Origin of the sequence: Marinobacter qingdaonensis (genome assembly GCF_034555935.1) — a bacterium.
In the GTDB taxonomy this organism is placed as follows: Bacteria; Pseudomonadota; Gammaproteobacteria; order Pseudomonadales; family Oleiphilaceae; genus Marinobacter; species Marinobacter qingdaonensis.
In genome coordinates this window covers 2,691,889-2,748,557 of sequence record NZ_JAYDCJ010000003.1, presented here as the reverse complement: position 1 = coordinate 2,748,557, position 56,669 = coordinate 2,691,889, and the positions used below count along the sequence as shown (strand labels likewise).

The 56,669-nt window shown below is 59.9% G+C and carries 51 protein-coding genes (2 of these 51 only partly in view); 27 read left to right on the top strand and 24 right to left on the bottom strand.

What is annotated here, in order from left to right; translation table 11 throughout:
- Together U5822_RS15790 and U5822_RS15785 are read right to left on the bottom strand one after the other, a co-directional pair.
- Positions 1-1,464 carry the 5' portion of a methyl-accepting chemotaxis protein gene (locus tag U5822_RS15790; RefSeq protein ID WP_322856570.1) on the bottom strand. It extends 234 nt beyond the left edge of the window, so the window shows 1,464 of its 1,698 coding nt (coding positions 1-1,464); it begins with the start codon at positions 1,462-1,464; its stop codon lies off the left edge, out of view.
- A gap of 432 nt (positions 1,465-1,896) precedes the next feature.
- Positions 1,897-2,874 (bottom strand): peptidoglycan-binding domain-containing protein, encoded by a 978-nt coding sequence (locus U5822_RS15785; protein WP_322856569.1) that lies wholly within the window; start codon positions 2,872-2,874, stop codon positions 1,897-1,899.
- A gap of 216 nt (positions 2,875-3,090) precedes the next feature.
- Here U5822_RS15785 and U5822_RS15780 point away from each other — a divergent pair, with 216 nt between their 5' ends.
- On the top strand, positions 3,091-4,026 hold the full coding sequence (locus U5822_RS15780; RefSeq protein ID WP_322856568.1) for a bifunctional transcriptional activator/DNA repair enzyme AdaA: 936 nt from the start codon (positions 3,091-3,093) through the stop codon (positions 4,024-4,026).
- 20 nt (positions 4,027-4,046) lie between these two features.
- Here the strand turns inward: U5822_RS15780 and U5822_RS15775 are convergent, their stop codons facing one another.
- Positions 4,047-4,418: a winged helix-turn-helix transcriptional regulator gene (locus tag U5822_RS15775; RefSeq protein ID WP_322856567.1), complete on the bottom strand. Its 372-nt coding sequence runs from the start codon at positions 4,416-4,418 to the stop codon at positions 4,047-4,049.
- A gap of 109 nt (positions 4,419-4,527) precedes the next feature.
- Here U5822_RS15775 and U5822_RS15770 point away from each other — a divergent pair, with 109 nt between their 5' ends.
- The 3 genes from U5822_RS15770 (at position 4,528) to U5822_RS15760 (ending at position 6,766) form a co-directional block, all read left to right on the top strand.
- Positions 4,528-5,112 (top strand): NAD(P)H-dependent oxidoreductase, encoded by a 585-nt coding sequence (locus tag U5822_RS15770; protein WP_322856566.1) that lies wholly within the window; start codon positions 4,528-4,530, stop codon positions 5,110-5,112.
- Positions 5,113-5,137: 25 nt separating this feature from the next.
- Positions 5,138-5,539: a GFA family protein gene (locus U5822_RS15765; protein WP_322856565.1), complete on the top strand. Its 402-nt coding sequence runs from the start codon at positions 5,138-5,140 to the stop codon at positions 5,537-5,539.
- Positions 5,540-5,752: 213 nt separating this feature from the next.
- Positions 5,753-6,766, top strand: a complete 1,014-nt coding sequence (locus U5822_RS15760; RefSeq protein ID WP_322856564.1) for a zinc-dependent alcohol dehydrogenase family protein — start codon at positions 5,753-5,755, stop codon at positions 6,764-6,766.
- A gap of 9 nt (positions 6,767-6,775) precedes the next feature.
- On the opposite strand, the gene U5822_RS15755 is transcribed toward U5822_RS15760, so the two are convergent.
- Positions 6,776-7,702 carry a LysR family transcriptional regulator gene (locus U5822_RS15755; protein WP_322856563.1) on the bottom strand — a complete coding sequence of 309 codons (927 nt, stop codon included), beginning with the start codon at positions 7,700-7,702 and terminating at the stop codon, positions 6,776-6,778.
- 117 nt (positions 7,703-7,819) lie between these two features.
- Here U5822_RS15755 and U5822_RS15750 point away from each other — a divergent pair, with 117 nt between their 5' ends.
- From U5822_RS15750 to U5822_RS15730, 5 genes are all read left to right on the top strand, one after another.
- Positions 7,820-8,236: a MarR family winged helix-turn-helix transcriptional regulator gene (locus U5822_RS15750; RefSeq protein ID WP_322856562.1), complete on the top strand. Its 417-nt coding sequence runs from the start codon at positions 7,820-7,822 to the stop codon at positions 8,234-8,236.
- Positions 8,237-8,403: 167 nt separating this feature from the next.
- Positions 8,404-9,105: a thioesterase family protein gene (locus U5822_RS15745; RefSeq protein ID WP_322856561.1), complete on the top strand. Its 702-nt coding sequence runs from the start codon at positions 8,404-8,406 to the stop codon at positions 9,103-9,105.
- 126 nt (positions 9,106-9,231) lie between these two features.
- A complete protein-coding gene (locus U5822_RS15740; protein WP_322856560.1) occupies positions 9,232-9,807 on the top strand; it encodes a TetR/AcrR family transcriptional regulator in 576 nt (191 codons plus the stop codon).
- A 40-nt stretch (positions 9,808-9,847) separates the two neighbouring features.
- Complete coding sequence (locus tag U5822_RS15735) at positions 9,848-10,993, top strand: efflux RND transporter periplasmic adaptor subunit (protein ID WP_322856559.1); 1,146 nt, start codon at positions 9,848-9,850, stop codon at positions 10,991-10,993.
- A gap of 1 nt (position 10,994) precedes the next feature.
- Positions 10,995-14,048, top strand: a complete 3,054-nt coding sequence (locus U5822_RS15730) for an efflux RND transporter permease subunit (protein WP_322856558.1) — start codon at positions 10,995-10,997, stop codon at positions 14,046-14,048.
- A gap of 60 nt (positions 14,049-14,108) precedes the next feature.
- On the opposite strand, the gene U5822_RS15725 is transcribed toward U5822_RS15730, so the two are convergent.
- Positions 14,109-15,758, bottom strand: coding sequence for a long-chain fatty acid--CoA ligase (locus U5822_RS15725; protein WP_322856557.1), 1,650 nt, complete (start codon positions 15,756-15,758; stop codon positions 14,109-14,111).
- 77 nt (positions 15,759-15,835) lie between these two features.
- Positions 15,836-16,645: an enoyl-CoA hydratase/isomerase family protein gene (locus tag U5822_RS15720; protein WP_322856556.1), complete on the bottom strand. Its 810-nt coding sequence runs from the start codon at positions 16,643-16,645 to the stop codon at positions 15,836-15,838.
- A 106-nt stretch (positions 16,646-16,751) separates the two neighbouring features.
- Between U5822_RS15720 and U5822_RS15715 the strand changes: the two genes are divergently transcribed.
- Positions 16,752-17,858 carry a GlxA family transcriptional regulator gene (locus tag U5822_RS15715; protein ID WP_322856555.1) on the top strand — a complete coding sequence of 369 codons (1,107 nt, stop codon included), beginning with the start codon at positions 16,752-16,754 and terminating at the stop codon, positions 17,856-17,858.
- A gap of 47 nt (positions 17,859-17,905) precedes the next feature.
- Here U5822_RS15715 and U5822_RS15710 read toward each other — a convergent pair whose 3' ends face one another.
- The 8 genes from U5822_RS15710 to U5822_RS15675 all read right to left on the bottom strand — a co-directional run bounded on the left by U5822_RS15710 (position 17,906) and on the right by U5822_RS15675 (position 27,102).
- Positions 17,906-18,373, bottom strand: coding sequence for a DMT family transporter (locus tag U5822_RS15710; RefSeq protein WP_322856554.1), 468 nt, complete (start codon positions 18,371-18,373; stop codon positions 17,906-17,908).
- Positions 18,366-18,992 carry a TetR/AcrR family transcriptional regulator gene (locus tag U5822_RS15705; RefSeq protein WP_322856553.1) on the bottom strand — a complete coding sequence of 209 codons (627 nt, stop codon included), beginning with the start codon at positions 18,990-18,992 and terminating at the stop codon, positions 18,366-18,368. The genes U5822_RS15710 and U5822_RS15705 overlap by 8 nt, the downstream gene beginning before the upstream one ends.
- 78 nt (positions 18,993-19,070) lie before the next feature.
- Positions 19,071-20,909, bottom strand: a complete 1,839-nt coding sequence (locus tag U5822_RS15700) for a protein kinase domain-containing protein (RefSeq protein WP_322856552.1) — start codon at positions 20,907-20,909, stop codon at positions 19,071-19,073.
- A 9-nt stretch (positions 20,910-20,918) separates the two neighbouring features.
- A complete protein-coding gene (locus tag U5822_RS15695; protein ID WP_322856551.1) occupies positions 20,919-22,511 on the bottom strand; it encodes a dihydrolipoyllysine-residue acetyltransferase in 1,593 nt (530 codons plus the stop codon).
- Between the two features lie 26 nt (positions 22,512-22,537).
- A complete protein-coding gene (locus U5822_RS15690; protein WP_322856550.1) occupies positions 22,538-23,515 on the bottom strand; it encodes an alpha-ketoacid dehydrogenase subunit beta in 978 nt (325 codons plus the stop codon).
- Between the two features lies 1 nt (position 23,516).
- Positions 23,517-24,701: a thiamine pyrophosphate-dependent dehydrogenase E1 component subunit alpha gene (locus U5822_RS15685; protein ID WP_322856549.1), complete on the bottom strand. Its 1,185-nt coding sequence runs from the start codon at positions 24,699-24,701 to the stop codon at positions 23,517-23,519.
- Positions 24,702-24,862: 161 nt separating this feature from the next.
- Positions 24,863-25,786, bottom strand: coding sequence for a histone deacetylase family protein (locus U5822_RS15680; RefSeq protein WP_322856548.1), 924 nt, complete (start codon positions 25,784-25,786; stop codon positions 24,863-24,865).
- Positions 25,787-25,929: 143 nt separating this feature from the next.
- A complete protein-coding gene (locus tag U5822_RS15675; protein WP_322856546.1) occupies positions 25,930-27,102 on the bottom strand; it encodes an MFS transporter in 1,173 nt (390 codons plus the stop codon).
- Positions 27,103-27,210: 108 nt separating this feature from the next.
- Here U5822_RS15675 and U5822_RS15670 point away from each other — a divergent pair, with 108 nt between their 5' ends.
- The gene (locus U5822_RS15670; RefSeq protein ID WP_322856545.1) at positions 27,211-28,095 is read left to right on the top strand and encodes a LysR family transcriptional regulator; all 885 of its coding nucleotides are present in this window, start codon (positions 27,211-27,213) and stop codon (positions 28,093-28,095) included.
- Between the two features lie 6 nt (positions 28,096-28,101).
- Here U5822_RS15670 and U5822_RS15665 read toward each other — a convergent pair whose 3' ends face one another.
- Positions 28,102-28,971 (bottom strand): LysR family transcriptional regulator, encoded by an 870-nt coding sequence (locus U5822_RS15665; RefSeq protein ID WP_322856544.1) that lies wholly within the window; start codon positions 28,969-28,971, stop codon positions 28,102-28,104.
- A gap of 147 nt (positions 28,972-29,118) precedes the next feature.
- Here U5822_RS15665 and U5822_RS15660 point away from each other — a divergent pair, with 147 nt between their 5' ends.
- Entirely contained in the window at positions 29,119-30,219 is a 1,101-nt protein-coding gene (locus tag U5822_RS15660; protein ID WP_322856543.1) for an alcohol dehydrogenase family protein, read from the top strand.
- Between the two features lie 10 nt (positions 30,220-30,229).
- Here U5822_RS15660 and U5822_RS15655 read toward each other — a convergent pair whose 3' ends face one another.
- Positions 30,230-31,534, bottom strand: a complete 1,305-nt coding sequence (locus U5822_RS15655; protein ID WP_322856542.1) for a ferredoxin reductase family protein — start codon at positions 31,532-31,534, stop codon at positions 30,230-30,232.
- Between the two features lie 259 nt (positions 31,535-31,793).
- A complete protein-coding gene (locus tag U5822_RS15650; RefSeq protein WP_322856541.1) occupies positions 31,794-32,045 on the bottom strand; it encodes a hypothetical protein in 252 nt (83 codons plus the stop codon).
- A 416-nt stretch (positions 32,046-32,461) separates the two neighbouring features.
- On the opposite strand from U5822_RS15650, the gene U5822_RS15645 reads away from it, so the two are divergent.
- The 3 genes from U5822_RS15645 (at position 32,462) to U5822_RS15635 (ending at position 35,000) form a co-directional block, all read left to right on the top strand.
- Positions 32,462-33,496: a lipid A deacylase LpxR family protein gene (locus U5822_RS15645; protein WP_322856540.1), complete on the top strand. Its 1,035-nt coding sequence runs from the start codon at positions 32,462-32,464 to the stop codon at positions 33,494-33,496.
- Positions 33,497-33,608: 112 nt separating this feature from the next.
- Entirely contained in the window at positions 33,609-33,932 is a 324-nt protein-coding gene (gene trxA, locus U5822_RS15640) for a thioredoxin (protein WP_322856539.1), read from the top strand.
- Positions 33,933-34,052: 120 nt separating this feature from the next.
- On the top strand, positions 34,053-35,000 hold the full coding sequence (locus U5822_RS15635; protein ID WP_322856538.1) for a LysR family transcriptional regulator: 948 nt from the start codon (positions 34,053-34,055) through the stop codon (positions 34,998-35,000).
- On the opposite strand, the gene U5822_RS15630 is transcribed toward U5822_RS15635, so the two are convergent.
- Entirely contained in the window at positions 34,997-35,881 is an 885-nt protein-coding gene (locus U5822_RS15630; protein ID WP_322856537.1) for an AraC family transcriptional regulator, read from the bottom strand. The genes U5822_RS15635 and U5822_RS15630 overlap by 4 nt on opposite strands.
- 166 nt (positions 35,882-36,047) lie before the next feature.
- On the opposite strand from U5822_RS15630, the gene U5822_RS15625 reads away from it, so the two are divergent.
- The 7 genes from U5822_RS15625 to U5822_RS15595 all read left to right on the top strand — a co-directional run bounded on the left by U5822_RS15625 (position 36,048) and on the right by U5822_RS15595 (position 45,302).
- A complete protein-coding gene (locus U5822_RS15625; protein ID WP_322856536.1) occupies positions 36,048-37,211 on the top strand; it encodes an iron-containing alcohol dehydrogenase in 1,164 nt (387 codons plus the stop codon).
- Between the two features lie 87 nt (positions 37,212-37,298).
- Positions 37,299-37,709 (top strand): PaaI family thioesterase, encoded by a 411-nt coding sequence (locus U5822_RS15620; protein WP_322856535.1) that lies wholly within the window; start codon positions 37,299-37,301, stop codon positions 37,707-37,709.
- A gap of 3 nt (positions 37,710-37,712) precedes the next feature.
- The gene (locus U5822_RS15615) at positions 37,713-38,444 is read left to right on the top strand and encodes an AraC family transcriptional regulator (protein WP_322856534.1); all 732 of its coding nucleotides are present in this window, start codon (positions 37,713-37,715) and stop codon (positions 38,442-38,444) included.
- 89 nt (positions 38,445-38,533) lie between these two features.
- Positions 38,534-39,442: an aromatic amino acid exporter YddG gene (gene yddG, locus U5822_RS15610; RefSeq protein WP_322856533.1), complete on the top strand. Its 909-nt coding sequence runs from the start codon at positions 38,534-38,536 to the stop codon at positions 39,440-39,442.
- A gap of 74 nt (positions 39,443-39,516) precedes the next feature.
- Positions 39,517-40,692, top strand: coding sequence for an efflux RND transporter periplasmic adaptor subunit (locus tag U5822_RS15605; protein WP_322856532.1), 1,176 nt, complete (start codon positions 39,517-39,519; stop codon positions 40,690-40,692).
- A gap of 10 nt (positions 40,693-40,702) precedes the next feature.
- Positions 40,703-43,906 carry an efflux RND transporter permease subunit gene (locus U5822_RS15600; protein ID WP_322856531.1) on the top strand — a complete coding sequence of 1,068 codons (3,204 nt, stop codon included), beginning with the start codon at positions 40,703-40,705 and terminating at the stop codon, positions 43,904-43,906.
- Positions 43,899-45,302 carry a TolC family protein gene (locus U5822_RS15595; protein WP_322856530.1) on the top strand — a complete coding sequence of 468 codons (1,404 nt, stop codon included), beginning with the start codon at positions 43,899-43,901 and terminating at the stop codon, positions 45,300-45,302. The genes U5822_RS15600 and U5822_RS15595 overlap by 8 nt, the downstream gene beginning before the upstream one ends.
- A 63-nt stretch (positions 45,303-45,365) precedes the next feature.
- Here the strand turns inward: U5822_RS15595 and U5822_RS15590 are convergent, their stop codons facing one another.
- Positions 45,366-46,448, bottom strand: a complete 1,083-nt coding sequence (locus U5822_RS15590; protein ID WP_322856529.1) for an alkene reductase — start codon at positions 46,446-46,448, stop codon at positions 45,366-45,368.
- A gap of 322 nt (positions 46,449-46,770) precedes the next feature.
- On the opposite strand from U5822_RS15590, the gene U5822_RS15585 reads away from it, so the two are divergent.
- The gene (locus U5822_RS15585; protein ID WP_322856528.1) at positions 46,771-47,523 is read left to right on the top strand and encodes a serine/threonine-protein kinase; all 753 of its coding nucleotides are present in this window, start codon (positions 46,771-46,773) and stop codon (positions 47,521-47,523) included.
- 172 nt (positions 47,524-47,695) lie between these two features.
- Here the strand turns inward: U5822_RS15585 and U5822_RS15580 are convergent, their stop codons facing one another.
- Positions 47,696-47,839, bottom strand: coding sequence for a hypothetical protein (locus U5822_RS15580; RefSeq protein ID WP_322856527.1), 144 nt, complete (start codon positions 47,837-47,839; stop codon positions 47,696-47,698).
- Positions 47,840-47,993: 154 nt separating this feature from the next.
- Complete coding sequence (locus U5822_RS15575) at positions 47,994-49,565, bottom strand: hypothetical protein (RefSeq protein WP_322856526.1); 1,572 nt, start codon at positions 49,563-49,565, stop codon at positions 47,994-47,996.
- A gap of 184 nt (positions 49,566-49,749) precedes the next feature.
- Between U5822_RS15575 and U5822_RS15570 the strand changes: the two genes are divergently transcribed.
- The gene (locus U5822_RS15570; protein WP_322856525.1) at positions 49,750-50,535 is read left to right on the top strand and encodes an amino acid ABC transporter substrate-binding protein; all 786 of its coding nucleotides are present in this window, start codon (positions 49,750-49,752) and stop codon (positions 50,533-50,535) included.
- 18 nt (positions 50,536-50,553) lie between these two features.
- Here the strand turns inward: U5822_RS15570 and U5822_RS15565 are convergent, their stop codons facing one another.
- The 3 genes from U5822_RS15565 to U5822_RS15555 form a co-directional block, all read right to left on the bottom strand.
- The gene (locus tag U5822_RS15565) at positions 50,554-51,519 is read right to left on the bottom strand and encodes an ABC transporter substrate-binding protein (RefSeq protein ID WP_322856524.1); all 966 of its coding nucleotides are present in this window, start codon (positions 51,517-51,519) and stop codon (positions 50,554-50,556) included.
- 282 nt (positions 51,520-51,801) lie between these two features.
- Positions 51,802-53,130: an ATP-binding protein gene (locus tag U5822_RS15560; RefSeq protein ID WP_322856523.1), complete on the bottom strand. Its 1,329-nt coding sequence runs from the start codon at positions 53,128-53,130 to the stop codon at positions 51,802-51,804.
- Positions 53,117-53,782: a response regulator transcription factor gene (locus tag U5822_RS15555; RefSeq protein WP_322856522.1), complete on the bottom strand. Its 666-nt coding sequence runs from the start codon at positions 53,780-53,782 to the stop codon at positions 53,117-53,119. Before U5822_RS15555 ends, U5822_RS15560 begins: the two co-directional genes overlap by 14 nt.
- 158 nt (positions 53,783-53,940) lie before the next feature.
- Between U5822_RS15555 and U5822_RS15550 the strand changes: the two genes are divergently transcribed.
- The 3 genes in view from U5822_RS15550 to U5822_RS15540 are tightly spaced (at most 36 nt apart) and all read left to right on the top strand, a layout consistent with a single transcriptional unit that may run on beyond the window.
- On the top strand, positions 53,941-54,474 hold the full coding sequence (locus U5822_RS15550; RefSeq protein WP_322856521.1) for a cupredoxin domain-containing protein: 534 nt from the start codon (positions 53,941-53,943) through the stop codon (positions 54,472-54,474).
- A gap of 36 nt (positions 54,475-54,510) precedes the next feature.
- Complete coding sequence (locus tag U5822_RS15545) at positions 54,511-56,268, top strand: copper resistance system multicopper oxidase (RefSeq protein WP_322856520.1); 1,758 nt, start codon at positions 54,511-54,513, stop codon at positions 56,266-56,268.
- On the top strand, positions 56,265-56,669 hold the 5' portion of the coding sequence (locus tag U5822_RS15540) for a copper resistance protein B (RefSeq protein ID WP_322856519.1). 345 nt of this gene lie beyond the right edge of the window; 405 of the gene's 750 nt are visible here — the first part of the coding sequence; it begins with the start codon at positions 56,265-56,267; the stop codon falls past the right edge of the window. The genes U5822_RS15545 and U5822_RS15540 overlap by 4 nt, the downstream gene beginning before the upstream one ends.

The window sequence follows — 56,669 nt, the reverse complement described above, 5'->3', positions numbered from 1 at the left end:
GGCGGCCCCAGATTTGCCGGCTTCGTCCGTCGCCTCGCCCGCCATTTGCTTGGCGCGGCTCATATCAACCACCGCACCGGCGGCACCCTGCTGCAGGTTGGACACGATGCGCTCGATGTCGACCGTGGAGTCCTGGACCCGTTTGGCCAGCCCGCGCACCTCGTCGGCCACCACCGCGAAGCCACGCCCGGCCTCCCCAGCCCGGGCGGCCTCAATGGCCGCGTTCAACGCCAACAGGTTGGTCTGTTCGGCGATGTTCTGGATGACTTCCAGGACACTGCCGATTTCGCCGGATTCGTTTTCCAGTTGCTGAATGCGCTTGGAAGCCGCTTCCACCTGTCCGGCCAGGCTGTTGACCGAGTTGATCGCGGTGGTCACCGTTTCCTGTCCGCTTTCGGCCAGGGTCGCGGCGTGACGGGCAGACTCGTCGGTGTCGCTGGTGTTGGAGGCGATCTCCTCGGAGGTGGACACCATTTCCTGCATGGCGGCGGACACCTGGGTAATCTGATCCCGCTGCTGCTCGGAGTTGGCGGTGGTGCGCTCGGTGATGCCGGACAGGGACTCGGATTCGGTGGTAAGCCGGCGCGAGGAGGTAACGATCTTGGAGATGGTGTCCTCCAGGGTGGCCAGGAAGGCGTTCACCGCCTCGATGAAATCGCCGATCTCGTCCGGCCGGCCCTGACTGAGGCGGGTGGTGACGTTGCCCCGGTTGTTGCTGATGTCGTCCAGGTAGCGAAGTATCTCCGTTCTTGCGCGCTTTACGCTGGAGCCCATCAAGCGGCTCATCAATACCGCGACCACTAGCCCGAGAACGACGGAAATGGCGAAGGCGGCGGTAGTGAATTGCAGTGCCTTGTCCGTCTCGGCGTCGGCGTCGTCTGCCACTTCTTCCAGCGCACCGAATACGTTGTACTCAAGTTCCCGGGCTTTTTCCGCGATGGACGGGCCCAAGACGTCGAGTTTTTCGGTTTTCACGCGCACGGCCTTGTCCTGCTGGACCAAGAGTTTTTCCACCGACGCCCGGTATTGCTCCAATTCGCCGATGGCGGTTTTTAGGTAATTCTCCACGTAGTCAGGGACGTCCCGCATGTCGATCAGCCCGAGGGCGTCACCTAGGTCTTCGATGGCGTAGGTCAGGTTCTTTCTTGAGCGGTCATTACCATCCGCAAAATAGCGTTGCGCCGCCATTCGCATCAGCAGGGCGTCGCTGAGCAGCTGTTCCAGTACCACCCGGAACCGACTCTCAGGATCCCGGTTGGTCACGCCGTCCAGTGCCCGACGAAGGGCATCCGTGGCTTCCGGGCCGTGAACATCCAGTTCATTCTTGATGATCGCCAGCACCTGCTGCTTGGCTGGTACCAGTTCATTTCTGAAGGCGTCGACGTAGTCACGGGTCGCACTTTCGATCTGGTCAACCAGCGCGGCACGTTCCGGATCCTGAATATTCTCCTGGGCGTCAGTCATGCCCTGTTCAAAATCGGCTTCTAACTGTGAGAATGAGTCTAAAAGATCTTCATTACCCGTTGAATAATAGTCAAAAACTCTCAGCCTCATGCGGTAAAGATTGATGAGCGCGTCCGTTGCGGTGGCAGTGTCAGGAGCGAGGTCACGGGCCACGGTGTTCATGCGCTCATCCAGGAGCTGGAACTCGCGAACACTGGAGAACGTGACAAAAGCAAAGAGGGTCAGGATGAAAACGGGGGCGACCAGGAGTTTTCCCGGCACGCCCATTTTCCGTTCAATTGATTGAAACACAGAGGACGCCATTGTTTTCCCTTCTGTTTATTCTGCGGACTTGAAGCTTATCGACCTTCCCAAGCGAAACTGAAGGTGCAGAAGCGAATTTTTGCAGAACCGAAGGGGCGAGACCTCAGCTTTTAACAAAAAGCCAAAAATTTACACCAACCAGCCAAACAGAAAGTCGAACAGGCTGCTGAAAAAGCTCCCTGTGCTGGACGGTGCCGGCCGCTCGGTTTTTGGCGCATCCGCAACCTGGGTTGGGGTTGGTGGCGTTGGCTCAGGAACCGTGCTGGCGGCTTCCTGGGGCACATCGATTTCCATCGTTGAAGCCTTAGCCGGGCTCTCGCTGGAGGGCGCGTCAGAGGCGCTCGCCAGGGTGGCGTCATTGGGTTCGGCTGGAGCGTCCGCCGTCTGGGCTGGTGGTACTTGTGCCGGCTCGGCGGACGGTGCTGGGGCGCTGACAGGCTCAGGGGCAGCAGTTGGCACCGGTTGGGTCGACAGGGGCATTTCCGGTTTGGAGGTGGGCTCGGCAGCGATGGTCGCTGTCGCGACGGGTGCGGTGACGGATTCCACCACGGGTTTCGGAGCGGGCTCAGGCTGGCGTGCAGCAGCAGTGGGGCGAGAGGGTTCAACCGGGGTTGTCGGTTTCGGGCTGGCCTGGGTGACGGTGGCCACAGGTTTAGGCTGCTCTGGAGCGTCAGCCGTGAATGGCGCCACGGGCTGCAAACCGGTTTCGGGCGCCCGGCGGACCTTTTTTACCGGCGCAGCCGGCGTGCTTGCGGATAGGCCCTTTGCCGTAGTCAGGCCAAGCGCTGACATGGCCTCGGCGCGACTGGGCACGACATTCCCCATAACCAGGCGGGTGGAGGGTGCGCTGATGCCCAGGGCTGTTAAAGTGTCGGAATCCAGGGTGCCGCTGCGACTGAGATTCGGGTTCTGGGTCTGGTACTGCTGAATGGCCCGCGTGAGGGATTCATCCATCCAACCATCGGCCTGACCTATGTCGAATCCGGCGGCGTAAAGGGCGTTCTCGGCGGCGAAGATCAGTTGCACATTGTTGGCGTGGCAGACTCCACTGGCCGACATGGCGAGGAGCAGGGACACGCCGGCGGCGCGGGATCTTGCGTTACCCATGAGAGAAACCCTCCGTGGTGGTTGTCAGTTGGTGGCCATTGACCGATTATCGACGATGTCGTCCCGGCATTCCGTGCACCACACCACAGACTCCGGTGCACCTGAGCAAAAAATGAAAGATGCCCGGAACAGAAGCGTGACTTCGGCAATAAACGGATGGAATCAGGCCCGGCAACAGGTTCAGATAAGGGTAAAGACGACCGACGAGACCAGCCCATGAGCATACCCAACGACAAGCCAACCCAATCTTCGGTGGAGGCGCTTGGCAGCGCACAGACAAGCCCCCGTGAAACTCCCGATCGCCGGCGTGAGCAGATGGTCCAGCTGGCCCGCACCATTGAACAGCGGTCGGCACAGACCCTCACATTGAAGGAATTGGCCGCCGAAGTGGGTCTGTCGCCCTCGAGGCTTCAAAAAACCTTCAAGGCCGTACTCGGAGTGTCGCCCAAAGCCTACCAGGACGCGGTAAGAGCCCGGCGCCTGAAGCAGGCACTGAAAAGCGGCAACAGCGTGACCGACGCCATTTACGAGTCCGGTTACGGCTCGATCAGCCGGGTATACGAGGACAAGGTTGGCAAAATTGGCATGACCCCAACCTCGTACCGGCGGGGCGCCGAATGTGAATGCATCTGGTACGCCTGCCGGAGGACCGCATTGGGTCTGGTCGCCATGGCAGCAACGGCGCGGGGGGTGTGTTTCGTCCAGTTTGGCGAGACCAGCGCGCAGCTGGTTGAGGTCATCAGGGCCGAATTCCCGAAAGCCGAATTGCTGCCTTCACCGGCCCAGGCCGCGCCGGATCTGGACCACTGGATGTCCGCACTGGACGAGTTCCTGGAGCAGGGCGGGCCCATGCCCGACCTGCCGCTGGACCTGCGCGGCACCGCTTTCCAGACTACGGTGTGGAAGTTCCTCCAATCCACCCGAACCGGGCAGGTGCTGACCTACACCGAGCTGGCAGAGCAGATTGGCAAACCCAAGGCGGTACGGGCGGTAGCCTCCGCCTGCGCCCGCAACCGGGTGGGGGTGCTCATTCCCTGTCACCGGGTCCTGCGAGGCGATGGCCAACTCGGCGGCTACCGCTGGGGGCTGGAGCGCAAGCGCCAGCTGCTTGATCTGGAGCGTGAACCGGAGCCGGCTCCGGCAGCAGAATGAGTGTTCATGCCGTTTCCGGATCAGGCCACGTTGTGGGTCTCTGACCAGATGCGCAGTTCGTCCAGCACCGACAGGGCGGTTTTGCCGAACTCGGTCAATTCGTAGGTTACTGCGACCGGCCGATCATTGATCACCGTCCGAACGACCATGCCACGACTTTCCAGTTCCTTCAGGCGCTGGTCAATCATCTTCTTGCTGGCACCGCCCAACATTCGGTTCAGATCGTTGAATCGAACCGGGCCATCCTTCAAATGGAAGATGATTGAGCCGGTCCACTTACCACCGATCAGCCGCATGCCTTTTTCAATCGAGCAGGGCTCATTACAAACATTGATGACACTTTTTCTGCCGTAACTGTCCGTTTTTACGACTGCTTTTTGATTGCCCGCCATGTTTTTCTCCAGGTTACCAAAAGTAAACTAATTGCGCGCTGTTTTCAGGTAACCATAGTATACCAGTGGTAGCTCACACACCACCGGAACGCTTAACCAGGAGACCATCATGAGCAACATTCTGATCATCAACGCACACCACAAATACCCGTTCTCTGAGGGTTGTCTGAACGCGACCCTGGTCCAAATGGCAGACGAGGTCCTGCGCTCCAAAGGGCACGAAACCCGTATCGTGGAGGTCGATGCCGGTTGGGACGTCGACACCGAGCTGGCGAACCATCAATGGGCCGATGTGGTAATCCTGCAAACCCCCATTAATTGGATGGGCGTACCCTGGACGTTCAAGAAGTACATGGACGAGGTGTACACCGCTGGTATGGGCGGCGCGCTGTGCAACGGTGACGGCCGAACGGCCGAGGCCCCCAAGGCCAACTACGGCGCTGGCGGAACCCTGACCGATACCAAGTACATGATGTCGGTGACGTTCAATGCGCCGGCGGAGTCGTTTGACGACAAGAACGAATACCTGTTCCAGGGCAAGGGCGTGGATGACCTGCTGTTCCCCATGCACATGAACTTCCGTTTCTTCGGAATGGAAGCGCTGCCGACCTTTGCCTGCTACGACGTGATGAAGAATGCCGACGTGGAGCGTGATTTTGATCGCTACGCTGCGCATCTGGCGTCGTACTTTTAAGAGTCAGAAAAGGAGGAGGTTTGCCGTGAGCGAACATCACCAAGTACATTGCGATTGTGGCGCGGTTGAGGTCACCACCTCGGGTGCTCCGAGAGTGCATGGTTATTGCCACTGCGAGGACTGCAGGGAACTGCTCCAGGTGCCCTACCACTCAGTGCTGGCCTGGGAGCCCGATCAAGTTCAAATCACCAGAGGAGAGGACAACGTCATTGCCTTCCAGCACCCCCGGAAGCGAATGAAGCGGGTGTTCTGCAAACAGTGCGGCGACATTCTGTACAACACGAACGCCATGGGCTGGAAGCTTATTTCTCAGTTGATGTTTCGAAAGTGCAACAGGAATGCACTGCCAGAGGGCTTTGAATCCACTTCGCATTTCTTTTACGACCGCCGGGTGATCGATATCGCCGACGCCTTGCCCAAACGCTGAATAGCCCGAAACAAGAGTTACGAAATCAAAGACCCGGGCTCATGCCAATGCGAAAGTCCCAGTTTTTACGGCGCCGGCAATAGGGAAACCGTGAAGAGTTTTCTCTTTTTATAACAATTGATGGCTTGTTGAATTTACAAGAGCTACTCGGTTTCACTTGTTACTTGGGCGGCCTAAGGTTTCATCTTTCATAGAGCATCGATAGGAGATCCCATGAAAGCATTGACCCTGAAGCAACCCGGTGGCTTGAACAACATCCAGGTGGTGGACGCTCCCGACGCACCGTCCCCCGGTCACGGAGAGATCAAGGTACGCATTGCCGCCGGTTCCCTGAATTACCATGACCTGCTGGTTGCCGAGGGCGCCCTGGGCACTGAGGATGATCGAATCCTGCTTTCGGACGGAGCCGGCGTGGTGGAAGAGGTAGGTGCGGGAGTGACCGAATTCAGCGTCGGTGATTCCGTGGTCTCGGCTTTCTTTCCCCAGTGGCTGAATGGCCCGGCGGATGCATCAGTGAGCGACTTCGCCCTGACGCCGGGCGATGGCGTCGACGGTATGGCGGCAGAAGTCGTCACCCGTCCCGCCAACGCCTTCACGCTGGCACCGAAAGGGTGGAGTCACCAGGAGTCGGCGTCGATCACCACGGCTGGCGTCACCGCCTGGCGCGCCTTGGTCAGTGACGGTCAGCTGCAGGCCGGCGACACCATCGTCACCCTGGGAACTGGCGGTGTTTCTATCGCCGCTCTCCAGATCGCCAAGATGTTTGGTGCGCGGGTGATTTCGACCTCGTCCTCGGAGGAGAAGCTGGCTCGCCTTGAAGCTCTGGGCGCTGACGAGACCATCAACTACCGTGCCACACCGGACTGGGGGGCGAAGGTGCTGGAACTGACGGAAGGCCAGGGTGCGAAGCACATCATTGAGGTGGGCGGCCCGGGTACCATCGAGCAATCCGTGCAGGCCGTTGCTCCGGGTGGCCACATTTCACTGATCGGTGTGTTGACCGGTTTCGAAGGTAACCTGCCGACCGCCGCCCTGATGTTCAAACAGGTACGCCTGCAAGGCTTGCTGGTGGGGAGTCGTCAGCACCAGGTGGATTACGTCCGGGCGCTGGAGATGAATGAACATCGACCGGTTATTGATCGAACCTTTGGCTTCGAAGAGCTGGCCGACGCCTTTGCTTACCAGAAAAGCGGCGCCCACTTTGGCAAGGTTGCCGTCACCTGGTAATGACCTGACTCACTGACCTGTCGCCGCTCCGAGTGTCCAGCCCGGGGCGGCGGTTTTCTGTTGGACAATGTCGACCAGCTGTCCGATCAACCATCGATGCAATGGGCTGTGGCGGGTTCTCGGATGCCACGCAACCACGACGTCGAACCCCGGTGGCGTCTGGTCAACGTCGACGACCTGAAGTTCCGGATGGGGCAAGAGCCTCGAAGGTACGAAGGCGAGGGTGTTGGTACCTTTCAGATAGTCGGCCACCAAATTGAAGGAGGGGACAGACGAAACGATGTTTCGATCCACTCCGAGCGCCTTGAACCATTGTGCGGAAGACCCCCGCAGGTTGGCCCGCGCTGGCGAAACGATCAGGTGATCAAAGTGGTTGAGATCGGTAAACGCCGAGATGCGAATATCCGCCCCGCTAGCGGCAACACAGACATAGCGTTCGCTGAACAGGGTGGTGTAGGGCAGTTGCTCAGGTAAAAAATCGGGAATACTGACGACCAGGTCCAGCTTTCCCTCCCGCATGGATTCTTCCAGCGAATCGATCTCCAGATCCTTCACAATGAGCTTTAAACCGGGTGCCAGCCGCCGTACCCGAGTGAAGAGCTCCACCAAGAGCGCCGCCTGGGAGTAATCGGCCGCGGATACGGTGACTGTCTGCTCAACGGCCGCCGGATCGAATTGCTCTGGTTGGGTTTCCGGCTCCAGTGATTCGAGGACGCTTTTGATCTTGGCCCACAACCGCTCGCATTTCGGCGTAGGCACCATCTTGTGGCCGTGACGGACAAACAGCTGGTCGTGGAAAATCGCCCGCAGTGCTTTCAGCTGAATGCTTACGGCCTGCTGGCTAACATCGAGGGCGTCTGCGGCGCGGCTCAGGTTTTGCGTTTGGGCGACCAAAAGCAGCAGGCGCATCTGTTTGATGTCGAGTTTGTCGAGCATAACGTGTTGGGTCCTCGGGAGTACGAACATTCTAATGTCTCGGCTGACAGCCGACACCCCTCTGAGCAATCGAATATTTCTCTTGTGTACAAAGTAAATCCTGGGTAGGGTCAAGCTATGGACATCTCAAAGCATCCCAATGAGTGCATTTTTTATCTTTTGACCCGCGCGGCCCGGCGGGGCTCCCGTGCGTTCAAGGCCGCCATGGAGGACCTGGGGCTGACCGCCGTTCAGGGCCGGGTACTGAACCAGTTGTGGGTGCGCGGTGATATCCGGGCGACCGAACTCGGGGAACAGTGCGAATTGGACAGCGCTACCATTACCGGCGTTCTCGACCGGCTCTCAGCGCTGTCATTGGTTGAACGGCGGCAGGACCCGAGCGATCGCCGGGTGGCGCGCGTGTACTTGACGCCTGCCGGCAAGAAACTGGCTGAAGCGGTCAATGACCGTGTGGTACCGGCGAATACGGCGTTTCTGGAGGGGATGACGGACACCGAGGTTGCGGAGCTCAAGCGGTTGCTGAAGCAACTGTAGTGGCTCAGGAGGAGTGCACCGTGGTTCGTCTAAATATCTTGTATGCAAGAGAATAACCGCGATTATCAGCGAAGGAGGTTGGCATCATGCACATCGATCAGATTCTGGAGCAGGTGAGGGACAAGCAGTACGTGCCCATAGAGCCCTCCTAGGGCCAGGGGCGAACTTTGTTTGGCGGTATTACCGGAGCGGTGCTGTGCCAGGCCGCCGGCGAGGGCGTCGACCCGGACAAGACGCTGCGCCATTTCCAGGTCGAGTTTGTCCGACCGGCGCTGGCGGGGCAGTCGTATACCGTGAGTGTCGAGGAGATTTCCAACGGCAAGACCCTGACATCCCGAGAAATCCGATTGATTCAGGAAGACAAGATTCGGGTTACCGCCCGGGCCGATTTTGTTCGGCCCATCGAGTCGGACGTGCGAATCGATACCTTCACCGCGCCCGATCTCGCGCCGAAAGAGCAGGGCACCCAGATGACCGAGGTCGGCTTGCCGGACTTCGTCTCCCACTTCGACAATTACGTGACCACGGCCGGTGTGCCGTTCCAAGGCGGCAAGGTGCCGGAGCTTGGCGGTTGGATGCGGTTCAAGGACGCTCCGCAACAGATCAAGGACCCTCACCTGGTTGCCCTGATCGATTCCTGGCCACCGACCGCCAGCCCGTACTACGTGGGTTTCAAGCCGGTATCTACGGTGAGCTGGTCCATGCATTTCACCGAACACGCCAGCACCGTTCAGCCGGGAGATCACCTGGGGTATCTGGCCAAGGTGCATTTCGGCGCTGACGGAGTGAGTTCCTCCAGCGCCGATATCTGGACTCCGGATGGCAGGCTGGTGGCCAAGAGCCTGCAAACCAACCTCATTTTCGCCTGAACCTCAGACTGCATTGAGCGCATATTTCGGTATGCGCTTATTTTTGACGATTGATAATAAATGAACGTTCATTTAATTTAGGCGGGCGCTTTATTGTTAGCACCCATCTGGATTGAACCTGCACCTATGCGACAAAGAGACGACTCCAAACGCCTGGCCTTTCTGGAAGCCACCCTTAAAGAGGTCGCCGAATTCGGCTTTGCCGGCACCTCGGTGGCCCGCATTGCCCGCAGCGCCGGGGTATCGCCGGGCACGCTCTACATTTACTACGCCGACAAGAACGCACTCCTGGAAGCGGCATTTTTTTACGTCAGTGACCAAGTTATCGGAGCGGCGGTCGCCAGCTTCCAGCAAGGCACAGATCTGAAAGACGGGTTGCGCCGCACCTGGCACGCCCTGTTCCGTCTGGGTCTCAGCCGGCCCGAATACTTCCGCTACCACGACAGCTTTACCCACTCGGCCTGGATGACTCCGGACATACAGGCGCGTAACGAGGCCAAGGCGGCGCCGCTGCTCGATGCCGTCGAGCGGGGCAAGGAAACCGGGTTGATCAAACCGGTGCCCCTGCCGCTGCTCGAAACCTTCATGTTCCGACCCATCCACCACCTGGTTCAGCGGACCCGGCAAGGCAGCTTCGAGGGCACGGACGAACAGATTGACCTTGGATTCAACATGGCGTGGGACGCAATCGCCCTGGCCTGAATAGCGATTCACCCTGACTCGATAAATATCGGGAGACACAATGAACAACATTACTGACGCGGTTTGGAAGTCCTCCCTGTGGGGGGCGATCACAGCGGTTGTTTTCCTGTTGGTCGGCTGCACCGCCGAGGCCCCGCCACTGACCAAGCAATCCGTTCACCCGGTAAAGCTGGTGACCTTGGACACCGCCCGGGTCAGCGGGCTCAAGCAGTATCCCGGTCAGGTAGCTGCCTCCGAGCATTCGGAGTTGTCGTTCCGGGTCGGCGGCGAATTGGTCGCACTCAATGTCAAAGCCGGTGACACTGTTGAACAGGGTGAAGTGGTTGCCCGCCTGGATCAGCGGGACGCCAACGCCCAGCTTGAGAATGCCCAATCCAGTTTCAATCTGGCCGAGGCGACCTACGAACGCATGCGGATTTCGCTGGAGCGAAACGCCATCAGCCGGGCCCGTTTCGATGAGGCCGAGGCCCAATACCTGTCCGCCAAGGCCCAGCTTGCTCAGGCCAGAGATCAGTTGTCCTATACCGTGCTGAAGGCGCCGTTTGCCGGCGTGATATCCCGCGTACCGGTGGAAGTCTATCAGGTGGTGGCAGCACAGCAGGTCATCGTTGAGCTGCAACGCCCGGGATCGATTGACGTCACCTTCCAGATGCCCGAACAAGACATTCGGCAGGTGCGGCCGGATCGGGCGCGGTCGGCCCGCGAGCGCACTGAGCCGATGGCCTGGGTGACCTTCGCCGAGCGCCCCAACCAGCGCTACGTGGCCAGTTACAAGGAACATGACAGTAACGCGGCTCGGGGCTCGTTGAGCTACGAGGTCACGGTCACCCTGCCGGCACCGGAGGACACCATGGTGCTGTCCGGTATGAGTGCTTCGGTTCTGCTGGACTTCAATGCCCTGACGGGTGACGAGGACGCTTCGTGGTTGGTGCCTGCGGGCGCCGTGACCGCTGCGGAGCATAATCCGGATCAGGCCGTAGTCTGGCGCTACGTCAGCAAGGCCGACACAGAGGGTGAAGACATCGGCCGGGTGGAACCGGTGCCGGTTACCCCAAGCGCCAAGACCAGCGACGGCGTGCTGTTGCAGGGACAACTAGAAGCAGGCGACCGCCTCGTGTCCGCCGGTGCGCACCTGATGAGTGAAGGCCGAACCGTGCGTCCGTGGGTCAAAGAGGGTGGTCTCTGAGATGGTGGATTACTTTCTTGATCGCAAATCCATCAGCTGGATGTTCGCCCTGTTGCTGAGTCTCGGGGGCATTCAGGCGTTTTTTGGCATGGGCCAGCTGGAGTTTCCGGAATTTACCCTCCGCTCGGCGGTGGTCACCACTCAATACCCGGGCGCAACGCCACTGGAAGTGGAAGAAGAGGTGACCCTGCCGCTTGAAAAGGCGATCCAGGAAATGCCCGGGCTGGATGACGTTACCTCGATTAATTCAGACGGACTGTCCCAGATCACCGTGCAGCTCGAAAAAACCGTGCAGGAACACGAGCTGGACCAGTACTGGGACCTGCTGCGCCGTAAAATCAACGATGCCCAGGCCGTCTTGCCGCCTGGCGCCTCGAACTCGGTGGTGAACGATGATTTCGGCGATGTGTTTGGCCTGTTCCTGACCCTGCGGGGCGAAGACTACTCCCTGAAGGATCTTGAAGATCACGCGGACCTCATCCAGCGTGAACTGCAGCTCATTGATGGGGTGGCCAAAGTCAGCATTGGCGGTCAGGCCCAGGAACAGATCATCGTCGCCCTCGATCGCGACCGCATGCGGGCCCTTGGTATTTCACCGTCCTATTTGGCCAATCTGCTCAATGCCCAGAACACCGTGGGTAACGCCGGACACCTGAAGAGCGAGGGCCTGTCCCTGTCGGTTCAGCCCAGCGGCCAAATGGATACGGTACCGGCGTTGGAGCGTCTGGTCGTGGGTTCTGCGGACAGCGGACTGGTCCGCCTGCGGGATATTGCCGAAGTCCACCGGGAATTCTCCGATTCGCCGAATCTGCTGTACCACTCTGACGGCATGCCGGCCCTGACGCTGGCGGTCTCCTTCGCATCGGGCGTGAACGTGGTTGAGGTGGGCGAGTTGCTGGACCAGCGCCTTGCCGAACTGGAACAGCGGATGCCCCTGGGCATGACCATGAACACAGTCTATAACCAGCCGGCGGTGGTGGAGGAGGCGGTGTCCGGCTTTCTGGTGAATCTGGCTCAGGCGGTGGGCATCGTGATCGTGGTGCTGCTGCTCTTCATGGGTCTACGCAGTGGCCTGCTGATGGGGCTGATCCTGCTGATCACCATCCTGGGCACCTTCGTGCTCATGGCGATACACGGACTGCAGTTACAGAAGATTTCGCTGGGCGCCCTGATCATTGCGCTGGGGATGCTGGTCGATAACGCGATTGTGGTGACCGAGGGCATGCTGATCGGCCTGGCCAGGGGCCGGTCAAAGCGGGAAGCCGCCAAGGACGTCATTGCCCAGAACAAGTTGCCGCTCCTGGGCGCGACCATCATAGCCATCACCGCCTTTGCACCAATTGGCCTGTCCCCAGACACCACGGGCGAGTTTATCGGTTCCCTGTTTTGGGTGCTCTGTTACTCGCTGATCCTGAGCTGGGTGACCGCGCTGACCCTCACGCCGTTTTTCTTCGATCGCTTTTTCGCGGACCGGTCGGCGGAACTGGCCACCGGATCGGCACCGGAGGACCCGTATCGGGGCCTTATTTTCCAGGTCTTCCGGCGTGTGCTGACCCTGGCCATTCGGTTCCGCTACGTCACCATCGGCCTGGCAGTGGCGCTTTTGGTGGCGGTGCTGTCGATGTCCGGTCAGGTCAAGAATGCGTTCTTCCCGAACGCCACTACGCCACTGTTCTTCGTGGATGTCTGGCTGCCGGAAGGCACGGATATCCTCAGTACCGAGGAGGTCGTCAGCCGGCTTGAATCGCAGGTGGGTGACATGCCCGCGGTGAAGCAGGTGACCACGGTGGTCGGCGGCGGGGCGCAGCGCTTCACCCTGACGTACGCACCGGAAAAACGCTACGCCAGTTTCGGTCAGCTGATTGTCGAGACCGAAGACAAGGCCTCCCGCCAGGCGCGTATGGAGCAGGTGATCAAACTGCTGCGCGCGGAATTCCCAAACGTTCAGTACAAGGTTCAGGCGCTGCAGGTCGGACCTTCCGCCACCGCCAGTCTGGAAGCCCGCATTTATGGTGACGATCCGGTCGTCCTGCGTCAGCTCGGGGCCCAGGTGGAAGCCATTTTCCGTAATGAGGAAATGGCCGACAGCGTCCGAATCTCCTGGAGCAACCGTGAACTGGTCCTGGTGCCCGAGTTCCTGGAGGAGCAGGCCCGGCGCGTGGGCGTATCTCGTGAAAGCCTGCATCAGGCGCTGCTGCTTAACAACCAGGGTGAGCGGGTCGGGGTGTACCGGGAAGGCAGTGATCTGATTCCCATACTGATGCGATCCCGCGAGAGCCAGCGCTACGACGTGGAAAATCTGGGCGCCATCAACGTCTGGAGTGACGAGCAACAGGCCTATGTGGGGGCCGGCAATGTTCTGAGTGACACCCGCACCGAGCTTCGGGATCCGCTGATCAAACGCCGCAACCGTCAGCGCATGCTGGCGGTGTATGCCGAGCCCATGCCGCTGTCCGGTGAGACCGCTGCAAGTGTCCTCAAGCGCATTCGGCCGGAAGTCGCCAAGCTGCAATTGCCGGACGGTTATACCCTCGAGTGGGGTGGCGAGTACGAGACCTCCAGCGAGGCACAAACGTCGTTGTTCGCCTCTTTGCCCATGGGGCTGCTGGGCATGTTCATCATCACCATGTTGCTGTTTGGCAGCTTCCGTCAGGCGCTGTCGATCTGGTCCATCGTGCCTCTGATTCTGATCGGGATCGTTGGCGGGCTGTTGCTGTTCGGCGCACCTTTCACCTTCATGGCGTTGCTGGGCACCCTGAGCCTGATCGGTATGGTGCTCAAGAACGCCATCGTGCTGGTGGAGGAGATTAAGCTTCAGGTCGAGCAGCAGAGCGATCCGTTCATTGCGGTGGTGGACGCCGCGGTGAGTCGCGTCCGGCCGGTATTGATGGCGGCGATCACGACCATGCTGGGCATGATTCCGTTGTTCAGTGACGCGTTCTTTGCCAGCATGGCGGTGGTCATTGTGTTCGGACTGGGGGTAGCGACCGCGCTGACGCTGATCGTACTGCCAGTTGTCTACTGCACACTGCTGCGCATTCCCTTCCACCGATAAACCCTGTGAATGGATCGCTGCTGCCGGCCTGGGGTTGGCGAAACCCCGGCCGGCGCTCAACTAGGAGGTTTCCTCAGGTTCGGATTGCATTCCCCAGGTGTAGCCCCGGAACGCATCGCGGAGGTCTTTTTTACTCAGCTTACCCGTAGCGGTGTGTGGGAGAGACTCGACAATCACGCAGTCGCTCGGTATCCACCATTTTGCAACCTTGCCCTCGAACCATGCCAACAATTGCCCCGAGGTCAATGTCGAGTCATCGTTGAGAACCACAAGCAGGAGCGGGCGTTCGGTCCAGGTTGGGTGTGACAGCCCGATGACCGCGGCTTCCAGAACGTCCAGATGACTCATGGCCAGGTTTTCCAGTTCAATGGATGAAATCCACTCGCCGCCGGATTTAATAACGTCCTTGCTTCGGTCCGTGATCTGGAGATAACCGCACTGATCCATGGTGCCGATGTCGCCAGTGTCGAACCAGCCATCGTCATCGGTGGTGGACTGCTCGTGACGGAAGTATTGCTGGATAACCCAGGGTCCGCGCACCTTGATGGAGCCGGCGCTCCGGCCATCCCAGGGAAGCTCCTGATTATTATCGTCAACCACTTTCAGGTCGATGCCAAAAAGCAGGCGACCCTGTTTGAGGGCTCTGGTTTTAGCCTCTTCAGCGCTCAAACCGGCGGTCTGTTGCGGCGTTGCGGCATTATAACTGGCGATAGGATTTAGCTCGGTCATCCCCCAGCCCTGCTGCACCCGTGCACCGTGCCTTGACTTGAATTCGTCGTAAATAGCGGCTGGACAGGCTGCGCCGCCAACACCAACACGCTCCAGAGACTCGAGCGTAATCTCATTCTCCCGGGTGTGGCGGAGCAGGGCGCCTAGAACGGTGGGAACGCCCGCCGTGAACGTGACGGTTTCAGAGGCGATCAGCTCCGCCACGATTTCGCCATCCCCCGCTTTGCCACCGGCAAGAACCAGCTTGGCGCCATTCATGGGGCAGGAATACACCAGGGACCAGCCATTGGCGTGAAACATGGGGACTAGAGGCATGACCGTATCGGAGGCGGAGACCGCAAAGGCGTTTGGGGTAGAGGTCGCGTAACACTGGAGGATGGTTGAGCGGTGAGTGTAGAGCACACCCTTGGGATTGCCGGTGGTGCCTGACGTGTAACAAAGCGCTGAAGGTGTGGTTTCCGCCAGTTCTGGCCAAACAAACCGATCGGATTCCGCGCCGACCAGGGTCTCATAGCAAATCACGTTGCGAAGCGTGGTTTCCGGCATGTGTGCGGCATCGGTGAGTACCACGTAGCCCTTCACCGCCGGTAGTCGGGATTGGAGGCTCTCCAGCAGCGGAATGAAATCAGGGTCGACGAACAGCCAGCGGTCTGCCGCGTGGTTGATGATGTATTCAATCTGCTCGGGGAACAGCCTCGGATTGATGGTGTGGCAGATCATGCCGCTGCACGAAATGGCGTAGTAGAGTTCAAAATGGCGATAGTCGTTCCAGGCAAGGGTTCCGAGCACATCGCCCGGGCCATTGCCCAGCTTTTCCAGCGCGTTGGCCAACCTTCGTACTCGCTGAAACGCGTCCCGATAGGTATAGCGGTGTCTTGGAATATCGTGGGTCACGGACACGATTTCCTGATCACCGAATAGCCGTTCTGCGTAGTGCATCACGGCCGTAATTGAGAGTTGGGAATCCTGCATGGGGTTCATTGAAACCTCCGATTATCGTTGTTGTGGTGCGATCCAGGGGCAGGCGCCGGCGGTTAGGTGCCGCCGGCTGGACGATGTCAGAGCTCGGTTTTGTTCTTGCCGACACGACCTTTGTCCGTCTTGTCGGCGAAATCGGCGAGGAGTTTCGCCACCGGCGGATTTGCCGCACCCGAGTATCCTGTAAAGGCTTCATACGCCAGTTGGTCGTCCAGTGGCCGGCCAATGACGTTGAGGATGGTTTCCTTGGCAGAACGTACCGCCCACTGATCATTGCGCAGAATGCTCGCGGCCACTTTTTCGGCGGTTGCCATTAATTCGCTCTGGGGAACCACCTTGGACACCATGTTGCATTGCAGGGCCCGTTCGGCGCTGATGGGTTCAGCGGTCAGGTTCATTTCCAGGGCAATGCCGGCACCGCAGGTATTGACGACACGCACGATCCCGCCGTCTCCATGGTGGTAACCGCGACGGGGTTCGAAAGAGCCGAACTGAGCATTTTCGGAAGCAATACGAATGTCACAGGCCATGGCAGTCTCCAGCCCTCCGGCCAGGGCCCAGCCGTTTACAGCGGCAATGACGGGTTTGTACATACGGTGCATCCCGCGAGTCAGGCCGCCGAGGCCGTCCTTGATTTTCTCACGAGGGAAGAGCGCATCGGCCCGCTTGACCCACGAAGTGGCATGGGTTTTCAGATCAGCACCTGCACAGAATGCCTCGTTCCCGGCACCAGTCACAATCGCGAGATCAACACTGTCATCAACCGAGAATTCCTGCCAGATATCCCACAGGGCCTCGTGCATATCCTCGTTAATAGCGTTCATGGCCTCGGGCCGGTTCAGGGTGATGTAGGCAATTCTTCCACGTTTTTCATAGAGTACTGTTGGCATGACGGATCTCCTGTTGTGGTGGCGCCCCGGTGCGCGTCACCGGATGGCTTCGGATCTATAGTAGGGAGAAACGGAGGCGGTCACTGCGGATGAAAATGACCGTATTTTGGACAAAACGGCCATCGACAGAGGGTGGTTAGTATGTGTTTTAATGAGCTACCTATCGAAATATTGGGGTAACCACGTGGAGTCAGATAAACACACCGGAACCGTTGCCATACTCGCCTTTGATGGAGCCATGGAAATGAGTATTTCCCTGGCTCGGGATATCTTCTATGCCGGCTCTGTGGCCTTCCGGCACCAGCAAAATCAGGGCGCCAGAGGTAAGGAAGTGATGGTCGCCAGTGAATCCGGGGCCCCGATAAAAACCTTTTGTGGTTCTGATCTGCAGCCGGACTGCGCTATACATGAGCTGGTGCGCCCGGAACTGATCATCGTCTCCGGAATCTGGGACGGGGTTGAAAACGTGGTCGAGAAACACCGGGAGACGGTGAACTGGCTGGGTGAGCAGTACCGTACCGGAGCGAAAATTGCGTGCCTGCATACCGGGACGTTTTTGCTGGCGGAAACGGGGTTGCTCAATAACCGGACCGCGACCATCTACTGGCGGATGGTGGACCTGTTCCGATCGCGCTATCCCCAGGTCATCTTGCAGCCGGAGAAACATATCACTGCGTCGGGTAACCTGTTTTGTTCCTCCGGAGTAGTTTCCGGCTTCGAGATGGCCATGTATTTGATCGAGAAACTCTGGGGTATTCAGGTCGCTTCCAGGGTGTCGCGCCACTTTATGATGGACTTGCCGGAGGCGCCCAAGGAATTTCAATTGGCGCTGGAGGAGCAAAAACAACACGGGGACCGAAAGATCCAGGACGCCCAGGAATGGATCGAGTCCAATTTCTCATCACATTTTTTGCTGGAGGAACTGGCCGATAAGGTCGGCCTGAGCCTGAGGAGTTTCCGGCGTCGATTCAAGGAGGCAACGGGTGACACACCCATGCAGTATTTGCAGAAGGTTCGTTTGGCGACGGCAAAGCAACTGTTGGCGTCGGACGTGTTAGGGGTCGACCAGATCGGTTATCGGGTCGGCTATGAGGATCGGAGTTACTTCAGCCGGTTGTTCCGGCAGAAAATCAACATGACCCCGGGCGAGTATCGACGAACCTTCGGGACTGGTCGAGAAACTGCGGAGCAAAGCGATGCCGGGGATCGATGAAAATAAGCGAAGCCAGTCAGTAGAGCGGGCCCTACTGACGCTACGTCTTAACTGCCGGCGGGGGGGGTCGCCTTATTGAGCACCAGGAAAACCCCTATAGCCATCATGGTCAGCCCGGCTATGCGCTGGGGCTCCAGGGCGAATCGCTGGGCTCCAAACAAACCGAAATGGTCAATCATGCTCATGGCAATCATTTGTCCTAGCAGCACGAATGCAATGGCATTGGAGATGCCGAAGCGCGGTGCGACCCAGGTGATGGTCAGAATATAAAATAACACCAGAAAACCGCCGAGGTAGTAATACAGCGGTGTGCTGGCGTGGAAAATCTTGTCAGGAATGCCCTCGGTGACCAGCAGATAGGCAACCGCAATGACCAGCCCGACAAAAAACAGGATGGCCGCTGCCAGGGTCGGGCTCTGGAGCCGCGCACCCAGGCCACCGTTGAGGGTGGCCATGACAGGGATACCAATGCCGGCAACGATCATAATGAGGGAGTAGGCCAGGGGATTATTCATGGTGGGTGTTTTCCTTTTGAATTGCCGGTGATTGTGAGTCCACAGATGCGAGGCGGGAGGCTGCCTCGCGGCCGACGTCCAGAATTCGATCGGACAACGGGCCGGAGTCCACGGCACGGGAGAGCGCCATGGAGCCAACAAGCAGCGACATGAAGGCAAGCACGTCGTCCGCTTGCTGGCGATCGAGTTCGTTGAAATTCTGGTCGGCGATTGCCGAGAGCGTTTTGGTCAGTTCCGTTTGATAGGTCGCTCGAAAGGATTCGTCACTGCGCGCCGTTTCCGAACACAGCGCGGTAAGGGCACAGCTGTCATCGAGATTATCCCGGTGGTTCGGAGTGAGGTACCGTTTTGCGAGGTCGGACAGGCGGCTAGCCCAGGAGCCGCGGGACCAACCACCGGTCCAGCGCTTGCGGTTGTGCCGCAGCGCCTCTTCCAAGGCTGCACGGGCGAGTTCGCCCTTGTTCTGGAAATGCGAGTAGAACGCGCCATGGGTCAGGCCGGCATCGTCCATCACGGCCGCGACGCTCGCGCCCCCCAATCCTTCCCGTCGAAGCCGCTTGGCGGCCGAGGTCAGAATGCGCTGGCGGGATTCCTCTTTCCTTTGAACTCGAGTATTCATGCGATTTCCCATGATGCCCATCATGCGAAAGATTATTTCGTATGACATGCATCATGTCAAATTGGGTGGCGGGAAGCTTCAGGCCAGCGACGTTCGGGGATTGCGGGGGTAGTAGCTCTCGGGCAGCCGCTCAATGTGCGGGAAGAAACGGGTGTCCTTGTAGGGCATTTTCATGAACCCGGAGATGCCAAGCCCGCTGATCTGTTCCACCGCGGACAGGATGACATCCAGCAGGCGGCGAAATTCCGGTTCCTGGTCCGGATCCAGCAGCCGGTAGTGGCTATGGATTTTCAGGTGCTTGGGCAGCGCCTCGAAGATGATCATGCCGGTGTGATGAATGTCGTTCAGGGCTTCCAGGGCCTTGATGATGGTGTCCGGCAGCACCAGGAATTCCTCCGGGTCCGGACCGTCCTCAAAGTAGGAGTGCACACGGGTTTCGTCCTCCACCTCCGGCGCCGCGCTCACTTCGTAGTGCAGGCTCATGCCCGGGCTGACCAGGAACGGCTGGTCGGCATCGTCCCGGTCGATGTGCAAGGTGTTACGGGCGTTGAACAGGCAGCTCTTGAAGATGCCCTTGCGGTAAATCGCCTGGGCCAGGTTGACCATGTTGTTGACGGCCCGAACGAACGCCGGTTTCAGGGCCGGGTCGTGCAGGTTCAGTGAGGTGTCGACGTACACGCCGTCGGTTTCCCAGCGTACCGCCAGGCCGCCTTCGACCGGGTAACGCCCGAGCCGGCTGACCGCCGCCAGGAAGGCTTTCTCGGTTTCGCCCATACCCTGCATGAAGTTCTTGTAGTAGCGGTCGAGCTGGACGTCGTTGACGTCGTTGAGGGTTTCCGGCGCGCCTTCCTCCCGCAGGAAGGATTTTCGGGAGCTGTACACCACGGTATCGATTTCCTGATCGGACGCCCGCACCCACACCGGCACCAGGGGTGCGACCGGTGCCGTCGGCAGGTCGATCATGACGGTGCGGGCCATACGGGGCATTTCGGTCAGGTAGTAGTCGCCGGCCTTGCGGCGAGTGTCCGGGTCGATGGCAAGCATGCCATCGAGCATGCGGGCAAACTCCATGGGCAAGCCCAGGGACGTGGCCGGAATGGCCTGATGCCCAAACCGGCAGGACTGGCCCGAGGCCAGGGCGTAGAGTGTGCCGGCGGCGCCCTGTTCGTCAAAGCGCGGGGAAGACAGTCCGCCGTTCAGCTGTTCGGTGCCAATGAAGTAGACATCGCCCAGACGGGCATTGGTCTGTTGCAGGTTGTCGGACATCAGCTCCATCACGTTGGCGGTGACGAACTGCTGGTTGGCGTCCAGCTGCGCGAACACCGAAGAGCCCCAATCGATCAGGGCAATGTTCTCGGTACTGGCGTCGAACACCAGGTTGGAGGGTTTGATGTCGCCGTGGACGATGGGCCGGCCGGCGGCGCCGGTTTCCCGACGCAGGTTACGGAGGATGTCGGCCAACTGGTCGGCAATGCGCATGATCAGCCGGGGTTTCAGCCGGCCCTCCCGCAAGGACACTTCCTCCAGGTTCAGGCCGGCCGCCCGCTCCATGACCAGAATGGGCTGGTTGCGCGCCCGCTGATAGGAAATCAGTTTCGGGACGCGCGGGTGGCGAACCTGCTCGAGGATGTGGGCTTCGTCTTCGAGCCGATCCTGCAGGTGCTGGGGCAGGTTGATGCGAGTGAACTTGAACACATGCTCGAGTTCACTGCCGTCTTCGCGGACCATGCGCCCGGCGAACACAAAACCGTAGGCGCCCTTGCCGATGAGTTCAATGTCCCGGTAGCCGAGCTGGCGGAGTTGGGTGGCACACAGCGCCACCCAGTCCTTGAGCTTCTTGGCATCGTCGTGGCTGAGCAGGTAGATCGACTGCTCTTCCGGGATATAGAACTGCTGCAGTTGCGCCTTCTGCACCATGGTCAGGGATCAGCCCATGTGCAGCAGCATGGTCTGCGGCGATTCCAGGTAGCCCTTCCACAGATTGCAGAAGCGGGCAATGGTGCCGCCATCGATGATGCGATGGTCGCCGGCCCAGCTCACGGTCATGATGGCGCGTTCCACCACCTGGCCGTTGGCATCGAAGCGCGGCAGTTTCTGGGTCCGGCCCAGAGCCACAATGGCCACCTCCGGCGCGTTGATGATCGGCGCCGCGTAGGTGCCGCCCAGGGCGCCAATGTTGGAAATGGAGATGGTGCCACCTTTCAGGTCGTCCTGGCTGACCCGACCCGAGCGCGCCGCTTCGGTCAGTCGGGCGACTTCGTCGGCGACTTCCAGCAGGGTCAGGTGCTCCACGCCTTTGACGTTGGGCACGATCAGCCCGGCCTTGCCGTCCACCGCCATGCCGATGTTGCACGAGGGCAGGTAGTGGATCTCGGTGGCCTCGTCGTTCAGCTGGCTGTTGAGGATCGGGTATTCCTGCACCGCCAGAGCCATGGCCTTCATGATGAAGGGCATCAGCGTCAGCCTTGAACCTCGGGCCTCAGCCACTGGCTTCAGCTGTTCCCGCAGCTTCAGCAGGTCAGTGACGTCGATGTCCTCACTGAAATTGAAATGCGGAATAGTGCTGGCCGAGGCCACCATGCTGCGTGCCATGGCCGCCTTCATACCGCGAATCGGCTCCACGCGAACTTCCTGCTCGCCCGCCGGGGCACGACGGGACCGACCGGCGGACGGTGCCGGAGAAGGTTCGGCGGTAACGGGCTTGGCCGGCTGTTCCAGGTGCGCAAGTACATCGGCTTTGAGCACCCGGCCATCTTTACCGGAACCGACAATGTCGGCCAGGTTCAGATTGTTCTCGCGCACCAGTCGGCGCACCGCCGGGCTGGCGGGAATGCGCTGATGGCCGGGTTTCTGGGATGGTGCGTTTACCGCGGGTTTGGCCTCCGGCGCGGGCTGAGCGCTGGCCGCCGGTGTGCGCGCTGCGCCTTCCTCACGTTCCCGGGGGATGAAGGCAAACAGCGGCGCATGCACCTTCGCCATGGCCTGCTGCTCGTGGTACAGCTTGGTAACCCGGCCGGCCTTGGGCGCGGTGATCTCGACCATGGCCTTGTCGGTCATCACTTCGACCACGGGCTGGTCTTCCTCGATCTCATCGCCCTCGGCCACCAGCCATTCAACCACCTCGCACTCGACGATGCCTTCGCCGATGTCGGGCAGAATGAAGTCTTCCGGGGTGTCGTCGCTGTCACCGGCGGCCGCTTGGGGCGCCGGTGACGGCGCGGAATCAGCGGTGTTGGTTTCTGCCGGTGTTTCTGGCGCGGCGTTGCTGGCGCCGCCTTCGCCGTCCTCTTCCACCAGCTCGAACAGCGGCGCGTGCACCTTCGCGATGTCGCCTTCCTTATGGTAGAGCCGGGTGACACGACCCTTGTAGGGCGCGGGGATTTCCACCAGGGCCTTGTCGGTCATGACCTCGGCCACTGGCTGATCCTCTTCGATCACATCGCCCTCGGCCACCAGCCATTTGACCAGTTCACATTCCACGATACCTTCACCGATATCGGGCAGTATAAAATCACTCATCATTGTTCTCCTGTCCGGATATCAGCCTAGAATTCAACGCTCGACTTGATGGCCTCATAGACCTTCAAGGCGTTGGGCAGGTGCTCTTTTTCCAGCACCAGCGGGAACGGGGTGTCGATCCCGGTGACCCGAGCGATGGGTGATTCCAGGTACAGGAAGCAGCGGTCCTGAATGGTGGCGGCGATTTCGCCGGCAAAGCCACCGGTCAGAGGCGCCTCGTGGGTGACCACCAGGCGGCCGGTCTTGAGCACCGAATTGGCCACGGTCTCCACGTCCCAGGGCAGGATGGTCCGCAGGTCGATCACCTCACAGGAAATGCCGTCTTTCTCGGCCCGCTCCACGGCCTGATCGATCACTTCCATCTGCGCGCCCCAGCCCAGCACGGTGATGTCGGTGCCTTCCTTGATGACCTCGGCTTCGCCCAGGGGCAGGCGATAATCCTCGTCGGGCACTTCGCCGACGGAGGCTCGGTACAGGCGTTTTGGCTCGAAGAACAGGGTCGGGTTCGGGTCGTGGATTGCGCCCAGCAACAAACCCTTGGCCTGGTGAGGGTTACGGGGCACCACGATCTTCAGGCCCGGGGTGTGGGCGAAATAAGCTTCCGGGGACTGGGAATGGTACAGGCCACCCGCGATGCCGCCGCCGTAGGGCGCTCGAATGGTCAGGCCGCCCACGTCGAACAGGTTGCCGGACCGATACCGGAATTTGGCGGACTCGTTCACGATCTGGTCGAACGCCGGGAATATGTAGTCGGCGAACTGGATCTCCGCCACCGGCACTGACCCTTGGGCGGCCAGGCCATTGGCAAAGCCGACGATGCCCTGTTCCACCAGCGGCGTGTTGAAGCAGCGATCTTTTCCGTATTTCTGTTGCAGGTTGCTGGTGGCTCGGAAAACGCCACCGAACACACCGACGTCCTCGCCGAAGCACAGGACTTTGTCGTTCTCGGCCATGGCCGTGTCCAGGGCGCTGTTGATGGCCTGGAGCATGTTCATCTTCGTCATCTCAGGCACCTCCCTTGGCGTGCTCGGCACTCTTTGGATACTCGTCCGGGTACTTGCGGATGTGCGCTTTCACCTTTTCGAACTGTTCCGCCAGGTGGGGTGGCACTTCGTCGTAGACGTCAGTAACCAGGGTGTCGAGGGCGGGAGGTGGCCGTTTTTGCGCGCGCTTCATGGTCTCGAGGACCTCGCGGCGCATGGTTTCCTGAAGCTGCTTTTCGTCGTCTTCGCTCCACCATTTCTTGCTTTCCAGCCACAGGCGCATGCGCAGGATCGGATCCTTCTCGCGCCAGACGGCTTCTTCGTCCTTGCTGCGGTAACCGGACGGATCGTCAGAGGAGGAGTGCGCCGCCAGGCGGTAGCTCATGGCTTCGATCAAGACCGGGCGGTTGTGCTCCACCGCCAACTTGCGGGCCTCCTGGGTGGCCTGGTACATGGCCAGGATGTCGTTGCCGTCCACCCGGATGACGTCCATCTTGTAGCCGTAGGCCCGGGGTGCGACCCCGTCGGCCGCAAACTGTTCGGCGGCGGGGGTGGAAATGGCGTACCCGTTGTTCCGGCACAGGAAGATGACCGGTACCCGATGCACCGCGGCCATGTTCAGGGCCGCGTGAAAATCACCCTCGGAGGCGGCGCCTTCACCAAAGTAAGTGATGGTGCAGTGGCCGCCGCCGGCCATTTTTTGACCGTAGGCGTAGCCGGTGGCCTGCGGAATCTGGGTCGCCAGGGGCGAGGAGATGGTCATGTAGTTCAGCTTTTTCGAGCCGTAGTGCACGGGCATTTGCCGGCCCTTGCCGTAGTCGAGTTCGTTGCCGAACAGCTGGTTCATGAATTCATCGATGCTGAACCCACGGTAGGCGAGTGCGCCTTGCTCCCGGTACTGGGCCATGATCATGTCGCCATCGTCCAGGGCGGCGGCACTGCCAATCACGGCGGCCTCTTCACCGGTGCACTGCATGTAAAAGCTGAGGCGACCCTGGCGCTGGGCGGCCAGCATGCGTTCATCGAGAATCCGGGTGGTAACCATGGCCCGATAAATACGTAGGGCCTTGTCCTTGTCTAGATCAGGTGCCTTGGCACTCTTGTAGAGTTTGCCGTCCTGTTTCAGAAGCTTGAACGTGGGAATACGGAATTCCGCACCGTCGGTAAACACTGGGGAATATACAACTTTGGATTTTGTTGTTGTCATAATCCTCTTCCTGGGGTGGTGGCCTGAGGAACAAAACACTCCTTGTGGGAGTGTAGTTAATGTCTGTGCAGACAGCCTGACTGGATCCGGTGAGATCCCGTGTCAGGGCAAAACCGCGTTTACCTTAACGTAAACTGAAGCGTTGGGGTAGGTCTGTTGTACTAATTTCTCAGTTGCTTGCGCTCAATCACCCGAATGGCTTCCTCCGCCACAATGGCGTGCCGGCGGGCCAGGGCATCCCGGTCATCGTCGTAGCCACCGCCGATCACCGTTGCTACGGGGATTCCGGCATTTTTCAGGGTTGTCAGCACCAGGCGGTCACGCTCGCGGATCGCTGCCTCGGAAATCTTCAGCTGGCCAAGCGGATCGCCTTCGAACACATCGACGCCGGCGTCATAGAGCACGATGTCCGGTTTCACCCGGTGGATGGCGGCTAGAAGGGTGGCACTGACGGTCTCGAGGTAGTTGGCGTCATCCGTACCGGCCGCCAATTCGACATCCCAGTCGCTCAGCTGCTTGGTGAACGGAAAATTCTGCTTGCAATGGATCGAGCAGGTGAACGCTCTGGGTTGGTTCCGGAGCAGGGCGGCAGTGCCATCGCCCTGATGGACATCGCAATCGAAAATCAACACCTGGAGCCCTCCGTCCTGGCCGGCCAGCACGTTGGCGGCTATGGCCAGATCATTAAGGATGCAGAAACCCGAGGCGTAGTCATGATGGGCGTGGTGGGTGCCACCGGCTAGGTGGCAGGCAATGCCGTGGCGTAGCGCCAGTTGGGCGGTAAGCACGGTACCGGAGGGCGCGAGGAAGGTCCGCTTTACCAGACCTTCGCTCCAGGGCAGGTTCATCTGCCGTTGCTCGCGGTCGGACAGGGTGTTGCTGTAAAAGCGCTGCAGGTAGCGTGGACAGTGAGTCGGGGTTAGCCAGGACTGTCGGCAGGGACCGGGTCGATAGGTGTTGTCGGCGGAAAGCAGGCCACGGCTTCGGAGATACCCGGCCAGGCGGGCGAACTTCTCCATGGGAAAGCGGTGGCGGCTCGGAAATGGAAAGCTGTAGTCCGGGTGATATACCAGGGGTACGGTCATGACTCTGCGGGCGTTCGATGAAAAGGGGTTTCCCAATTCTACGCTCGATTCGCCCAGCGGTTCGAATCGTGTGGCCACCACACGTGCGGGTCGACGTATGGTGGCCCGTTGTTCAACCAACCTTACTCAGGAACCATCAGAATTCAGGCCGTAGCCGGTTCACGGTTATCGAGGCTGGCGGAAAGGCGGGTTAGCAGCAGCGCGCTAAGCACGATGATGCCGCCAATCCAGGGGGTGTTCATCAGCCCCATGTCGGCCACTACGTGGCCGCCGAGCCAGGCACCGAGGGCAATACCGATGTTGAACGCTGCGATGTTCAGGCCGGAGGCCACATCCACGGAATGCGGGGTGTAGCGTTCAGCCAACTGGACTACGTAGACCTGCAGGCCGGGCACGTTGCCGAAGGCAAAGGCGCCCCAGATCAGCAGGGTGATCACCGCGGCAATCGGGTTGTAGGCGCTGAAGGTGAGCACGAACAGGATGGCTGCCAGACCACCGAAAATGATGTACAGCGCGGAGGTTGGCCCGAGCCGGTCCGCCAGCTTGCCGCCCCAGATGTTGCCGGTCGCCACAGAGACGCCGTACACGAGCAGCAGCAGGCTGACCATGCCGGAAGCGAAGCCGGTCACATCTTCCAGAATCGGTGTCAGATAGGTGAACGCCGTGAAGGTGCCACCGTAGCCAATGGCGGTCATGGCATAGACCAGCAGCAGCCGTGGGTGGGTAATGACCTCAAGCTGTTGACGCAGGGTGGCCGGCTTGGACTGCTTCAGGTTCTTCGGCACCAGGAAGGCGCTTCCGATCAGGGCGATGGCGCCCAGGGCGGCAACGGTGAGGAAGGTGGCGCGCCAGCCGAACGTCTGGCCGATAAAGGTACCCAGGGGAACACCGGTCACCAGGGCAACCGTCAGCCCGGTGAACATGATCGCAATGGCGCTGGCTTCTTTTTCCTTCGGCACCAGGCTGGTGGCAATGGTTGAGCCAATGGAGAAGAACACACCGTGGGCAAGGCCGGTGAGAATGCGGGCGGTAATCAGCGACCCATAGTTGGGCGCCAACCAGGCAAGGATATTACCGACGATGAACAGACTCATCAGCGACAGCAATACCGCCTTGCGATTCCAGCGACCGGTCAGGGCCGTCAGTACCGGTGCGCCAACGGCGACACCCAGGGCGTAGAGGCTGACCAGAAGACCAGCAGACGGCAGGGTAACACCCAGATCCTGGGCAATGGTGGGGACCAATCCGACGATGACAAACTCGGTGGTCCCGATTGCAAAGGCACTCAAGGTGAGTGCGAAGAGAGCAATGGGCATAGCGGGCTCCTTGGCAATGAGCGGAGTTAATTGACGGTAGCTAGTTTGAGTCCGCACACTTTTGCGATAAACAGTGGTTTTTGAAAAATACTTTTGCGGAAAGTGAAAATGAAAAGTCGATCGGACGATCTTCATTTCCTGTTGTCGGTGGTGGATAGCGGCAGCTTCAGTGGAGCGGCGGAACAACTTGAGGTGTCGGTCACTCGGGTGTCGCGGGCAGTCACCCGACTGGAGCAGACCCTGAACACCACCTTGCTGAACCGAACGACCCGGAAAGTGGGCCTGACCGAAGAGGGGCGGCTGTTCGTCGAGAAGGTGCGCAGTGGCCTGGCCGCACTGGAGGAGGCGGAAGAGCAGTTGGCCATCCGCAAACAGCGGCCCGCAGGGCGATTGCGGGTGGATGCCGCGAATCCGTTTCTGTTGCACCAGATCGTGCCACACGTCCGGGAGTTTCGGGCCACTTATCCAGACATTGAGCTGGAATTGACCGCCAGTGATCAGATTGTGGACCTACTCGAGCGCCGGATCGATGTCGCTATCCGCATCGGGTCGCTGGACGACTCCACGCTGCACGCCCGGGCCCTTGGGCGGTCGCCCTTATCGGTCGTGGCTTCACCGGACTATCTGGCACGGCGCGGCCAGTGTAAATCGCCCGCCGAGCTGGGCGACCACGACATTATCGGGTTCACCGCGCCGGAATCCCTCAACGTCTGGCACCTGGGTGAGGGCGTCCGGATCAGGCCGACCCTGCGGGCGAGCAGCGGTGAGGCAGTGCGCCAGCTTTGCCTGCAGGGCAACGGATTGGCTTATCTGTCGAGATTCATGATCGCGAGGGATATCGAGCGAGGGGATCTGGTGGAATTGCTGGATAGCCACCTGACGCGCCCCAATCCCAGGGAGCTGGTCAATGCGGTGTATTACCGGAACACCACCCTATCGGCCCGTATCCAGGTGTTTCTGGATTTCTTCCAGGCACGCTGGAGCCACCTGTAAATTCCCTCAATCCTGTCTGATGAGTGCCCGCGCGGCGGCCAGCATGCAGTCCTGCAGCGGCTCCAAAAAGCTCGGGCTCAGGGTGCTGGCGGTGACGACGTTCATGGTCAGCGAACGTTGTCCGGGCAGTTCATTGAGCTGAACCGGGCGGACCCGGGATGAGGCTACGGAGGATTCCGGTAGCAGCGCCAGCGCCAAGCCCGATTCCACTGCGGAATACAGGTTGGCCATGTCCGAACTGATCAGCACCGGATCGGTCTCTAAACCGGAACGTTTCAGATCCGACACGGCCAGATCCCGCAAAGCGCAATCGCTTTCAAGCAGGGCGACTGGTAACGGTTCGTCTCCGGGTGCCTGGAAACCGGCGGGCCCATACCAATGCAGCGCCTCCGACCACAGACTCTTCTCCGGACTGTACTGGGGTTCGCCGGTGACAATCGCCACGTCCAGCTCGCCGGTGCCCACGAGCTCCCGCAGGCGGCGACTGCGCCCACAGGTGATGCGAGGCACCAGCTCGGGAAAGGTTTTGCGAATGCGCGGAATAAACTGCTGCAGGAAGGTTTGGGCGTAATCCGTCGGTATCCCGAAATGAACCGGGCCTTGCAGTGGTTCCAGGCTGAGGGCACTGAGGGTTTCGTTGTTCAGGCGCAGCAGTCGGTCAATGTAGCCCAGCAAGGTTTTTCCCGGTTCGGTGAGCTTGATGCCCTGGTTGTTACGTTCGAGCAGCCTGTGCCCGAGTTGTTCTTCCAGGCGTTTGATCTGCATGCTGACCGCGGCCTGGGAACGGTAGAGTCGGCCTGACGCCTCCTTGAAACCACCAGCCTCCACGACGACGGAAAAGGTGTTCAACAGCTCCAGGTCCAGGATGGGTTTCATGGGGTGAGCTTCGCCTATGAATTAGAACATTTGATACATGGTATCAGTAATATTCGTTTGATTGAATTATTGGCGCCTTCTATTATTTGCCGCGAATTATCAGCTGTTGCGCGTATTTTGATCAGTTTCCGATGAGGAGGTGGCTCCATGAAACACCACAGTATTCCTGAAACCATGGCCGGCGTTGTCCTGACCGGCCATGGTGATCTCGACAAATTGGAGTATCGGGAGGACCTCACGGTGCCCGAGGCCGGCCCGGGTGAGGTGCTGATCGAAGTCGGCGCCACCGCCATCAACAACACCGACATCAACACCCGGACGGGCTGGTACTCAAAAGGGGTGACCACGGGCACGGACCAGACGGCCGCCGGTGGCTTTGATCGGGCCAACGAGGAGGACGGTAGCTGGTCGGGTAAGCCTCTGGAATTTCCCCGTATCCAGGGCGCCGATGCCTGCGGCCGAATCGTTGCCGTTGGTGACGGCGTAAACCCGAACCGGATCGGTGAGCGTGTCCTGGTCCGTGCGATGCAGCAGGCGCCGGATGATCCGGCCTCCTACAACCTCATTACCTTTGGGTCCGAGTGCAATGGCGGCTACGCCGAGTATGCCGTGGCCCGGGCAAGTGAAGTGTTCGCGGTGAACAGCAGCCTGAGCGACCTGGAACTGGCGTCCTTTCCCTGCGCCTATTCAACCGCCGAGGGCATGCTGGACCGCGCCGATCTGAAGCGGGGTGAACGGATCCTGATTACCGGGGCGTCTGGTGGTGTTGGCTCCGCGGCGGTTCAACTGGCCAAGCGCCGGGGCGCCGAGGTCATTGCCGTGTGTGGTGAAGCCAAGTTCGACGAGGTTCGCGAGCTGGGCGCTGACCAGGTCATAGCCCGAGGCCAGTCGCTCCTCGAAGTCCTGGACAAAGACAGCGTGCAGGTGGTGGCCGATCTGGTGGCCGGACCCCAGTGGCCGGAGTTGCTGGAGGTGCTGAGTCGCGGTGGTCGTTACGTCGCCTCGGGCGCAATTGCCGGCCCCATTGTGGAGCTGGATGTGCGCACGTTGTACCTGAAGGACCTGAGCTTGTTCGGCTCAACCTGGCAACCCAAGCGGGTGTTCGAGAACCTGATTGGCTACATCGAGCGCAACGAAATACAGCCGGTGGTGGCAAAGACCTATCGCTTACCGGATGTGGTGCAAGCCCAGGAAGACTTCATGGCCAAGCGCTTCTCGGGCAAGCTGGCGATCCAGGTCAAGGCTTGATGGCCCGGCATCAGTCATAGTCGAACCGTTCGGACAGGATGCGATGAGAGGGCGTGCCCCTCTCAATCAGCCGGTGTTCGACGATATCCATCATGCTGGCCGGTCCACACATCACAAACAGCCAGTCCTTGATCTGTTGTTCCGAAAACACGCGATCGATCAGCGCGGCATCGATGAGGCCGGATTCGCCGGCCCAGTCGTCCGCGGGCTCCTGCAGGACGTACACGGTGTCCTCGGCATCCAGTTCGTCGCGGAAGGCGATCTGATCGACTATCCGATTCCCGTAGATCACTTTGACCTCGCGGGAATCGCCGGTGTCCCGCATCTGCCTCAGTATCCCCAGCAGCGGCGCGAGGCCGACACCTCCGGCTATGAGTGCGACTCCGGGCTCGGCGCGCCCCTCAATCGACAGGTTGCCGTAGGGCCCATCCAGGTAGGCCAGGGTTCCTGTTGGGATCCGGCCGACGGTCCGCGTGAAGTCCCCGAGCTCCTTGATCATGAACGAGATTTCTGGCCCCGTCGTGGGCGCTGAGCAGATGGAGAGTGGATGTTCGTGCAGCGAGAAGGGGCTGTGGCCTATGTTCAACCAAACGAATTGCCCAGCTTGGTAGCGAAGCCCGGGATGGCCGTCCGGTGTCACGGTCAGTAGCCATTGCCTGGACGTCAGTCGAACAACGTCGGTCACCCGCCAGGGCCGGGCTTTCTGAAGCAGGGGCACCACCAGATAGACCGATATCAGTGAACCGCCGGCCACGGCCGTCATGGCGAACCACACTGCGGTCATCACTGGCTGGGACCCGTATCGGCCCGCAGACACCGTGTGATGCAATAGAAGCACCGCAATCAGTAGCGCGCCGACTCCATGTAAAAGGCGCCAGGTCTCGTATTTGTAATCGAGTTTGGTGCGTCCGATGGCCAGGAATACCAGAGCGCCAAGCAGCAGATAGGCGGCAATGCCTGAGGCCAGTGGGGCAAAATCGGTGGTGACTGTCAGTTCTCGGGTGGGGTCCCAGGGGCGCTGCCCCCCGGAGGGCGTGCCCTGGTATAGCAGCGGGTGGATCAACGCAAAGACCAGGGCGGCGCGCGCCATAACCTGATGCAGCCGCATGGTGGTATCCAGGCCGACGCCTTTTGAAAGCCTCTTGAACCGGCCGGAGAGGAGGAATTCCATCAGGATCATCGAGAAGGCCAGAATGCCGAGGCTAGAGGCCAATTCCTCCTGCCATGGCCGCATCGGCCCACCAAACCACCAGGACAATGCAAGCGGCAATGCGACCGCGATAAGGTAACCGACGATCAGAAAATGCGGTTTCATCCGTGTGGTCTGCTTCGCTGCCCCTGTTCAAACAATTTAGTTACGGCGAACGACTGGGGCAACTTGCTGGATGCGGCAAAACCACCTCTGTGTGTTGCCGTCATCAAGTCCGGGCAAGGCGATGGTGACCGTGAAGTTTGTGAGAGGCTGAAGGCCAAAGTGGAGGGGGACTCGCCGCCGTGTGGGGCATTGGCGGACTAAGATGGATATGAAAAACGCACCGTCCCTGGTGCCAAGACGCAAATGAAACTTCTAACGCTTAACCGTGGCTTTCGGACTTCACTTCGCCGCGGATAACAACCTGTCCGCTGTAGGGAGCCGGCTCTGCAGCTACCTTTTCAGCTTCGTCAGAACGGACTTCGCCGCGAATCACGATTTGGCCGCTGTAAGGTGCGGGCTGAGCGGCTTCGGCGCTCGGTTCATCGGATTTGCGATCTGCCAGAGTCGCGTGGGCAGGAAGAGCCGCTACCGCGATGAGTGAGGCGAGGGTTACCAGTGCAACTTTACGCATAACATCTTCTCCTGAGTTTGAATGAGTCAACGCTTTCATCGAAACCGCCTGGGTGGTCGGCATCTGATGGGGAGAAGTATGGGGCTGGGAAGGCGTCCTGAATAATTCCGAAACAATATGGGATACATCACCTCAAATTATAATAATCCGTTTTTTACTGCCGAAACGTTCACCAAGACGTTTTAAGATTCCATGCTAAAAAATAACAAAAATATATATTTCATGAGGTAAGAGGATATTTCTATAATTTCTCTTAAAATAGAGTCTCAGGGAATGAACCTGAAAAGGGCGGTATAAGTACGTATGCATCACTAGCTGTGATGTTGTGAATACCGTCTCTTGATTAGTCTGCTGCCCCCGTCGTCCGAAAAATAGCCGCCAACTCGATTCACGCAATTGAAGCACTGGAGTTGGCCATGCGTTCCCTTTCACTCGCTCTTGCACTCGGTTTTGCCGCGGCGTCGTCTGCCAGCCTGGCTGGTGAGTCCGCCTCCGCCATTGCACTGTCTACTGATAACGACCTGTTCGCCCCGACCCAGACCGACCGGGACTACACGGCCGGGGTCGCCATCACCTATTCCTCCAACTCCGAGGCGTTTAACAGCAGCCTGGTTTCCCGCGCGGTGGGGGCCATCGACCAGGGCCTGATTGGCGCGTTTGGCCGGCTGCCGGACCAGCCTGAGAACACCTCGGTGGAGTTCGGTGCCTACGGCTTTACTCCCGAGGAGATCGCGGCGCAAGGTATCGACAGGGACGACCGGCCGTACAGCAGCCTGGTGTATCTGTCCACGAGCCGCAGTTATCAGTCAGCCGGTGGCACCTCGGGATGGACCACCTCGCTGACCGTTGGTGCCCTGGGGTTGGACCTGTTCGAGCACGGTCAGAATACGATTCACAAGGCCATCGGCAGTGACAAGGCCGAAGGCTGGGATCACCAGATCTCCGAAGGGGGCGAGCCTACCTTGCGGTACTCCGCGGCCTACCACCAGTACCTGGATGGCAGTGAGCCGGACAGCAAGTTCAAGGTGACCTACTTCGGGAGCGTCGGATACCTCACCGAATTTGGCGCCGCCCTGGTGTTCCGGGGAGGGCTGATTTCGTCGCCGGATAACCGCTTCAACCCGGAATTGATGGCCTACGGTGAGCGGGCGCCCAGCGTCTCCGCGGTCGGCGGTCGGGAGAACTACTTCTGGGGTGGCCTGTCGGTGAAGGCCAGGGCCTACAACGCTTTCCTGCAGGGTCAGTTCCGGGATTCCGATCACGAACTCAGTGCCAATGATCTGAATGTGCTGCTGGCGGAAGTCTGGGCCGGTTACACCCACACCCTCTGGGACAACATGGAGCTGAGCTACGTGTTGCGTGTGCAGAGCTCCGAAATCAAGAACGGTACCGGTGATCGCACCCTGGCCTGGGGCGGACTGGTGCTGAGCAAGCGCTTTGGCAGTCACTGACAACCGGTGTACATCACCCTGGGAAATACCATGTATACCGCTGAACAATTGGTTTTCAGTAAGAGTAGGGCGCATGGTTGGACTCAGGCATTACTGGAAACGGAGAAACGATATGAGCAACATCGTTGAAGTAAACGACAGCAACTTTGATGCGGCCGTTGGTCGTAACGACAAGCCGGTCCTGGTCGATTTCTGGGCACCCTGGTGCGGCCCGTGCAAGACCGTTGGCCCCATGCTTGAGGAAATCGCCGACGAACTGGGCGATGACCTGGTAGTGGCCAAGGTCAACGTGGATGACAGCCCGGAAACGGCGGCTCGCATGGGAATCCGCAGCATTCCGACCCTGGCGCTGTTCCGCGAGGGCGGCGTGGTGGCCCGGCAGACCGGTGCCGGCAGCCTGGGCCAGTTGCGGGCCTTCGTTAAAGGCAACTTGTAACTCACCGGCTCGAATCAACACCCTCCCGCTATGGGAGGGTGTTTTTGTGTGCCGGTTGCGCTGCCCGCCAATGCTGGTCAGACTTATCCGGGCCCGTTGCCATCATTCAGGTACCCCACGATGAAAACCCAGGAGCTGCAACTCCTCTATATTTTCGACGCCATCATGACCGAGCGCTCGGTGACCCGAGCCGCCGAGCGTCTGGCCATGACCCAGCCGGCGGTATCCAACGCAATTTCCCGGATGCGCCAGATCTGGAACGACCCGCTGTTTGTCCGCAAAGGTCGTAACATCGAACCGACGTCTTATGCCTTGAGCCTCTGGGATCAGGTGGGCGGGCCCATGTACGCCCTGACCAACGCGGTGTCAGCCACTCAGTTCGACCCCGCCAATTCCAAACGGAAATTTCGCATCGCCGCCACCGACGTGATCGTTGAGATGGTCTGGCGCCAGTTAATCGAATTGCTGGAGCGGGAGGCGCCCGGTGTCGACCTGCACGCGGTCCCGTACACACCCGAAGGCACCTACGGCGATCTGCGCGAAGCCCACGTGGACCTGGCGGTTGGCGTTCTGAACCAGCACGACCACAGCCTGCGGAGCACCTGGTTGTTTGAGGGTGGCTACGTGCTGGCGATGCGCGAGGGACATCCGCTGGCGGGCAAGCCGATCACCATGGAGGAATTCCTGGAGGCCCGGCATTTGCTGGTGTCCATGTCGGGCGACGCCCATGGTTTCGTGGACAGCTATCTGGACCAGAAGGGACAAAGCCGCCGGATTGCTGCCACCGTCAATCACTTCTCCATCGTGCCGCAGGTGCTGCGGGAGACCAACCTGATTGCGGCAGTGCCGGAGCTCATCAGTCAGGACTGCGGTTTTGTGAACGGGCTCTGGATGGGAGAGCTGCCCTTTGAGGTTGATCCCACCAGCCTGTACCTGATCTGGCACGCCCGCCATGACCGGGATCCCGGCATTATCTGGATTCGGGACCACCTCGAGCGCCTGCTGCGGGATCGCTGGCACGAAATCATGACCACTTCGCCCTGTGGGCGGCACCTGAAAGCGGTCTAACCGGCCAGAGAAGCCGCCGCAATAGATTGTGGCGGCTGGCCATAAAACCGCTTGAACTCCCGGCTGAACTGGCTGGCGCTTTCGTAGCCCACCAGGGACGCCGCCTGGCTTACCTTCACGCCCTGATCCACCAGCAGCTCCCGGGCCCGGGTCAGCCGGATCCGCTTGATGTACTGAATGGGGGACTGGGCGGCCACCTGCCGGAAGTTGCGGTGGAAGGTCGCCGGACTCATGTTGGCAAGAGCGGCCAGCTGTTCGACATCCAGCGGTTCCGAAAAGTGCGCATGGACGTGCTTGAGCACCGGCTCCAGTCGGGAAAGTTGGGTGTTGTGCCGCACCAGATCCACCAGCGAGGCGCCGTTCGGGCCCCGGAGCGCGTGCAGCAACAGTTCCTTTTTCAGGCCCGGCCCGAGGGCCTTGGCCGCCAGCGGGTCATTCAGCGCCTCGGCCAGCCGCACCACGCTGGCGTTGAAGGCGCCAGTGGCCGGCGCCACGTACAAGGTGTGCGCATTCAGCGCGGGAGCGTTGGCACCGCCGGTCTGTCGGCATTCATCAAAAATCCGCACCAGCTCATGCAACGCCGACAGATCCAGGTCCATGACCAGGGAAAGCAGGGGGCCATCGGGTGGTGTGATCGCCTCGCAGTCAGCGGGCGTGGGTAGGGTCAGCACCAGGTAGTTGTCGGGGTTGTACTCATACACCTGGTTGTCGAGAAAAACCCGCTTGGTGCCCTGGGCCATGATAATGATGCCCTGGCTGTAACAGAGCGGCTCTCTGCCGGTGGTTTCGTTGCTTCGGTAGACGCCGACGCCCTCAATCGGTGTTGGGTTGTAGCCCTCGGTCGCGGCAAGTGGGGTCAGCAGTTGGGCGAGTGTGGGCATCGGTCGGTCTCCTGAATGGGTGAAGTCGCCATCTTACCTGCGATGCACTAAAATGCCTAGTCGTGTCGTCAATGATAGAAAAAGGCATGCCAATGATCGAAATGCCCATTCTGATCTAACCTGTCGGCGATACAATCTCTTCACGCTTTGATGAGGAGAGAGGATTATGCAAAATTTCGATTTCTACAACCCAACCCGCATCGTGTTCGGCAAAGACCGTCTGCAGGAACTGGATCAGCTCATTCCCAAGAATGCCCGTGTGCTGGTTCTGTACGGTGGCGGCAGCGTCAAGCGGTTCGGTACCCTCGATAAAGTGCTGGCCGGCCTGGGTGATCGGACGGTGTTCGAGTTTGCCGGCATTGAGCCGAACCCGCGCTACGACACCCTGATGGAAGCGGTGGATCTGGTTCGCCGGGAGAGCATCGATTTCCTGCTGGCTGTTGGCGGTGGCTCGGTGATGGACGGCACCAAGTTCGTGGCCGCGGCTGCGCCGTTTGAGGGCGACGAGGAAAGTCTGCTGGGGCATGGCTTTGCCGGCCTTCCGGTCGAGCAGGCACTGCCACTCGGTACCGTCGCAACCCTGCCGGCGACCGGTTCTGAAATGAACATGGGCGCCGTAGTCTCCCATAAGGGTGGGAAATGGCCGGTGATGAGTCCGCTGCTGTATCCGACGTTCTCATTCCTGGACCCGTCGCTGACCTTCTCCCTGCCCACCAGGCAGGTCGCCAACGGCGTGGTCGACGCCTTTGTGCACGTGGTTGAGCAGTATGTGACTTATCCGGTTAACGCGCAGATTCAGGATCGCACCGCCGAGGGCATTCTCAAGACCCTGATCGAGGTCGGCCCGGTCACGCTGGCTAACCCGGAGGACTATGATGCCCGCGCAAGCCTGGTCTGGGCGGCCACCTCGGCGCTGAACGGCTACATTGGCGTAGGCGTGCCCCAGGATTGGAGTACCCATATGATTGGGCACGAACTGACCGCCATGTTCGGCATCGATCACGGGCAGAGTCTCGCCATTATCCTGCCGTCGGTCTGGAAACTCCGTAAAGAACAGAAGCGGGAAAAACTCCTGCAGTACGCCGAGCGGGTATGGGGCATTGTCGATGGCTCTGAGGACGAGCGCATCGACCAGGCCATCGCCCAGACACGTGCGTTCTTTGAGACCCTGGGCGTACCCACTCGCCTGGATCAATACGGGGTCAAGGAAAACCAGTTGGCGGACATCGTCGAGGCGTTGAAAGCCCACGGCATGACCGAACTCTCGGAGCGGGGCGACATGACGCCTGAGATCAGCCATCGGGTCCTGGTGGACGCCTACAGCGAGTGAGCGATGGATGGCGGGCTGAACCGGCAACCTGCGGTCGGCCCGCAATCCCGTTATACTGATGGGCCCCTGATCCGCGTTGGAGCCCCGATGATTTCCAAGGACGAACTCGAACAGTTTTTTCGGGACGAGTTTCCCCAATCCAGTTTTGAGATTGTGTCCCTCGAGGACCGAGCGACCACCATCCGCAAACCCATTTCCCACGACCATCTTCGCCCCGGTGGCACGGTGTCCGGCCCGGTGCTGATGGAGATGGCGGACGCCGCCCTGTATGTGGCGATTCTGGGCTCCATTGGACTGGTCGCCCTGGCGGTCACCACCAACCTGAACATCAATTTCCTGCGCAAGCCCAGAGCCGACCGGGACATCATCGCCGACTGCCGCCTGATCAAGCTGGGCAAGACCCTCGCCATAGGGGAGGTCTTTTTGTACTCCGATGGCGATGATCAGCCGGTGGCGCACGCGACCGGCACCTATGCCATTCCGCCGGCGGGCCGCTAAATCATGAGCGAACCCCGGTCGAAACTGCAGCTGAAGAGCTATGGCGACCAGGGCCAGAAACACGCCCATGATCACCATCAGTTGGTGCTGCCCTTGGTCGGACGATTGTCGCTGTCGGTAAACAGTCGAGCGGGCGAGGTGAGTGACGGCAGGGCGGCGATCATCGCCGCCGGTCACGATCACGATTTCGAAGCCAGGGATGCCAACCGGTTCGTGGTCGCGGACGTTCCCGCCGCCTTGGCCCCGATGCTGGACCGGTTGCCCTGTTTCGTGCAGCTCGATGCCGGGCTGGAGCATTACGTGCAGTTCCTCCATGCCCAGTTGCAACAGGGCGCGGAAGGCTCCCAGACGCAACACCAGATGTTGCTGCTGCTGATCCAGCTGCTGCAGGAGCGCTTCGGAGACCGATTACGGTTGGACCGTCGGGTGGACGTGGCGAAACGCTTCATCGACGAACATTACCAGCAGAAGATCACCGTCAATCAGCTGGCCACCATCGCGCACCTGAGTGTGCGGCAACTGAACCAGCTGTTCCGGGAGCAGGTGGGCTTGACCCCCCATCATTACCTGACCGAGTTGCGCATGCAGACGGCCTGGCAACTGCTCGAACGGGGTGACCAGTCGATTCAGCACATCGCCGATGCCGTGGGCTACAGCTCGCTGTCAGCCTTCAGTGACCGATTCGCCCAACATTTCGGGCATTCCCCCAGTCATTTCCGCCGACTTTCGAAATAACCGCGCCGGAATCCGAAAGCCCGCGCCGAACCCCCTCGATAATCTGTTGCGTCTTAACCGTTTCATTGCTGAATGAGGGAGACGCACCTATGACCGCGGCATCAGCCACCTGGATTGGCTCAATATCGGTACTTCTCTGGGGCACGCTGGCCCTGCTGACCAAGCTCACCGGCGGCCAGATCCCGGAATTCCAGCTCATGGCCATGACCTTCACCATCGCCTTTGCCCTGATGTGCGTGCGCTGGTTCAAGGCCGGGCACACGGGCATCCGCTTCGCGAAGCAATCCGCCTTTGCCTGGACCATCGGTGTGGTGGGCCTGTTTGGTTATCACTTTGCCTACTTCAAGGCCATGACCCTGGCACCGGCGGTCGAGGTCAGCCTGCTGGCCTATCTCTGGCCGCTGTTCATTGTTCTGTTTTCGGCGCTCTTGCCGGGCGAGTCCTTGCGGGCACAGCACATCGCCGGGGCGGTGGTGGCACTGGTTGGCTGCTGGTTGCTGATCGGTCGGAACAGCAGCGGCTTCAGTGCCCAGAATCTGGACGGCTACTTAGTGGCGTTCGCCTGCGCCTTGATCTGGTCGTCCTATTCGGTGCTCAGCCGCCTGGTCAAGTCCGTGCCCACCGATGCCGTTGGCTGGTTCTGCGGTGTCACCGCGGTATTGGCGTGGATCTGCCACCTCATGTGGGAGCAAACGGTGTGGCCGGACAGCGCAAGCCAGTGGGTTGGGGTGATCGGCCTTGGCCTCGGGCCCGTGGGCGTCGCCTTCTTCACCTGGGATTACGGGGTAAAACACGGGAACATCCAGCTGCTGGGAACGCTGGCCTACTGTGCGCCGTTGATTTCCGTGGTGCTGCTGGTGTTGGCGGGCTTCGGCGAAGCGACCAGCGCGGTGATCATGGCCAGCGTGCTCATCGTGTTCGGGTCCCTCGTGGCGGGTCGCACCAGGGCCCGGGAAGCCAACATCACGGGAGGTGATGTTGCGAATACCGGTTCGTGATTATTTTACCGGGCGCAGGCCGACGATAATCCTCGACTCTGAAGTTCCCACCAAGTTCCGAAAGGGTCGAGTCCATGACTTATCGAATTCTTGCCGTACTCAGCGCGGCCGTGTTTGTTCTTGCCGGCTGCGAAAGCGCAGCTCAGGGCACCGCGAGCCAGGCGCAGCCGCCTTCGGTAGAGGTGGTTGCCGCCGCCAGTGCCCAGGTTCAACCCCAGAAAACCTACACCACGCGCATTGAAGCGCCGGAGAACGTCGAGCTTCGGCCGCGGCTGTCCGGTGTGGTCGATGAAGTGCATTTTGTCGAAGGCCAGCAGGTGCAGAAGGGTGACATTCTGTTCCAGTTGGACGACCGCCACCTGACGGCCCGCGTGGAGCAGCTCAATGCTGAACTGGCACGTGCCCGAGCGGGCCTGTACCAGGCCAAGGCCGAAGCCGAACGTGCCGGACGTCTGCTGCGCAGCAATGCCATCTCGGAAGAACAGGCGGAACTGCGTGAGTCGGTTCGCCGCCAGGCAGCGGCCGAGGTGTCCTCCCTGAACGCCCAGCTCAAGGAAGCGGAACTGCAACTGAGTTACGCCACCATCCGCTCGCCGATTGATGGCGTGATTTCCCGCGCCAACATTACCGCCGGAAACACCGTAACCGCCAACCAGAGCCGCCTGACCACCATTGCCTCGAACCAGGACCGTTACGCCTATTTCGACATGGACGAGGGCACCTGGTATCGCTTTTTCGAGGCCCGGGACAAGGCCCTGGGCGCACCGGTGCGCATTCAGCTGACCGGTGAGCAGGACTTCCCCCATGTCGGCGAGATTGATTTCGTTGATAACAGCATCGACACCGGCACGGGCACACTGCGCCTGCGCGCGGTCCTGGCGGACTCCGGTGAAGCCCTGGTGCCCGGCGCGTTCGCGCGGGTCAAAATCGCGGTGGCGGACACCGAGCAGAAAATCATGGTGCCCGATCGGGCCATCGCCACCGACCTGGACAGCCGTTTTGTCCTGACCGTCAACGACCAGGGCGAGACCCACTATACCCCGGTTGAAATCGGCGAGCGCTTCGGCACCTTCCGGGTGATCGAGCAGGGCCTGTCCGAGGGCGATGTCCTGGTGGCCAATGGCACCGCCAAGGTGGGCCCGGGTATGACCATCGCGCCGGTGATGACATCGGAAGCGCCGTCCGAGGTCGCCTTCACCCTGGAAGAGCAAGCACCCGAAGTCCAGCAGACCGCTGGCGTCGAGTACTGAGGTCTGACTGATGAAATTCCCGCACTTTTTTATAGACCGGCCGATCTTCGCCACCATGCTGTCCCTGATCATCCTGATCGGGGGCGGTATTTCCCTGTTCCAGTTACCCATCAGCGAGTACCCGGAGGTGGTCCCGCCGACCGTCGTGGTAACCGCAAATTACCCGGGCGCCAACCCGAAGGTCATCGCCGAGACGGTCGCCTCGCCCATTGAGGACGAAATCAACGGCGTTGAGAACATGCTGTACATGTCCTCCCAGGCAACCGCGGACGGGCGCATGACGCTCACGGTGACTTTTGCCCTGGGCACCGACCTGGACAAGGCCCAGGTGCAGGTACAGAACCGCGTGGACATCGCCTTGCCCCGGCTCCCCGAGGAAGTCCAGCGCCTGGGGGTGGTAACCGAGAAATCGTCGCCGAACCTCACCATGGTGGTGCACCTGCATTCACCCGATGAAAGCCGGGACATTACCTACCTGGCGAACTACGCCGAGCTGAACGTCAAAGACCAGATCTCCCGTCTTGGCGGTGTGGGTGACGTGCAATTGTTCGGGGGCGGTGAGTTCGCGGTCCGGCTCTGGCTGAAGCCGGATGAACTGGCGGCCCGTAACCTGAACGCGTCGGATGTGGTGAACGCGGTCCGGGCCCAGAATCGCCAGATTGCTGCGGGTAGCCTTGGCGCCCAACCGGCTCCCAATGAGAGCCAGTTCCAGCTGATGCTGAACGTGCGCGGGCGGCTGACGTCCCTGGATGAGTTCCGCGATATCGTGCTGAAGATCGGCGACAACGGCGCCATCACCCGGCTCTCTGACGTGGCCCGTGTGGAGCTGGGGCAGAACACCTACGCGCTTGAGGCGGGCCTGGACGGCAAACCCGCCGTTGCCATGCCGATTTTCCAACGCCCCGGTGCCAACGCCATCGAGCTGTCGGACAGCGTTCGTGAGACCATGGATCGCCTGTCGGGCTCGTTCCCCCAGGGCGTGACCTACGACATCGTTTATGACCCGACCGTGTTTGTTCGGGGCTCCATCGATGCCGTGATCGCCACCCTGCTGGAGGCCATTCTGCTGGTGGTCCTGGTTGTCGTGCTGTTCCTGCAAACCTGGCGCGCGTCCATCATTCCCCTCGTGGCCGTGCCGGTATCCCTGATTGGTACCTTTGCGGTCATGCAGTGGCTGGGCGTGTCGATCAACACGCTGTCCCTGTTTGGCATGGTCCTGGCCATCGGGATCGTGGTGGACGACGCCATTGTGGTCGTTGAGAACGTCGAGCGGAACATTCATCGGGGCCTGTCGCCGCGCGAGGCCACCAAGGTGGCCATGAACGAGGTCACCGGGCCGATCATCGCCATCGCCCTGGTGCTCTGTGCGGTGTTTATCCCGACCGCGTTCATTACCGGTCTGTCCGGTCAGTTCTACAAGCAGTTCGCGTTGACCATCACCATCTCGACCATTATTTCCGCGATCAATTCCCTGACGCTGTCGCCGGCGCTTTCGGCGTTGCTGCTCAAGGGGCGGGACGAAAAGCCGGACCGGCTCTCCCGCGTGCTTGATCGGATCTTCGGCCGTTTCGTGTTCCGGCCGTTCAACCGCTTCTTTGACCGCACCGGCGACGCTTACCAGGTGCTGGTGAAGAAACTGATCCGCTACGGTGCCATTGTCGGGGTCGTTTACCTGGGCCTGACGGTCTTTTCCGGCCACCTGTTCAATCAGGTACCGGGCGGCTTCATTCCGCAGCAGGACAAACAGTACCTGGTTGCGGTTGCCCAGTTGCCGGATGCCGCAAGCCTCGACCGCACCGTGGCGGTGGTGGATGAGATGCAGGAAATTGCCCTGGCAACGGAAGGCGTCACCAACACCGTCGCGTTCCCGGGCCTGTCGATCAACGGCTTCACCAATAGCCCGAACAGCGGCATCGTGTTCCTGCCACTGGACGATTTTGACCAGCGAACCGCGCCGGAACTCAGTGCCGGCGCCATTGCAGGCAAGCTGAATGCGGCCTTTGCCGGCATTGATGAGGGGTTTGTTGCCGTGTTCCCGCCACCACCGATTCTGGGGTTGGGCACCACCGGCGGCTTCAAGCTTCAAATCGAGGACCGCAGCAGCAAGGGGTTCGAGGCCCTGTTCGATACCCTGCAGACCACCCTGAATGAAGCGCGCAAGCATCCGGCGCTGACCGGGCTTTACTCCAGCTTCCGGGTCCAGGTGCCGCAGTTCGATCTGGATATCGATCGCGAGCGGGCCATGTTGCTCGGACTGCCGCTGGAATCGGTATTCGACACGCTGCAGGTCTACCTGGGGTCGCTCTACGTCAATGACGTGAACCTGTTCGGCAGCACCTACCAGGTCATCGCCCAGGCCGAGGCCGACAAACGTCTGGATCCGGAGCACATCCTGAACCTGAAGGTTCGCAATCAGCAGGGCCAGATGATCCCGCTCTCGGCGATCATGGATGTGCACTCGACCATCGGTCCGGACCGGGTCATGCGGTATAACGGGTATCCGACGGCGGAGCTGAACGGTTCGCCGGCGCCCGGTTTCAGTTCCGACCAGGCCCAGGCTGCCATCGAAGAGGTGCTGGCGCAGACGTTGCCAGAGGGCATGGCGTTCGAATGGACCGAGGTGACCTACCAGCAGGAACTGGCCGGCAACACCATGGTTTATGTGTTCCCGCTGGTGATCCTGTTGGTGTTCATCGTCCTGGCTGCCCAATACGAGAGCCTGCGGCTGCCGTTCGCCATCATTCTCATCGTGCCCATGACCTTGTTGTCGGCACTCGCAGGCGTGTGGCTGTCCTCCGGGGACAACAACATCTTCACCCAAATCGGGCTGATCGTGCTGGTGGCCCTGGCGAGTAAGAATGCGATTCTGATGGTGGAGTTCGCCCGGGATCTGAACCTGAGAGGGCTGAGCCATTATCAGGCCATCATAGAAGCGTGTCGCTTGCGACTGCGCCCCATCCTGATGACCTCCATTGCCTTTACCGCTGGCGTCGTACCGCTGGTGCTGGCCAGTGGGGCCGGGGCGGAGATGCGTCAGGCGATGGGCGTTGCGGTGTTCTCGGGCATGATCGGTGTCACCGTGTTCGGCCTGCTGTTTACGCCAGTGTTCTACGCGGTCATTCAGCGCGCCAAAGTCGACGAGACGGCGTCAGCACCGACACCGACCCAGACACAGGCATTACCCGACCAGACCAGGGAGACCGACCATGCGTAAGACGGCAACGAGTGTGATCTTGGGTACGGTGCTGCTGACCGGCTGCGCCGCCACCCCGGACTATCAGCCCCGAGAGGATGCCAACGAGCGCTACCTCGACAGCCTTGAGTTCGGTGTCCAGACTGCAGACTCCACCGCGGTGGAGTGGTGGAGGAGTTATCAGGACGACCAACTCAATCGTCTGGTCGAGGTTGCCCAGAAAGCCAACCTGGATGTACTGGCCACCCGACAGCGGGTGCGCCAGGCCCTCGCGGACCTGGGGGCGGATGAGAACCGGCTGCTGCCGCAGGGCGGTGTAACCGGTGAATACGAAGCGATTGATCGCAATGGCGTTCAGGAGTCTTCCTCTGTGGGTCTCGCAGCGTCCTGGGAAGTGGACCTGTTTGGCCGGCTGAAGGCCCTGGTCGATGCTGGCGAAGCCAATCTCGAGGTTGCCCTGAACAACCAGCGGGCGGTGCTGAAAGAGGTCACCGTGGGCGTGGTGCGAGCCTATCTGGAATGGGAAGCCGCGCGCCAGCGGGTCCAGCTGATCAAGGCGGACATCCGGGCGCTGGAAGACACCCGGGAAGTCATGGCCCTGCGCGTGCAGGAGGGGATTTCGCCGAACCTGGACCTCGCTCGAGCGGACACGCTGCTGGAGCAGCAGCGCGCCAAGCTCCCGGACGCACGTGCCCAGCTCTACCGGGCCAAAGCCGTGCTGTCCGTGCTGGTCAACGAGGACCCTGAGGCGCTGGTCCTGAATCCTGCATCGAGTGTGTTGACCGCATCGATTGGGGTGCCGGAGGCCGAGCGGGCCAACGAGGCCATGCAGCTGCGTGCGGATATCGGCGGTGCGCTTGCAGCGCTGGCCCGGGATGTGGCGGTTGGTAACGCCCTTCGGGCCGAACTCTATCCGCAGTTTTCCGTTGAGGGATTCCTGGGCCTGACCAACGTGGCGGAACTGTCCGATGGCTTCGAGGGTACCGGCACCATTGCCCCTCGCATTTCCTGGTCGCTGTTGAGTTATCCGGTTATTCTGCAGCGGGTCGAAAGCCAGAATGCGGTGTCGGAAGAAAGCTACATCCGCTACCGCCAAACCATCATTGAGGCGGTTGCCAGTGCGCGGGTTGCAGTCTTTGCTTATGGACGGGCTTTTGAAGCCGATCGGGCAACGGGCAGGGCGTTTGAGGCCGCCAACGAATCGTTCACGATTGCCACAACCATGCATCGCGAGGGAGCAATCGGCTACCTGGATTTGCTCGATGCCAACCGAACCTTCATTTCCGCCCAGCAGGACCGGCTATCCGCTAGACTGTCCTACGCGGCAGCCCAGCTAGGGGTGATTGAGGAGTTCAGCGGGGTATGGTCGGCGGAGGCCCATCGCCGGATGTTGCAGGACACAATCGGGGAATCCTAGCGGCCAATTTTTGGAAAAGGCAAACAGAAAAGGGGAAGCCGTGCTTCCCCTTTTTAATTGGCCTTACGCCTCTGCCAATTCGTGCAGGGCCGGGTAATCAATATAACCCTCGGGACCCTGGGTGTAGAAGGTTGAAGGGTCTGCTTCATTAAGCTCGGCCCCAAGCTTCAGGCGCTCCGGAAGGTCCGGGTTGGCAATGAAGGGCACGCCAAAGGCAACGGCGTCGGCCAGTCCGGATTCGATGGCCTTTTCGGCCTCTTCACCGGTGTAGCCCATGTTCAGGATCAGCTTGCCGTTGTAGTGCTCACGAACCGGGGTGATAACGTCCGCCTGCTGTTCGCCGAAGAAGTCGCTGCGCATCAGATGAACAAAGGCCAGGCCATACTCGTTCAGGCGCTTGGCGAGCCAGGTAATCAGTCCGACCGGGTCGCTGTCCTTCATGCTCTGGAAACTGTTCAGGGGGCTCAAGCGAACGCCGACGTTCTCGGAACCGAACACGTCGGATACGGCTTCAATCACCTCCAGCAGCAGTCGGGCGCGGTTCTCAATCGGGCCACCGTAAGGGCCTTCTCGATGGTTGGAACCATCGCGCAGGAACTGGTCCAGCAGGTAGCCGTTGGCGCCATGAACCTCAACACCGTCAAAACCGGCGCGTTTGGCATTCTCGGCGGCCTTGCGGAAACCTTCGATGATGGCCGGAATTTCGCTATCGGCCAGTGCGCGGGGAACCGTGTAGGGCTTCTTGCCTTCCGGTGTGTGCACGTCATCGCTGGTGATGGCAATGGCGCTCGGCGCTACCGGATCCTTGCCGTCGTTGAGTACCGGGTGGCTGGCGCGGCCACCATGCCAGAGCTGCAGGTAAATCTTGCCACCTTTGGCATGCACCGCCTCAGTGACTTTCTTCCAGCCCTCAACCTGCGCCTCGGAATAGATACCAGGCTCGCGCCAGAAGGCCGAGTTGCCCTCGATGACCATGGTTGCTTCGGCAATGATCAGACCGGCGGACGCTCGTTGGGCGTAATACTCAACCATCAGGTCGGTAGGAACATGGTTAGCATCGGCACGGGTGCGGGTGAGGGGCGCCATGAACACTCGGTTTTTGAGCTCGGCACTGCCCATTTTTAGCGGTTTAAACAGCTCGGTCATCGTGTCCTCATTCTTTATGAAATGGATTAGAAGAAATAATTAACCCTTTAAAATACCGACGATTAGCACAGAAATTGAAACCGTCCGTCTCATCGGTTTAGCTTCGAATTGTCGCCACTAGCCCAGCCTGCGAATAATTGCTGCGCGATATATCGACTATCAACAGGAATGATGTGAGCCCCGACTTGGTTGGATTTGCACATCACCTACGGTGATGACTGACATACGTCAAAGGAATTATTCAGCTCCGCGCTAACTCCCAATAATTGCCCTCCAACAGCCTCGGGTGAGGCCAAGAACAACCGTTGTGGGAGGGTGACTGGTGAATGAGGGCAACTGCACATCTATTGGTGGTGTCAATCTTAAACCCTGTCTGTCGGAACGTGTTCCGGGTCAGAAGTGGTACAAACCGATCATTTGCATCAACCGGGATGAGGGGGGCGAACGACGGGTTTATAAAACCTACCGCTACGAACAGGGCCCGCTGGGTCAGTATTTCCGGCTGCTGACCTCCCACGAGCATCGAATGCTGCAGCGAGTCCAGGGCTTGGCGTTTACGCCCCAGGGCGTTGAGCGCGATGCGCGATCTGCCAACACGCTCAGTTACGACTATGTGGACGGTGCGCCCATCAAGAAGCGATTCCAGAATGGCGCCATCCCCGAGCGGTTCTTTTTCCGGCTCTATCAGGCGGTCAGTGAATTGCACGAGCGTGGGGTTGCCCATCTGGATGTTGGTAACTCCGGAAACATCCTGATCTCGCCCGAGGGCAACCCGGTGTTGATTGACTTCGGCTCCGCCATGCCGCTCAACCGCCTGCCGGTCATTACCCGGGCGTGGGCCAGAAAGAAGGACCTGCTCGGAGTACTCAAGCTATGGCATCGGTTCGATGGGGCTTCCATGCCGGATCATCTGCAAGACTATTACCAGCGGCATTACCGCAAGAACATCTACACCCCCAAGCGCTTCTTCAAGGCCTTCAAGCGTTACTGGGTGAGTGATGGCGAGGAGATGAACGGAATTGCCGCGATGACCGGCGTGTTCCTCGGGCTGCTATTCCTGGTGACCGTCGTCTAGAGGTGCAAACAGCAGACAGTCGACAACGCCCCTAGGCCCGGACGGCACCAGGGGCGTTTTTTATTAGCGACGGTAGCTGATTAACGGTGGTGTGACGGCGGCTTGCTGTCACGCCGTGTGCGGGGCACAAAAAAGGCGGTCACTTGGACCGCCTCGGCTGCAGCGTCTTGGCTCAGCTTTCGCTTTTGATCACCAGCGTTTCGGCGAACGGGTTGTTGCCGCGCTCGATGTCTTCGTGGCTCACGCCTTCAGCCTGGGCCAGGGCAGAGAAAGAAACCAGGGATACAACGAAAAGGAATTTGCTAAGTGCTTTCATGGGATATTCCACCTGTAAAATCGAATGTTTGAAACGAACTCGCCTCATTGGCTTGGTGAAATTCTCTCCCGTTCCTGCGCCCAGAAAAAATTCCTAAGCGATATACCTCACATCAGATTTCGTGATGACTGGTGCCGATTCTCAGCACGCCATTTCAGGACTCCGGGAACCGGGTCCAGCCGTCGAGCCAGCTGTTGGCGGAGACCGGGCTGACCGCACCGACGAAATCGGCGGACTCGTCAAAGAATTCGCTCTGGGGCGGTCGGGTTGCGTTCATCTGACGCAGCTGCACCCGGGGCATGAATTTCGGGTTGACCAGATCCCTGGCCTGGGGGAAGAGCGCGGACTCTACCCGGAAGGTGTTGCCATTGGCAGGCGCTTCCATCCAGTCGTTTTCATTGAAGCCGAAGTCGTCGTCGCCATCGCCGCTCTCCTGACCGACCCGGCCCAGATGCCCCAGATTGGCCAACAGATTGTTGCCGAAGGTCAGCAGCCCGCGATTGGTCAGCGACAACGCGTTGTCCCGCAGGTCCATGGCTTCAATGGCGTAGCTGTCGATCAGCATGTTGTGGAAGTGGCCCCCGGAGCCCTCCCGCAGCACCATCCCTCGGTGTTCTTTTTGGCTGTTGCCGCCGCCCACCAGGGTGACGTTGTAGAAGGTGGGTTCCGAGCGGGGCTGTGCCTCGTGGTCGTTGCCGTTGTTGTCGCCTTCAAAGGCGTTGTCGCCGGCGTCCGGGTGCTGCTGGATCACCGCGAACTGGACCCGGCCGGTCCAGCCCCAGTCCCAGTCGATGCTGTCATCGCCGGCGCCTGACACCACGATGTTTTTCAGATCGACGTTGCCGCCAAACATCTCAATGCCGTCGTCCAGAGAGCGGTGGACCTGGACATTGCGGATGATGGTGTTGCTGCCGCAACCGCCCAGCGTCAGGCCATTCAGTTCGTTGTCCTTGTAGACTTCAAAGCCGGCAAACTCGATGCGGGTGAATTCCACCACGCCGCAGGAGTTCTCGGTATCGGTGCCCCCGAAAAAGCCCCGGGTCTCGCCGTCCGGCAGGCCCTCGATGGAGGCATTGGGTTCGTTCACTGGCGCATCGCCGAGCAGTACCACGCCGCCCCAGTCGCCTCGGGCGCGCTTGCCCTCGGGTTGGGCGCTGGTGAAGACCACGGGGTTATCGGCCTTGCCCCGGGCGTAAAGTCGGGAGCTGGGGGTGACCACAAGCGCCGAGCCGTGCTCGCCCTCAATGGTCACGCCGGGTTCGATATTCAGGTTGGAGTTCTCGACGTACACGGTTTTTTCGAGAATGTAGCGCTTGCCGGTTTCCCAGGTCGTGTCGACGGTAATATCGGAGTTGATTCGCACGGCCCGGTTCTCGAAGGCGGTAAAGCCGACGGCAACGGAGCTGATGGCCAGTATCGGTACCAGAACCAGGGCGTTGCGCTTGAGCCAGCCTTTGCGTTCCGGGGTGTCGGTGTCCTCGAACCGGTCAGCGCTCTCTTTCACCATCAACGGCCGGCCGTCGTCGTTGGCCTGTATTTCGCGGGCCAGGGCCTTGAGCTCGGCGGTGCCGGCGCTTTCCACGCGCCGGAGCACGTCCGACCGGTAACCGGGTTCACGCAGCAGGGTATTGAGGTGAACGAACTCAACGCCGGGGCAGGCGCCTTTGTCGATGCGCCGCTTCAGGCGCCAGAGTTTTTCAACTAGCAGGGAAGAATCACCAGACATCGGGTACTACTCTCCAGATGGAATGTAGCAGCGATGTTAGAAGCCTTACGTGAACATCTCGTGAAACCGTATTGAATGTGTTCACATTTTGCGACAAGCCGACCCGCGGCGTGCAACAAATGTGTAATAGTTAGCTTCGACAATACCCCAATTGTTCGCCCCGTTACCGCTGAGGTCCTCCACCATGAGTTGCACAGTGCGCCTGGGGCTGGTTCTGATGCTCGCCGTGACTATGCTCCCGCGCGCCTTGCCAGCCTCGACACTGACGATCCTCTCGCCGGACCTGCCATCCCAGTCGGAGCCGGGCGGCAAAGGGCGCGATTCAGAAATTGTTGCCACCGTGCTGGAACATTGTGGCTACTATGCCAAGTTCCGGGTCGTGCCTTTTGGCCGGCACATCCGAAGCTTTACCGATTACGACAGCGCCGACGCCGTGACCACGGTCCCTGCCGATCGGGATGTAGCTGGCTATCCGTCAAAACCCTACATTTGGTACCAGAACGGCGCCTCCGTACTCCAGTCCAGCCGGGTCAAACCCTACACCCTTGCGGGGCTGGCCGACCTGAGGGTGGTGGCCTTTGCCAATGCCCGGGAAATTCTCGGCCTTGAGGACATCATTGGCACCCTGGATGAGTATCAGGAGCTGTCGAACCAGCGCCTTCACTCCAGCATGCTTTACTTTGGCCGGGTCGATGTGGTGTTGAGCGATGGCCTGATTTTCTCTGAGATCAACAAGCGCATGGCCCGGGACCCTCAGTTCAGGGCGCGCGTTGACATGACTGAACCGCTGCTGTTCACACCGATGTTTGATCCCGAGCCCTTTCGTCTGGTGTTCCGGGACAGGAAGGTACGGGACGCCTTCAATCAGTGCTTTAGCGATCTGGAGGGCAGGGGGCTCATCCGCGCGATCAATGTCCGCCACGTCGATCGCCATCGCGACGTGGTCGGACACGGCTACCTGGGGTATTGAGCCCCTTGCAGACATGGCCTAGTCCACAAAATTCGCCTGGCTGGCAATCAACGGCGACAGCTCCAGATTCCAGTGCTGCAACCCGCTTTCGCTGTAGACGTAATGGCCGCTCAGGGATTTCATCTGAGGGATCTTGTCGGGGCTGACGCCCCCGAGAATGAGCGACGCCAGTCGGGCCGCAGTCAGCCCTTCCTGATGGGCGGACACCGTAAAGCCGCCAATGCCCTGTTGTTTGCCAATGAAAATGTCCCAGAAGGAGAAAATCGGGATCTGGGTGCGGGCGAACGCCTCGGTCATCAGTTCATTGGGGGTGATGTAGTTGCCGGCCGCATCGCGGATGGTGTGATGGGTGCCAACCACGATGGCGTCGTATTGGGTGTGGGCGTCGAAAACGCTCTGCAACCAGGTATCCCGGTCGTTGGTCAGCACGATGTCCAGTTGGGAGCCGTAGAGCGTTGCCTCCCGCTTTTCCCCGAAAAACTCGTTCACCGCGTTGCGCATGGTTGGCGAGTCGTCCATGAGCACCAGGAATCGCTCGCGTTCGCTCAGCACCTTGCGCAAATGGCGAATGCTGTCCTTGAAAAACGGTCGCTCCAGGATGCCGGTGACCATGGGGTGATCGAGGGCCGGGTGCTGCGCTGGGCCGCCGTTGACGCCCAGGAACACCACGGGAATGTTGCGGTCGGCCAGGTGCTGGGCCATGAGTGTGAAGGCGTTGTCGTCGCCGAGGATGGCGACGTCGGGCTGGAGTTCGGCAATGGCGTTTTGGGTGTCGGCAGCCTTTTGCGGCCAGTCGGTCTTGGCGAGGCGTTTGGTGTCGAGTTCAAACACGTGGATGTCGTGATCTTTGCCGAGCACCGATTGGATGGCGTTGATGTAGTCGGCATCCCACTTGTATTCGATGTGGTAGCTCTGGACCACCACGATGGTTTTCCCGAAGCACAGGGGGCTGGCCAGCAACAGCGCCAGAAGCAAGAATCGCATAGTTGTTCCTTATTATTGTCCGAGCTGGGTGAAAAACAGGGTTCTTAACGAATTGTTTTTCAGGCGTTTTTTATAGTTATCCCGGCTTGTGTAACAGGAACTGTGCCAATCGGTTATGTTGTTGTTTTAACTACTTTTTAAAGTTTCGGGCGGTCGTTATGCGAGGTCACTGGGGCGGCCAATGTCCGGTGAACCAGACAATCCGGAAAAAAGGCTCTGGATCTGTCCCAGGAGCCGGACACTGTGTCCGGCGCTCAAGACAATCAGGCCGGGCGGAGCGCATCAGAGGGTGACCTGCACGTGAAGACCGGCGGGTGTGCGCGCGGCGAAACCAAGCCTGCCTCCGTAGCGACCGACAATGTCCTGAACGATGGCAAGACCGAGCCCATGACCGGGGGTCTGCTCATCCAACCGAACCCCGCGCTGACCCAGTTTGGCCAGTTCCTGTTCCGGAACGCCGGGACCGTCGTCTATCACCGAGATCCACGGCTTGCCGGACACCTCCTCCAGCGACAACTCCACGAAACTGTCCGACCATTTACCGGCGTTATCCAGCAGGTTGCCCAGGATTTCGTTCAGATCGTGCTCTTCGATGGCCCAGCGACAGTCCTCGGGCAGTGAACTGGCCAGCTCGAAGGATTTGTCCGGGTACAGGCGTCCAAGCATCCAGAGAAGGTCGCGGGCCTGTGTCAGGGGGTTGGCGCTTTTGCCGACCTGGGGACCGGCAAACCGGCTGCGCCGCATTTCCGCTTCGAGTTGGGTGTCGATATCACTCAAGCGGCTTGCCATCTGCTGCCGCAATGAAGCGTCCAGCGGGCGTTCGGTGTCCTCGAGGATCTGGCGCAGGGCCGAAATGGGGGTTTTCACGCTGTGGGACAGGTTTGCCAGGGCGTCCCTGGAGCGTTCCAGTCGATGGTCGAGGGAATCCAGCAGCTGATTGAGTTGCTGCACCAACGGCCTGAACTCTTCGGGTGCCCGTACGCCAATGCGTGAGATTTCACCGTCCTGGAGGCGGGTCAGGGCGCCTTTGATGCTCACGACCGGGCGCATGGCCAGGTTGATCCCAATCCAAATGACGCCCACCAGCAAAAGAATCAGTAAAACGGACACCACGGCTGTCCAGGCATGCAGTTCTGTTTGGCTGCGCTTCAGGGCGCCAAAATCTTCGGAAACGATCACAACAATGGGGGTGCCATCGACCATAAAGGCCTTCCGATAGGCCAGGATGTCCGAGGGGGCCCCGGAAAATTCGGCGCCCTGGATCCGTACCGAGCCCTCCGAATCCATCGTAAGCAAGGGGGCCAGAAGCGGTTGCCAGGCAGATGGGGATATCAAGGTTTCAGAGGGCGAACGTATGGCAAAGGCGTGATGGAACACCTCCTGGAAGTAATCGCCGGTATTGAGCGAGTCGACCGCTCCGCCCGCCTGGCGAATCTGGTGCTCCAGGAAGGCCACCTCGTCTTTGAGGCGACTCTCGACAAAGTCCCGCGACATCCGGTCCAGAAGCAAGCCGTGTACGACCCACGCCAGTGCCATCAGGCCAATGCCGGCGGGCAACAGCAGGGCGAGGAGGGTGCCTTTGACGGAGGAGGGCTTGCTAAACAGCTTCATTAAAGAGATACCCCTGGCCCCGCCGTGTCAGAATCGATTCCGGTCCCACCAGTTTCCGGAGCCGACGGATGTAGGCTTCGATGACATTGTCGCTGGGCGTGTCGTTCAGGTTGTACAGTTGCTCCATCAGTTGTTCCTTGGAGAATACCTGTCCCGGGCGACTCATCAGGCAGCGCAGCAGACGGAACTCGGTGCCGGTCAGACTGTGTTCCGAGCCATCCGGCAGCCTCAGACTCTGGCGATTTTCGTCCAGTTCAAAGCCACCGGCTTTCAACAGGGACTGCACCCGGCCTTCGCTACGGCGAATGATGGCGTTGAGTCGGGCGATGAGTTCTTCGGTCTGGAAAGGCTTGGCCAGGTAGTCGTCCGCGCCGGCTTTCAGGCCGTTGACCTTGTCCTGCCAATCGCCCCGGGCGGTGAGAATCAGCACTGGAACGTTGATCTGGTTGGCCCTCCAGGTTTTCAGCACTTCCAGGCCGCTGCCATCGGGCAGGCCGAGATCCAGCACCACGGCACGATAATCGTCGTGCTTGCCGAAACTGACCGCCTCTCTGGCGGTCCCCGTCCAGTCGATGCTGAAACCGGCCTTCTCGAGCTGACCGGTCAGCCCATCTGCAAGTAAGCGATCGTCTTCCACCAATAACAGGCGCATGGATGGGTCCTGGGTATCCGTTTGGGTTTGCTCGACAGTGTTAGGGCGTTAGCTGAATCAAACCTGAACGGTGCTCGATTCGCACGCTTTCAGAATCAATTCAGGTCGGTCCGTCATCTTATCGTCCGGACATTCATTATTTAACAGGAGCAGCCTTCATGAACACTTCAAAAAACCTCGCGCTGGCCGCCGTTCTGTCCATGTCTGCGCCGGCCTTCGCCGCGGGCACTCACGGCGGCGGGCATGGCCATGGAGGTGCCAACGGCGAACCGGGCCAGGCGTCGGACGTGAGTCGCACCATCACTGTTGAAATGCATGACAACTATTACGAGCCGGAGTCGATTGAGGTCGAGCCCGGTGAAACTCTGCGATTTGTAGTCCAGAACAAGGGCAACCTGGTTCACGAATTCAACATTGGCACCCCCGACATGCATGAGGCGCATCAGGAGGAAATGCTGATGATGGTGGAACACGGCGTGATCAAGGGCGGCAAATTGGATCACGAGATGATGAACATGGACATGGGCGATGGCCACTCCATGAAACACGATGACCCGAACAGCGTTTTGCTTGAGCCAGGACAGAGCAAGGAAATTGTCTGGAAATTCAGTGAACGCGGCAACATCGAATTCGCTTGCAACGTTCCAGGCCACTACCAGGCCGGTATGTACGGCGACATTGAGTTCAAGTAACTCTTGAACCCGGACCATGATGTTTGGAGATTTAAAATGAAACTACGCCTGATTGCCGGATTCCTGAGTCTGATGGTTCCGGCCATGGTTTCAGCTGTTGAATACAACCTGACTGTGGATCGGGTTGAAATCGATACCGGCGATTTCGTTAAGGAAGGCATTGGCTACAACGGCAAATCCCCAGGGCCAGTGCTGCGCTTCAAGGAAGGCGAGAAGGTCACGATCAACGTGACTAACAACCTGGATGAGATGACCTCTATCCATTGGCACGGACTGATCCTGCCGTTCCAGCAGGACGGCGTGCCGGGCATCAGTTTTCCGGGTATCAAACCCGGTGAAACCTTCACGTACGAGTTCCCGGTGGTGCAAGCCGGGACCTACTGGTTCCATAGCCATTCGGGATTCCAGGAGCCGGATGGTGCCTTTGGGGCCATCGTGATTGAACCCGAAGGTCGTGAGCCGTTCCGCTACGACCGGGAATACGTGGTGCAGCTGACCGACAAGCATCCCCATTCCGGTGATCGCATCATGCGCAACCTCAAGATGATGCCGGACTACTACAACCGTGAGCAGCAGACGGTTGGCGAATTCTTTGAAGATGCCAAGCAGCGCGGCTTGATGAACACCATCAAGGACCGCATGGCCTGGGGAGACATGCGCATGATGAAAGCGGATGTCGAAGATGTTCAAGGCTTTACCGGCATGATCAACGGCAAGGGGCCGGATCAGAACTGGACCGGCCTGTTTGAGCCTGGTGAGCGAATCCGGTTGAGGTTCATCAATTCCTCGGCGATGACCTATTTTGACGTCCGCATTCCGGGGCTGAACATGACTGTGGTACAGGCCGACGGGAATAACGTTCAGCCGGTTAACGTGGATGAGTTCCGCATTGGGGTCGCAGAGACCTACGACGTGATTGTTCGGCCCCGGGACGCCCAGGCTTACACCATCTTTGCCGAGTCCATGGGACGCTCAGGCTATGCTCGAGCCACCCTGGCGCCAGAAGAGGGTATGGAAGCACCGGTTCCCACCATGCGTGAACCGGCGCGGTTGACCATGGCAGACATGGGCGGAATGCACGGTATGGACCACGGCAGCATGGATCACGGCGCTATGGGCGAAATGGACCATGGCAACATGACCGGGATGGATCATAGCGCGATGTCGGGCATGGACCATGGCTCAATGGAAGGCATGGATCATAGCTCGATGCAGGGCATGGATCACTCGGCCCACGGCGGCATGGCTTCTGGTTCCCAGGAGGCCAACGACCCCTTCTACGCGCCCGGCAGCGGCATCATGCCTGAGGCTGCGAACGGCGGTAAATTCTTGTCCTATTCCGACCTCAAGGCCCAGAAACCCCTTTATGAGGATCGCGAGCCGACCCGCGAAATCGAGCTGCGACTGACTGGCAATATGGAGCGCTACACCTGGAGCATCAATGGGGTCAAATACGAGGACGCCGATCCAATTGTGCTGCAATACGGCGAACGCGTCCGGTTCAAGTTCGTCAACGAGACCATGATGACCCACCCGATGCACATGCACGGCATGTGGTCGATCCTGGATGTTGGTGCGGATGGCTGGAACCCAGTCAAGCACACGGTCAGCGTGCAGCCGGGCACGACGGTTTACATGGAAACCGAGGTGGATGCACCGGGTCAGTGGGCGTTCCACTGCCACCTGTCGTACCACGCGGCTGCAGGCATGTTCCGCAAGATTGTGGTCGAGGGCGGCCCCGAGTCCACTCAGGCCAACACTGAGGAAGTGACGAGCGAAGGAGGTGACGTATGAGCCTTGCCCGAATCTGCCTGACTGCCGGCCTGATCGGTCCGGTGCTGCTGCCAGGTCTGGCGGTGGCGCAGGGGATGATTGAAGACACCACCGATCGGAAAAAGCCCCTGAAGACTTGGGGTGTCCAGTTTGAGGAGTTCGAGTACCGTTACAGCGATGACGACGAGGAACTGGGTGTCTGGAATGGCGATTTCTTCTACGGGACCGACGACCTCAAGCTGCGTTGGTTGACGAAAGGGGAGTACGCCATTGAAGAGCAAGCCTACGAAGGCCTGGAAAACCAGTTTGTAGGCCAGATTCCCATTTCCACTTTCTTCGACGCCAAGGCCGGCGTTCGGTTTGACACCCCCGAAGGACCGGACCGAACCTACGCGGTGGTGGGTGTGGCCGGGTTAGCGCCT

Excerpts from the sequence above, each read along its gene's own strand:
- U5822_RS15710 (WP_322856554.1), bottom strand. The coding sequence starts at position 18,373 with ATGAATAATCCCCTGGCCTACTCCCTCATTATGATCGTTGCCGGCATT.
- U5822_RS15590 (WP_322856529.1), bottom strand. The coding sequence starts at position 46,448 with ATGACCGAGCTGTTTAAACCGCTAAAAATGGGCAGTGCCGAGCTCAAA.
- U5822_RS15740 (WP_322856560.1), top strand. The coding sequence starts at position 9,232 with ATGCGACAAAGAGACGACTCCAAACGCCTGGCCTTTCTGGAAGCCACC.
- U5822_RS15660 (WP_322856543.1), top strand. The coding sequence starts at position 29,119 with ATGAAACACCACAGTATTCCTGAAACCATGGCCGGCGTTGTCCTGACC.
- trxA (WP_322856539.1), top strand. The coding sequence starts at position 33,609 with ATGAGCAACATCGTTGAAGTAAACGACAGCAACTTTGATGCGGCCGTT.
- U5822_RS15755 (WP_322856563.1), bottom strand. The coding sequence starts at position 7,702 with ATGCTCGACAAACTCGACATCAAACAGATGCGCCTGCTGCTTTTGGTC.
- U5822_RS15570 (WP_322856525.1), top strand. The coding sequence starts at position 49,750 with ATGAGTTGCACAGTGCGCCTGGGGCTGGTTCTGATGCTCGCCGTGACT.
- U5822_RS15635 (WP_322856538.1), top strand. The coding sequence starts at position 34,053 with ATGAAAACCCAGGAGCTGCAACTCCTCTATATTTTCGACGCCATCATG.
- U5822_RS15750 (WP_322856562.1), top strand. The coding sequence starts at position 7,820 with ATGGACATCTCAAAGCATCCCAATGAGTGCATTTTTTATCTTTTGACC.
- U5822_RS15700 (WP_322856552.1), bottom strand. The coding sequence starts at position 20,909 with ATGGTGCAGAAGGCGCAACTGCAGCAGTTCTATATCCCGGAAGAGCAG.
- U5822_RS15560 (WP_322856523.1), bottom strand. The coding sequence starts at position 53,130 with ATGAAGCTGTTTAGCAAGCCCTCCTCCGTCAAAGGCACCCTCCTCGCC.
- U5822_RS15615 (WP_322856534.1), top strand. The coding sequence starts at position 37,713 with ATGAGCGAACCCCGGTCGAAACTGCAGCTGAAGAGCTATGGCGACCAG.
- U5822_RS15705 (WP_322856553.1), bottom strand. The coding sequence starts at position 18,992 with ATGAATACTCGAGTTCAAAGGAAAGAGGAATCCCGCCAGCGCATTCTG.
- U5822_RS15675 (WP_322856546.1), bottom strand. The coding sequence starts at position 27,102 with ATGCCCATTGCTCTCTTCGCACTCACCTTGAGTGCCTTTGCAATCGGG.
- U5822_RS15630 (WP_322856537.1), bottom strand. The coding sequence starts at position 35,881 with ATGCCCACACTCGCCCAACTGCTGACCCCACTTGCCGCGACCGAGGGC.
- U5822_RS15600 (WP_322856531.1), top strand. The coding sequence starts at position 40,703 with ATGAAATTCCCGCACTTTTTTATAGACCGGCCGATCTTCGCCACCATG.
- U5822_RS15730 (WP_322856558.1), top strand. The coding sequence starts at position 10,995 with ATGGTGGATTACTTTCTTGATCGCAAATCCATCAGCTGGATGTTCGCC.
- U5822_RS15770 (WP_322856566.1), top strand. The coding sequence starts at position 4,528 with ATGAGCAACATTCTGATCATCAACGCACACCACAAATACCCGTTCTCT.
- U5822_RS15565 (WP_322856524.1), bottom strand. The coding sequence starts at position 51,519 with ATGCGATTCTTGCTTCTGGCGCTGTTGCTGGCCAGCCCCCTGTGCTTC.
- U5822_RS15725 (WP_322856557.1), bottom strand. The coding sequence starts at position 15,758 with ATGAACCCCATGCAGGATTCCCAACTCTCAATTACGGCCGTGATGCAC.
- U5822_RS15695 (WP_322856551.1), bottom strand. The coding sequence starts at position 22,511 with ATGAGTGATTTTATACTGCCCGATATCGGTGAAGGTATCGTGGAATGT.
- U5822_RS15620 (WP_322856535.1), top strand. The coding sequence starts at position 37,299 with ATGATTTCCAAGGACGAACTCGAACAGTTTTTTCGGGACGAGTTTCCC.
- U5822_RS15650 (WP_322856541.1), bottom strand. The coding sequence starts at position 32,045 with ATGCGTAAAGTTGCACTGGTAACCCTCGCCTCACTCATCGCGGTAGCG.
- U5822_RS15780 (WP_322856568.1), top strand. The coding sequence starts at position 3,091 with ATGAGCATACCCAACGACAAGCCAACCCAATCTTCGGTGGAGGCGCTT.
- U5822_RS15665 (WP_322856544.1), bottom strand. The coding sequence starts at position 28,971 with ATGAAACCCATCCTGGACCTGGAGCTGTTGAACACCTTTTCCGTCGTC.
- U5822_RS15655 (WP_322856542.1), bottom strand. The coding sequence starts at position 31,534 with ATGAAACCGCATTTTCTGATCGTCGGTTACCTTATCGCGGTCGCATTG.
- U5822_RS15580 (WP_322856527.1), bottom strand. The coding sequence starts at position 47,839 with ATGAAAGCACTTAGCAAATTCCTTTTCGTTGTATCCCTGGTTTCTTTC.
- U5822_RS15775 (WP_322856567.1), bottom strand. The coding sequence starts at position 4,418 with ATGGCGGGCAATCAAAAAGCAGTCGTAAAAACGGACAGTTACGGCAGA.
- U5822_RS15680 (WP_322856548.1), bottom strand. The coding sequence starts at position 25,786 with ATGACCGTACCCCTGGTATATCACCCGGACTACAGCTTTCCATTTCCG.
- U5822_RS15555 (WP_322856522.1), bottom strand. The coding sequence starts at position 53,782 with ATGCGCCTGTTATTGGTGGAAGACGATCGCTTACTTGCAGATGGGCTG.
- U5822_RS15605 (WP_322856532.1), top strand. The coding sequence starts at position 39,517 with ATGACTTATCGAATTCTTGCCGTACTCAGCGCGGCCGTGTTTGTTCTT.
- U5822_RS15625 (WP_322856536.1), top strand. The coding sequence starts at position 36,048 with ATGCAAAATTTCGATTTCTACAACCCAACCCGCATCGTGTTCGGCAAA.
- U5822_RS15785 (WP_322856569.1), bottom strand. The coding sequence starts at position 2,874 with ATGGGTAACGCAAGATCCCGCGCCGCCGGCGTGTCCCTGCTCCTCGCC.
- U5822_RS15690 (WP_322856550.1), bottom strand. The coding sequence starts at position 23,515 with ATGACGAAGATGAACATGCTCCAGGCCATCAACAGCGCCCTGGACACG.
- U5822_RS15760 (WP_322856564.1), top strand. The coding sequence starts at position 5,753 with ATGAAAGCATTGACCCTGAAGCAACCCGGTGGCTTGAACAACATCCAG.
- U5822_RS15670 (WP_322856545.1), top strand. The coding sequence starts at position 27,211 with ATGAAAAGTCGATCGGACGATCTTCATTTCCTGTTGTCGGTGGTGGAT.
- U5822_RS15720 (WP_322856556.1), bottom strand. The coding sequence starts at position 16,645 with ATGCCAACAGTACTCTATGAAAAACGTGGAAGAATTGCCTACATCACC.
- U5822_RS15735 (WP_322856559.1), top strand. The coding sequence starts at position 9,848 with ATGAACAACATTACTGACGCGGTTTGGAAGTCCTCCCTGTGGGGGGCG.
- U5822_RS15575 (WP_322856526.1), bottom strand. The coding sequence starts at position 49,565 with ATGTCTGGTGATTCTTCCCTGCTAGTTGAAAAACTCTGGCGCCTGAAG.
- U5822_RS15550 (WP_322856521.1), top strand. The coding sequence starts at position 53,941 with ATGAACACTTCAAAAAACCTCGCGCTGGCCGCCGTTCTGTCCATGTCT.
- U5822_RS15685 (WP_322856549.1), bottom strand. The coding sequence starts at position 24,701 with ATGACAACAACAAAATCCAAAGTTGTATATTCCCCAGTGTTTACCGAC.
- yddG (WP_322856533.1), top strand. The coding sequence starts at position 38,534 with ATGACCGCGGCATCAGCCACCTGGATTGGCTCAATATCGGTACTTCTC.
- U5822_RS15595 (WP_322856530.1), top strand. The coding sequence starts at position 43,899 with ATGCGTAAGACGGCAACGAGTGTGATCTTGGGTACGGTGCTGCTGACC.
- U5822_RS15645 (WP_322856540.1), top strand. The coding sequence starts at position 32,462 with ATGCGTTCCCTTTCACTCGCTCTTGCACTCGGTTTTGCCGCGGCGTCG.
- U5822_RS15545 (WP_322856520.1), top strand. The coding sequence starts at position 54,511 with ATGAAACTACGCCTGATTGCCGGATTCCTGAGTCTGATGGTTCCGGCC.